The organism is Bacteroides sp. OM05-10AA (genome assembly GCF_003439055.1).
GTDB classification, from domain to species: Bacteria; Bacteroidota; Bacteroidia; order Bacteroidales; family Bacteroidaceae; genus Bacteroides; species Bacteroides intestinigallinarum.
In genome coordinates, this window is the sequence record NZ_QSUR01000027.1 from 57,672 (window position 1) to 110,510 (window position 52,839).

General features: G+C 41.2%; 31 protein-coding genes and 1 tRNA gene (1 of these 32 cut by a window edge). 2 read left to right on the top strand and 30 right to left on the bottom strand.

Translation table 11 applies throughout. From position 1 onward, the window contains the following. Together DXB58_RS19200 and DXB58_RS19205 are read right to left on the bottom strand one after the other, a co-directional pair. Positions 1-2,147, bottom strand: the 5' portion of a protein-coding gene (locus tag DXB58_RS19200; protein ID WP_122137919.1) for a TonB-dependent receptor. The gene continues 970 nt to the left of window position 1, outside the view; only the first 2,147 of its 3,117 coding nucleotides appear in the window; the start codon lies at positions 2,145-2,147; its stop codon lies off the left edge, out of view. Positions 2,148-2,299: 152 nt separating this feature from the next. Beyond that, entirely contained in the window at positions 2,300-4,111 is a 1,812-nt protein-coding gene (locus DXB58_RS19205) for a glycoside hydrolase family 2 protein (RefSeq protein WP_122137920.1), read from the bottom strand. A 388-nt stretch (positions 4,112-4,499) separates the two neighbouring features. Between DXB58_RS19205 and DXB58_RS19210 the strand changes: the two genes are divergently transcribed. Next, positions 4,500-8,507, top strand: a complete 4,008-nt coding sequence (locus tag DXB58_RS19210) for a two-component regulator propeller domain-containing protein (RefSeq protein ID WP_122137947.1) — start codon at positions 4,500-4,502, stop codon at positions 8,505-8,507. A gap of 126 nt (positions 8,508-8,633) precedes the next feature. Here DXB58_RS19210 and DXB58_RS19215 read toward each other — a convergent pair. From DXB58_RS19215 to DXB58_RS19270, 12 genes are all read right to left on the bottom strand, one after another. Then, positions 8,634-8,715 (bottom strand) — tRNA-Leu (locus DXB58_RS19215). Positions 8,716-8,788: 73 nt separating this feature from the next. Further along, complete coding sequence (locus tag DXB58_RS19220; protein WP_122137921.1) at positions 8,789-9,823, bottom strand: S41 family peptidase; 1,035 nt, start codon at positions 9,821-9,823, stop codon at positions 8,789-8,791. A gap of 46 nt (positions 9,824-9,869) precedes the next feature. After that, entirely contained in the window at positions 9,870-10,730 is an 861-nt protein-coding gene (locus DXB58_RS19225; protein ID WP_008642868.1) for a DUF3316 domain-containing protein, read from the bottom strand. Further along, complete coding sequence (locus tag DXB58_RS19230) at positions 10,730-13,375, bottom strand: DNA gyrase/topoisomerase IV subunit A (RefSeq protein ID WP_122137922.1); 2,646 nt, start codon at positions 13,373-13,375, stop codon at positions 10,730-10,732. Before DXB58_RS19230 ends, DXB58_RS19225 begins: the two co-directional genes overlap by 1 nt. A gap of 135 nt (positions 13,376-13,510) precedes the next feature. After that, the gene (locus tag DXB58_RS19235) at positions 13,511-14,839 is read right to left on the bottom strand and encodes an MFS transporter (RefSeq protein ID WP_122137923.1); all 1,329 of its coding nucleotides are present in this window, start codon (positions 14,837-14,839) and stop codon (positions 13,511-13,513) included. Between the two features lie 101 nt (positions 14,840-14,940). After that, complete coding sequence (locus DXB58_RS19240; protein ID WP_122137924.1) at positions 14,941-16,692, bottom strand: RagB/SusD family nutrient uptake outer membrane protein; 1,752 nt, start codon at positions 16,690-16,692, stop codon at positions 14,941-14,943. 22 nt (positions 16,693-16,714) lie between these two features. Continuing rightward, positions 16,715-20,257: a TonB-dependent receptor gene (locus DXB58_RS19245; protein WP_122137925.1), complete on the bottom strand. Its 3,543-nt coding sequence runs from the start codon at positions 20,255-20,257 to the stop codon at positions 16,715-16,717. Positions 20,258-20,280: 23 nt separating this feature from the next. Then, on the bottom strand, positions 20,281-21,267 hold the full coding sequence (locus DXB58_RS19250) for a FecR family protein (RefSeq protein WP_122137926.1): 987 nt from the start codon (positions 21,265-21,267) through the stop codon (positions 20,281-20,283). Positions 21,268-21,491: 224 nt separating this feature from the next. Continuing rightward, entirely contained in the window at positions 21,492-22,430 is a 939-nt protein-coding gene (locus DXB58_RS19255; RefSeq protein ID WP_122137927.1) for a glycerophosphodiester phosphodiesterase family protein, read from the bottom strand. Positions 22,431-22,443: 13 nt separating this feature from the next. Next, the gene (locus tag DXB58_RS19260; RefSeq protein WP_122137928.1) at positions 22,444-23,325 is read right to left on the bottom strand and encodes a PL29 family lyase N-terminal domain-containing protein; all 882 of its coding nucleotides are present in this window, start codon (positions 23,323-23,325) and stop codon (positions 22,444-22,446) included. A 12-nt stretch (positions 23,326-23,337) separates the two neighbouring features. Next, positions 23,338-25,758: a PL29 family lyase N-terminal domain-containing protein gene (locus DXB58_RS19265; protein WP_233527324.1), complete on the bottom strand. Its 2,421-nt coding sequence runs from the start codon at positions 25,756-25,758 to the stop codon at positions 23,338-23,340. A gap of 30 nt (positions 25,759-25,788) precedes the next feature. Then, positions 25,789-29,133: a PL29 family lyase N-terminal domain-containing protein gene (locus tag DXB58_RS19270; protein WP_122137930.1), complete on the bottom strand. Its 3,345-nt coding sequence runs from the start codon at positions 29,131-29,133 to the stop codon at positions 25,789-25,791. A 301-nt stretch (positions 29,134-29,434) separates the two neighbouring features. On the opposite strand from DXB58_RS19270, the gene DXB58_RS19275 reads away from it, so the two are divergent. Next, positions 29,435-30,022 carry an RNA polymerase sigma-70 factor gene (locus DXB58_RS19275; RefSeq protein ID WP_004309601.1) on the top strand — a complete coding sequence of 196 codons (588 nt, stop codon included), beginning with the start codon at positions 29,435-29,437 and terminating at the stop codon, positions 30,020-30,022. Between the two features lie 108 nt (positions 30,023-30,130). Here DXB58_RS19275 and DXB58_RS19280 read toward each other — a convergent pair whose 3' ends face one another. From DXB58_RS19280 to DXB58_RS19355, 16 genes are all read right to left on the bottom strand, one after another. Beyond that, positions 30,131-31,474 carry a Gfo/Idh/MocA family oxidoreductase gene (locus DXB58_RS19280; protein WP_122137931.1) on the bottom strand — a complete coding sequence of 448 codons (1,344 nt, stop codon included), beginning with the start codon at positions 31,472-31,474 and terminating at the stop codon, positions 30,131-30,133. An 87-nt stretch (positions 31,475-31,561) separates the two neighbouring features. Continuing rightward, the gene (locus DXB58_RS19285) at positions 31,562-31,801 is read right to left on the bottom strand and encodes a hypothetical protein (RefSeq protein ID WP_004309603.1); all 240 of its coding nucleotides are present in this window, start codon (positions 31,799-31,801) and stop codon (positions 31,562-31,564) included. 3 nt (positions 31,802-31,804) lie between these two features. Then, entirely contained in the window at positions 31,805-33,130 is a 1,326-nt protein-coding gene (locus DXB58_RS19290; RefSeq protein ID WP_122137932.1) for a Gfo/Idh/MocA family protein, read from the bottom strand. Position 33,131: 1 nt separating this feature from the next. After that, the gene (locus DXB58_RS19295; protein WP_122137933.1) at positions 33,132-33,902 is read right to left on the bottom strand and encodes an FAD:protein FMN transferase; all 771 of its coding nucleotides are present in this window, start codon (positions 33,900-33,902) and stop codon (positions 33,132-33,134) included. Between the two features lie 51 nt (positions 33,903-33,953). Continuing rightward, entirely contained in the window at positions 33,954-35,363 is a 1,410-nt protein-coding gene (locus DXB58_RS19300) for a putative oxidoreductase C-terminal domain-containing protein (protein ID WP_122137934.1), read from the bottom strand. Positions 35,364-35,367: 4 nt separating this feature from the next. Further along, positions 35,368-36,375 carry a Gfo/Idh/MocA family protein gene (locus tag DXB58_RS19305; RefSeq protein ID WP_122137935.1) on the bottom strand — a complete coding sequence of 336 codons (1,008 nt, stop codon included), beginning with the start codon at positions 36,373-36,375 and terminating at the stop codon, positions 35,368-35,370. 6 nt (positions 36,376-36,381) lie between these two features. Then, positions 36,382-37,173: a glucosamine-6-phosphate deaminase gene (locus DXB58_RS19310; RefSeq protein ID WP_122137936.1), complete on the bottom strand. Its 792-nt coding sequence runs from the start codon at positions 37,171-37,173 to the stop codon at positions 36,382-36,384. Further along, positions 37,154-38,341 carry an N-acetylglucosamine-6-phosphate deacetylase gene (gene nagA / locus DXB58_RS19315; RefSeq protein ID WP_122137937.1) on the bottom strand — a complete coding sequence of 396 codons (1,188 nt, stop codon included), beginning with the start codon at positions 38,339-38,341 and terminating at the stop codon, positions 37,154-37,156. Before nagA ends, DXB58_RS19310 begins: the two co-directional genes overlap by 20 nt. 17 nt (positions 38,342-38,358) lie before the next feature. After that, positions 38,359-39,675 carry a sugar MFS transporter gene (locus DXB58_RS19320; RefSeq protein ID WP_004305154.1) on the bottom strand — a complete coding sequence of 439 codons (1,317 nt, stop codon included), beginning with the start codon at positions 39,673-39,675 and terminating at the stop codon, positions 38,359-38,361. A 6-nt stretch (positions 39,676-39,681) separates the two neighbouring features. After that, positions 39,682-41,886 (bottom strand): beta-glucosidase, encoded by a 2,205-nt coding sequence (locus DXB58_RS19325; protein WP_122137938.1) that lies wholly within the window; start codon positions 41,884-41,886, stop codon positions 39,682-39,684. A gap of 23 nt (positions 41,887-41,909) precedes the next feature. Further along, the gene (locus DXB58_RS19330; protein ID WP_122137939.1) at positions 41,910-43,478 is read right to left on the bottom strand and encodes a glycoside hydrolase family 26 protein; all 1,569 of its coding nucleotides are present in this window, start codon (positions 43,476-43,478) and stop codon (positions 41,910-41,912) included. Positions 43,479-43,519: 41 nt separating this feature from the next. Then, complete coding sequence (locus DXB58_RS19335) at positions 43,520-45,217, bottom strand: DUF5018 domain-containing protein (protein WP_122137948.1); 1,698 nt, start codon at positions 45,215-45,217, stop codon at positions 43,520-43,522. A 19-nt stretch (positions 45,218-45,236) separates the two neighbouring features. Further along, complete coding sequence (locus DXB58_RS19340; RefSeq protein WP_122137940.1) at positions 45,237-46,871, bottom strand: RagB/SusD family nutrient uptake outer membrane protein; 1,635 nt, start codon at positions 46,869-46,871, stop codon at positions 45,237-45,239. Positions 46,872-46,883: 12 nt separating this feature from the next. Continuing rightward, the gene (locus tag DXB58_RS19345) at positions 46,884-50,033 is read right to left on the bottom strand and encodes a TonB-dependent receptor (protein WP_122137941.1); all 3,150 of its coding nucleotides are present in this window, start codon (positions 50,031-50,033) and stop codon (positions 46,884-46,886) included. A gap of 168 nt (positions 50,034-50,201) precedes the next feature. Further along, complete coding sequence (locus DXB58_RS19350) at positions 50,202-51,389, bottom strand: S9 family peptidase (RefSeq protein WP_122137942.1); 1,188 nt, start codon at positions 51,387-51,389, stop codon at positions 50,202-50,204. A gap of 108 nt (positions 51,390-51,497) precedes the next feature. Then, positions 51,498-52,643 (bottom strand): DNA-binding transcriptional regulator, encoded by a 1,146-nt coding sequence (locus DXB58_RS19355; RefSeq protein ID WP_122137943.1) that lies wholly within the window; start codon positions 52,641-52,643, stop codon positions 51,498-51,500. Positions 52,644-52,839: the final 196 nt, after the last annotated feature.

A 52,839-nucleotide genomic window follows, 5' to 3' on the forward strand; every position in this document is an offset into this window, starting at 1 on the left:
CTCAACGTGTTTTTCAGCAAAGTAGCATCAAAACCGATGTTGAATGTCTTTGTCTTTTCCCATGACAATGATTCATTGCCAAAGGTATATCCTGTACCTGTTACCGGAGTTTTATTAAATCCATATTGATTTTTGTAAATATCGTATGTGGTAAAATACTGATAGTCTGGCACAGACTGCGTTCCCAACAAACCATACGAACTTCTAATTTTCAGGTCGCCTACTTTTTCTTTCCAGAAAGAGAAAATTTCTTCTTCTGAGATTCGCCATCCAAGAGTCGCTGATGGGAAGAATGCCCATCGATGTCCTTTTGCCAACAATGATGAACCGTCGTAACGGCCACTCACTTCAACATAGTATTTGTCCATATATGAATAGCCCAAACGACCTAACCACGAATGAAGAGCACGTTCTACTGTTCCACCAGGTGTGTTGTAGCTGCCGGGATCTATTTCGGTGTCATCTGTATCTGTATAGAGATCAGGGTCGACATATTTTCTTTTTATCTCATTAGCTTCTCTGCGGAATGACTCTGTTGTATATCCCAATACCCCCGTAACATTATGTACTTTGTTGAAAGTACGGTTATATTCTAGTAGGAACTGGGTATTCAACATTGTTATTTTTCCGTTATAGTCCTCAATACTATAATCTTTCTTATCACTCTCATTCGTTATTTTATCCCTGTCGATATAATCATATACCGGGTGATAACGTCTTTTTATAAGGCGGTGTTCCGACCTTAGGTCATAGCCTAATACAGCTTTCGCTTTCAATCCTTTCCAAATGTTTAGCTCTCCGGATACAACCCCTTGAAAATGGTCGTCATTGTTTGTTGTCAGACCGCCATGATATAAGGTGGCAAGGAAATTACCTCCAGTGGTTATGTCTGTATTGTAATATTTTCCATCTGCATCGGGATATATGTCATACGTATTGTATGTTGGTACACGCATTACATCTGACAACCACAAGCCACCTCTGTCCGAACGTCCTTCTTGTCTGTCGTATGCCAATAATGCAGTCAGTTTCAAACGTTTAATGTCAGTTACAATATTACTTCTGAAATTGTATCTCTTAACACCAAAATCCTGTCCCTTATAGTTACTTTCCTGATCGTAATATCCGAAAGAAATATTGTAAGAAGTAGATTTAGATCCTCCTTGTACGCCTAAATTATAACTTTGTTGCAGAGCATTCTTCAGTATCGCTTTATATCCCCACTCACTGTCTCCTTTGGCAAACTGATGTATTTCCTCTGCAGTATAAATAGGATCTTTTCCTGCGTTTACATACGAGTCATTGCGCAACAATGCGTTTTGATAACCCGGTAGCGGCTTCAATAAGATATCTGGATTTTGTGATCCGACGGAGGCGCTGAAAGATACCTGTGGTTTCATATCCAAATGACCTTTCTTTGTGGTAATCAGTATGACTCCATTGGATGAACGTGATCCATAAATGGCGGCTGTACCGGCATCTTTCAATATAGAAACATTTTCTATATCACTAGGGTTAAGCATATTCATTGCTTTAACATCGTCGGCAATCATTCCGTCTATAACAATTAGAGGATCGTTGTTATTCATAGAACTGACACCTCGAATATTAATATTCATCGTGTTGTCATTCGGATTCATACTACGTTGCTGGATAGTGAGACTCGGTGATGCTCCTTGCAATGCCTGAGTCAGGTTGGCTACCGGACGATCTTTAATAAGTTTATCTTTTACCTGATCGACTGCCCCTATCACATGTTTACGGGTAGTAGTACCATAACCGATAACGATAACTTCATCCAATAATTTCGAGTCTTCTTTCATAACAAGAGCAAGCAATGATGCGTTTCCAGCTTTTCTCTCAATGGTATTAAAACCTACATACGAGATTACTAACATATCATCACCGTTGCAACTGATGGAAAATTTTCCATCTGCATCCGTGATTGTGCCATTGGTTGTGCCTTTTATGGCAACGCTCACGCCAATCAACGGTTCACCTTGCTCATCCTTCACAGTGCCTTTTACAGTTTTCTCTGTTCGGGATTGTTGTGTGACACCAGTTTGAGCAAATCCTTTTGTGGTATTTCCTGCGTATAGCAGTATTAAACCGGTTAACATTAATAGTTTACATATTCTATTAGTCATATTATAACTATTTTTATTGATAATAAATTGTGATTTAATAGTTCGATTTTTCGATTGTACTTATTCGTAAATTGTTGTTTTACATAGTTTTAGTTATTTATTATTATACTTGAAATACTATTCTGCTTCGTCTAATCCCTTTGATACCTTCTTTATTCAGACAGTGAATTGATGATTTCCTGGTTAATCTTTCTAATACGATCTTCCTCTACTTTAATAACCTTTCTGTCATAAGTTATTAAGCCATTTACTTCTCCTTCGACATCTGTAGTTTGTGTGTATACACCACCGGATATTCCACTTTTTACCAAATTCAGTAATTGTCGTCCGTATTTCACATATTCGTCTGTAACTTCTTTTGCGCTCTTGAATTGTACATATCCCCAGTTTTTATCTGGTTGCCATAAATGATCTGTAAGCGGCATACCTATTCCTCCATATTCACCGATAACAGTAATTCGTTCGTTATCATACATCATCATCTCTGGTGAAGGATATTTATGGAAATCGAGAATGTCTCCAACTTTAAGATAATGATTGCCGCCACTTGCCGGGTTTACTAGACGTGATGGGTCATAATACTGCGTCCATTCTGTAATTTCCTGCGTTTTGAACTGTCCCCATGCCTCATTGAACGGAACCCATATAGCAATAGACGGATATGGCATCAAATAATCCATTATTTCTTTCCATTCTTTGCGGAAATTTTGTTCTGATTCGATAGAGCGCGTAACCTCTTTTCCATCAAAGTAGTGGTGCATATCCCAATGAGGTCCTTGGTCGCCATTTGGCATATCTTGCCATACCAGTATACCTAAACGATCGCAATGAGTATACCAACGTGCTGGTTCTACTTTTACATGTTTGCGAATCATATTGTATCCGAAGTCTTTTGTCTTCACAATATCATATTTCAATGCTTCATCTGTTGGTGCTGTATAAAGTCCATCAGGCCACCATCCCTGATCTAATGGTCCAAAATGGAATATATCCTTGTTATTCAATTGCATACGTATTATGCCATTTGCATCGCGTTTTTTCGACACCTTGCGCATTGCGGCATAACTACTGACTTTATCTACTGATTTTCCCCTTTCGATGAGGGTAACATCCAGATCGTAGAGGAATGGAGATTCGGGCGACCAAAGTTTCGCATTCGGAATAGCGATATCCAATGTCTGTCCTACAACGCCTTTTGCCGAAGCGATCACTTTATTGTTATCCTTTAGTTTTACTTCTACAATATCAGATGACTCCGTATTCTTTGTACACACTTTCACTTTTAAATTGTTATTGTCTATATTGGCAATGGGGGTAATGCCGACAATGTGCTTGTTATTTACTGGTTCCAACCAGACAGTTTGCCAAATACCTGAAACAGGTGTGTACCATATTCCATTAGGATTAGTCACTTGTTTGCCTCTTGGTATAGAACTATCGCTTGTAGGATCCCATACTTTAACTACCAGTTTTTGATTTCCTGAAGTAAGGAATGGGGTTACATCGAAGCAAAAAGGTGTATATCCTCCAGTGTGACTTCCTATTTTAATATTGTTAAGGTAAACTTCTGCTTTCCAGTCCACTGCTCCGAAATGTAGTATTACATTTTTGCTTTTCCAATCGGAGGGAATTGTAAACGTACGTCTATACCATAGCTCTTTTTCTTTACCCAGTTCTTTTTGGACACCTGAAAGGCTTGATTCTACCGCAAAAGGAACAAGAATTTTTCCATCGAACGTCTGAGGTTCCTGTTGTCCCATAGGCAAAATGGCATAGTCCCACAAACCATTCAGATTTTGCCACTTATCGCGTTCCATTATCGGACGAGGGTACTCTGGCAAAACATTATTAGGGTCAATTTTTTCTGCCCAAACCGTTTTAATTTTATCACCCGCAGGTTTCCACTGCGCAAATGATGATACGGAAGAAAAGAGTAAAATAATTAATAAAAGAAATGTTTTCATTGATAATAGATTTTTGTATGTAATTAGTTTAAATATTTAAAGGCTGTAGGGAATGCGAAGCTTGAATGCTGTTTCCAAAAGAAAGGAAGATTACTGCATATCTGATAAGCGGTATTTTCTTGTTTGTCAGTTTTTCCATGGTATTGAATATATGGTTATAAACTTATCTTTATATTAAAATAGGGTTAACAAGCTTTCAACTTGATTGATGGCAAAAATAGATAAATTCACTATTGCAGAGGTGATATATTTGGGTAAAAAAATGGCAATAAAAGGTTTCTGTAGCTATATTGACTAAAATGTGATATAAATAAATAATAATTGATATTTTTCCACTACTGATAAAAGCGTATATTTGTCGAAACTTTCACGTTATACCATTCTTTATATGAAAAATCACTATTTGTACATCTTGCTTTGCCTCTCTCTTTATAGCATTGCCTCTTTTTCGCAGGGATACTCTAATTTTCATTTCAAGAAGTTGCAGGTGGATAATGGACTTTCTGCAAATTTTGTCTTTTGTATCATGCAAGATGCGAAAGGTTTTATGTGGTTTGGGACAAAAGATGGTTTAAATAAATTCGATGGGAATAGTTTTAAGGTATTCAGACATAATCCTCGGAAAGAGAAGACGATAGGGAATAATATTATACATTGTATGATAGAGGGTGATAATAATAAGCTCTATGTAGGTACAGAAGCAGGTCTCTATATAATGGACATAGCCGACGAGACTTTTGAAAAAGTGGAAAATACAACTGCCGATAATTTTAAAATTACCTATACTGTAACCACTATTTTTAAGGATGGCAAAGGAAATATATGGATAGGGACCAATTCGCAAGGTATTTATACTTATAATCCCGAAAAGAATGAGTTGAAGAGGGTGAGGGTAAACGGATATGATTTCGACTCAAATATAGTATGGTCTATATACGGAGATGCCTCTGATAATATATGGGTAGGTACTAGACTTGGATTGCTCAGGTATAATTCAAATACAGGCTTTTTTGATCCGATAGAAAGATTATATAGTCTCTATGATAACTCCGAGCATGAGACACAAACAATCGTCGAAGATACCAATGGTGACTTATGGCTTGGAACATGGGGTAAAGGTCTGCGTTTATACAAAAAACAGTCAAATGCATATACTACTTTTCTTAGTTCAAATAAAGAGTCTTCTGCCGTAACACGTATTATGGCTATTTGCCAATATCGGGACAATGCTCTGCTCGTAGGATCAGACAATGGATTATATATGTTCGATATTGAAAATAGAACATCCAAGCGAATCGACATTCCTAATTCTTATCATAGTTTGAGCGATCAGGCTATTGGTTCAATCTACAAAGATAGGGAAGGGGGAATATGGATTGGTACATATTCGGGTGGAGTAAATTACTTAAGTCCAAGTGTATTCAGTATAGACACCTATTATCCCGACATCTTGTCCGGATCCTTATCGGGAAAGACAATCAGACAGTTTTGTGAAGATGAAAATGAGAATCTATGGATAGCTACGGAAAATGGAGGTGTAAATTACTTTAATACGAAAGATCAAACTATCACTCAACCGATAAAAGGATCGTACTATAACGTGCATGCTTTATTGATAGATGGAGATAACCTATGGATAGGTACCTATGCGAGAGGGATTCATGTATATAATACTAAAACGAAGTCTCTATCTGTATTCAAACACAGTTCTGATAGGAAGAACAGTATTAATGATGATGGAATATACGCCTTATGTAAAACTAAAAATGGAGATATTTATGTAGGAACTCATGCTGGATTGAATAAGTACGATAGGTATAAAAATGAGTTCATTAACATAGAGCAGGCTTCGAAATTTATATACGACATAAAAGAGGATGATTTTGGTAATCTATGGTTAGCAACTTACGGTTCAGGAGTCATAAGATATCATATACCAACTAATGAGTGGATATGTTACGATTCAATATGCGATAATAGTAATCCATTAAAAGAGAGTAAATTAACTAATATTTATATTGACTCTAAAAAAACGTTGTTATTCGCAAGCGAGGGACAAGGTATTTTCTTTTACGATTATAAAACCGATAGTTTTAAGAATATATCCGAAACTGATGGTTTGCCCAATGGGGTAATATATGGCATATTAGATGATCCACAAGGCAATTGGTGGATGAGTTCGAATAAGGGAATAATCCGGATGAACATATCAGATCTGCATAATATTAAACTATATACAAGGGACGATGGATTGCAGAGTAACCAGTTCAATTATAAATCAAGTTATAAGGCTTTAAATGGAAAATTCTACTTTGGCGGAATTAATGGGTTCAGTTCATTTTATCCACAAGATCTCAATAAAAATAAGAATACAGTTTTGCCATCAATCGAAATAACTCAGATTGATATTCTAGGTAATGGAGATTCGGAACTGAATGAAGCCATACAGCAAAAATTAAACAAGCAGCAAAAGATAATATTACCCTATAACAAGTCCTCTTTTTCCATATCTTATACAAGCTTAAGCTATATAGCACACTCGAAAAATAAATATGCATATAAGTTGGAAAGAACGGATACTGAGTGGAATTATGTAGGAAATAAACAAAGTGTGACTTATGTAAATTTATCTCCCGGTAAATATTTATTCAGAGTGAAAGGCTCTAACAATGACGAATTATGGAATGAAGAAGGGGCAAAAGTGGAGATAGAGATATTACCCCCGTTTTGGTTATCCATTCCTGCCAAGATTGTATATATTGTTTTGATTTTGGTTATGGCTTATTTGATTATCTCATTTTACATAAAGAAAAGTCGGGCAAAACAAGAAAAGCAATTGGAAGCATTCAAGACCGAACAGGAAAATTTATCTTTTAAATCGAAAATAGATTTCTTCACTACTATAGCTCACGAAATAAGAACTCCGCTGAGCTTAATCTCTGCGCCTTTGGAGGAAGTTGTTAATTCAGGAGAAGGAAGCCCTGAGACTAAAGAGAATATATTGATAATCGAAAAGAATTGTGACAGGTTGACTGATTTGATTAATCAGTTACTGGATTTTAGAAAGATGGACTCAACTCAATATATTATAAATCCGGCAAGAGTAGATTTGCGCCATCTTTTAACGGATTTGTACGGACGCATCAGTAAAACAGCGCAGAAGCAGCATATTGATTTTATTCTCCAGCTCCCTCAAGATGAATTTATAGTAAATTCAGATACAGATGCATTAATCAAAATAATAGGGAATTTGCTTACAAATGCACTCAAATATACTAAAGATAAGATAGTCTTATCTCTCGTAAAGAATAAAGATGCAACTTATTCTGTTTTTGTCGAAGACAATGGCAATGGCGTCTCTGATACTTATAAGAAACTGATATTTGATCCTTTTTATCAAGTACAAAATGATAGTGGGAAAATGGGTACCGGCCTGGGATTATCTTTGGCTAAAAAACTAGCAGAGATGTTAAACGGTAATATTACTGTAAAAGACAATGAAGCTGGGGGAGCTACATTTATATTCAATTTTTCCGATTTACCACTTCTATACCAGCATAAATCCGAACTTGATAGTATTCCTCTCGAAAAGGAAATAATAAAAGATAGAAGTGTGTCAGAAAACAAAAACAGCATACTGATTGTCGAGGATAATATCGAAATGGCATCATTTATAAAGAACTCTTTGCACAAAGACTATGCTGCCGATACCGCTTTTAATGCCGAAGAAGCAATGTTATTATTAGAAGAGAATAGCTATGATATTATAATCTCAGATATTATGATGCCAGGGATAGACGGTATCTCATTTACTAAGAAATTGAAGTCGGATCTCAATTATAACCATATACCAATTATTCTACTTTCAGCTAAAACTGAAAATGCAGTTAAGATAGAAGGATTACACTCCGGTGCGGATGTTTTCATCGAAAAGCCGTTTTCTGTGTCATTTCTGAAGGCGCAAATCATAAGTTTACTCGAGAATCGCAGAACTGTGCTTGACGCCTTTAATCGTTCTCCTTTTATTTCTTACTCTGCATTAGTTACCAGTAAAAATGACGAGCTATTTCTGAGTCAGTTAAATGAAGAAATAGAAAAGCATATCGCAGACGAAAATTTCTCGGTAGAATCACTAACTGATATTTTCAATATCAGCCGTTCTCACCTACAAAGAAAGCTTAAAGCCATAGGAGGTGTAACACCAGGCGATTATTTACGGAATTACCGTCTGCGAAAAGCCTGTCAATTATTGTTGGAGACCGATATGAGGGTAAATGAGGTTGCATATAGTGTAGGTTTTAGTACAGCTTCCTATTTTACTCGTGTATTCCAGAAAGCTTATGGTATTCTACCTAAGGAGTTTATAGCCAAACATGCGAATAAAACAAAGAAGTAACCATGAAAGGGACCCGCACGTCACCGAGAATGTTACCGCATTTTTTAATAACCTGTGAAAAGGATATAAAAAAGCCTCTAAATATTCATTTAGAGGCTTTTTTGTCTATTTATACTATAGAAAGTGTGCGGATGATAGGACTCGAACCTACACGCCTCACGGCACCAGATCCTAAGTCTGGCGCGGCTACCAATTACGCCACATCCGCATGTGTAGCTTTTTTGTTTAGCGGTGCAAAGATAGGAAGATTTTCTGATTTGGCAAATAATTCGACAATAAAGTTATTCACTTAAGATTTCGAATGCTTTTTCAATCAGAGTGTCTTTGTGCTTAAGTTGGTCTGATTCAGACATATTGATAGCAATATCCGGTTCAATACCTTCTTCCAAGGGTTGCTTGTTTTTATCGAAATGCGGACTGGCGGAGAAACGGATGCTCCATCCATTAGGTAATTCCGACGAGAAAGGAAGTCCCGAACCGCCTCCGGTCCAGTCACCTAACTGGATGATTCGTTTATCTTCATTGTCTTTGTTTAAGCTACGCATCGCATTCACAAAGTCATTGGTAGCACTATAACAGCGACGATTGGTCAGGATGATTACTTTCTTTTGCCACCGGATACTGTTGGATGGTTCCAGATAGATCGGCTCCATCTTGGAGAAATCATTATGTCCCGGTCCGGTTTTATGCTGTATATATCCGGTGAGCGCTTTCTCGTTAGTAAACCGGGCGGCGATCCGGGTGGAATTGGTCAGGTTTCCGCCTCCGTTATCACGTACATCGATGATTAATCCGTTGCAGGTGGCCAGGTAGAGAAGAACTTCATCCAAGTTGCCGTCTCCGACTCCGGAGCTGAAACTTTCGTAACGAATATATCCTATGTTGTTATCGAATATTTTATACTTTAAACCGGCGGATGTGTAGTATCCTGTACTGGCACTACCCAGATAAGTTTGATAGAGAATGTCTTCCCGGTAGTTCCAGTCGTAACCCTGATACCATTCATCGTAGAAAGAAGTACGTTTGGCAGAGGATAGATTGACGTGTCCGTCTTTTAAAATGTATAGCATCTGGCTTAGGATGTCAAACAGATCGTCATTAGACATTGTCGGAATAATCAGTGGGCTATATTTGTCGTGAACGGCATCCCAGTCAATACCTTTTGCTTCCAGAAAACAATACTGTTCGTCGATGATCTTCCATAGTTGTTCGAAGTTTCCTACAGGATCATTAGCGTAGTCTTCTTCTCCGATGCAACCGGTCAATACCGGAAGACAACAGAGCAGCCAAAGCATTTGTCTAATCTTATTTCTCATTCTTAATTGATCTCACTTGAAGTTTCAACATTAAATTTTTGTTCTCTTAGTAGGCTCTGACCGATGAAGGCAAAGCTGTTCCTTTTTTGTTTCGGATACGGTATAGGTCTTTCACAAATCCTACCATGAATACGTGCGAGTAGGTATGTGTCTTGATATTGTTTACATTGGATTGTTGCAAATCGGCCAGATAGCTGAATCGCATTTTGGTATATCCTATCGGTAAGTCGACGGAGAGCATCTGACGCAGTGAAGGTTGGTTGTGCAGGGAGGTGAACTTTATCACTCCACTCGAATTTCCCAGAGAGAATATCTCGTAATAAGATTGTCCGTAGTGCGGTGAGAACATCACTCCCATCACCGGTAGGTTGACCTGATAGCGTAATACCATCGGGTACCGTTTGATTTTCAAATGCCAGATAGCCATTCCAGAGGCATCCAGGTTGACGTATGCCCGTGCGGATGCCGGATTGTTGGTGTTCCGGAGATTATAGACAAAGCCTCCGTTGGCATCTATCAATCCTCCGGCTAATAATTTGAAATTCTCCGTCAGCCGAAACTGGTAGTGTAATCCGTAATTCCAGTTGACTAATCCGGAGAAGGTATTATTGTTGTCGGCACGGTTGTGGGTATAACCGATGTCTGCCTGAAAGAAATTCTGTACAGACACATTTCCATCGAATAACTTGGTCATCCGAATCGTCTCGCGGGAAATACGGAAGTCGATTCCTTTGTATTCCTGCGGCGAAAGATAGGTGTCGAATACGTTGGTAAATCCTACACCGTACATGGTGGCACGTGTTACATACCGATGGGTTTGCAGACTGTCAATCTGCGCTTGTAATCTGGTGCAAAGGGCGAACAGGATGCATCCTGTCAGCCCTAGGTATATTAGTTTTTTCTTCATCAGAATAATTTCATCTGCCCGGTGATCTCATCAATAATATCGCCTTCGCTCTTATCGCTGTCCGGGTCCAGATTTTCCGGTTCCTCTTCCGGGCTTTCCTGTTGCTCTTGCGCAGGTTCGGGGAAGCGGGTCGGTTCAAGTTCGTTGATCGTATCCACGGCATAGGTAGTGATACGTTTTCCTTTGGCTTTGAACCCTTTGACAGCAATGAATTCATCTGCATCGATATCCAACGGATCACGGAAACTGTCGTGTCCGCCAAATATTACTTCCAGGCGTGGATAGTATTCGTCGGTCAGCAAGATGAGGCGGTTATTCTTATTCTCTCCCAGATAGTTCTGTTTGCGGTTGGAGGCCTCGAAGCAGAAACGTTTCAGGTACGGGTAATTCTGCTGATCGGCATCATAAAGTGCGGCAGTCCATATCTTGTGCGGATCGAATTTCTCAACGATGCTCACATTGTCTTCGTAGTGATTGCTCAAGTCGAAGTTAGTGGTGTAGAAGTCACCGTTGTTCAGCACAACCAGTATGGAGTCGTCACTTTGGAATTCTCCCAGGTATTCGCCGCGTCCATCATAGTTGAGGCGAAGTATGTCACGGTCGAACCAGACTTTACGTCCACCGAGAGTAGAGCCGCCTTTCTGTTTCAGGGATATTTTGTGTACCGGCAAGCGGGTGAGAATTACCCCCCGTGCCTGGCGTCCCTTGATACTGACTTCGCTGAAGTCATGCTCGAAGATGATGCGGCGTACACGCGGGTTCGGCTTCAATGTCACTTTGATAATTTCGGCTTCTCCGTTCGGGTTGGCACTGAAATAGGTAATTCGTGAATCGGGAGTTCCCAGTGTCACATCATATTCGCGGTCGCGGACCACGGAAGTTACGGCGAAACGTTTTACGTAGGTCGTTCCTTCTTTTCCGTCACGGTAGGCTACGTTGTAGATCGTACGTTTATCGTTCTTCTTGAATACATTGACATAAAGAACGTTCTTACCGACAAATTTCTTATCGGCAACGGGGGTGACGATATACTTACCATCACGGAAGAAGATAATGACATCGTCGATATCCGAACAGCAGGCTACGAACTCATCTTTCTTCAAGGTTGTTCCGATAAATCCTTCTTCACGGTTGATATAGAGTTTCTCGTTTGCTTCTACTACTTTGGCTGCTTCGATGGTGTCGAAGTTTCGCAATTCCGTGTGACGCGGGAAATTCTTGCCGTATTTGTTCTTCAGCATCTGATACCAGTTGACGGTATAATCCACGATGTGAGCCAAGTGGTTATCAATCTCGGCAATTTCCTCTTTCATCTTGGCGATCAGTTCATCCGCTTTGTCTGAGTTGAATTTTAGGATACGCCCCATTTTGATTTCCATCAACTTGAGAATATCTTCTTTCGTAACTTCACGGATAAATGTCGGATAGTAAGGTGTCAGACGTTCGTCGATATGTGCACAGGCTGCATCCATGTCTTTGGATTGCTCGAACTCTTTATCCTTATAGATGCGTTCTTCGATAAATATCTTTTCGAGAGAAGAGAAATGCAGGGATTCCAGAATTTCTCCTTTCTTGATTTCCAGCTCCTGCTTCAGCAAATCCATCGTATTGTCTGCCGACTTTTTCAGGACTTTGCTCACAGTGAGGAAATGTGGCTTACTGTCATCGATAATACAGCAGTTGGGCGAGATACTTACTTCACAGTCAGTGAAAGCGTACAGAGCATCAATCGTTTTATCTGATGAGGTGCCGGGTGCGAGGTGCACCAATATTTCTACGTTGGCAGCCGTATTGTCGTCTACCTTACGAATTTTGATCTTTCCTTTATCAACAGCTTTCAGGATAGAGTCGATCACTGTCGAAGTCGTCTTTCCGTATGGAATTTCTGTGATAGCAAGCGTTTTATTATCAATCTTGTTGATCTTGGCACGTACTTTCACGGCTCCGCCACGCTCTCCGTCGTTGTATTTGGCTACATCGATAGAGCCTCCCGTCTGGAAATCAGGATATAGTTGGAATTCCTCTCCGCGTAAATAGCTGATAGAGGCATCACAAAGTTCGTTGAAATTGTGTGGTAAGATCTTGGAAGAAAGTCCCACGGCGATACCTTCCACTCCCTGTGCTAATAATAACGGGAATTTCACAGGAAGAGTGACCGGTTCCTTGTTTCGTCCGTCATAAGAAAGTTTCCATTCGGTAGTTTTGGGATTGAAGACAACATCCAGCGCAAACTTGGACAAGCGTGCTTCGATATAACGGGGAGCAGCTGCGCCGTCTCCGGTGAGGATATTACCCCAGTTACCCTGACAATCGATCAACAGGTCTTTCTGTCCCAACTGTACCAGGGCATCTCCGATAGAAGCATCACCGTGAGGGTGGAACTGCATGGTGTGTCCCACAATGTTAGCCACTTTGTTATACCGTCCGTCGTCCAGACGTTTCATTGAATGTAAAATACGTCGTTGCACAGGCTTTAAACCGTCATTGATATGAGGCACGGCACGTTCCAGTATAACGTATGAAGCATAGTCCAGAAACCAATTCTGGTACATGCCTGTTAACTGATGCTTTACGTTTTCGTCCCGCGTGTCCGCCGGTTTGTAGTCTGAATGTCCTTCCGTTATCTCGTTGATTTCGTCACTCATATATCAATCTTCGCTTTGCTTTAACAACAAATTATCTTCCTGAACATCAAAAAAGGGGATGTCCACGCAAAAATACGAAATAAATTCATATGAGGACGAAAAGAACTCACGTTTTTTATGATACTGATAGTTCTGTTAATCCTTTGATTTCACATTCCATACCAATAAAGCAAAAAAGACGGAGAGTAATGCGGCTCCGATCCAAAAAATATTGATATAAGAAAAGTCATAGATTTCTTTGCCATCGACAATGTTTTTATGCCCTCCTATGAGAATACCGCTCATAATATCCTGTATACCTGCCCCGATGTAACTGGCAATACCTACGATTCCTAATGCTGCACCTGAAGCGTTCCGGGGAGCAATGTCAACTGCCATCAATCCGCCCAAGAAACAGAGGAGTACTCCGATCGCAGTACCGAACAGTACCATGGATAACGCGTCTACCCAAAAGTGGACACCCGGAACTAATAGAAACAGACAAAGTGCCATTACATTCATCAGACCGAAGATGAGTGCAGGAGCATTTCTGCGCCCACTGAAAAACTTGTCGGAGATGACACCGGAAAACATTGTACCGATAATTCCACAAACCGAACCGATAGAAATGATAAAACTGGCGTCCAGTGTAGAATATCCTTTCTGGGCTTCCAGATAGAAGACTCCCCAGCTGTTTACGGCATAGCGGCTGACGTACATCAATGCACTCGAAATAGCAAGTATCCAAATTGCGGGCATCATTAGAGCTTGCCGTTGTGCCTTGTTGAAATCGGCAGCATCACCTGTTTCACTTTGCATTTGTGGATGATTGACGGCAGGCAGCCCTTCACTTTCCGGAGAATCATGAAAGAATCTCCAGACGATTAATGCCCCGATTATTCCGATACTTCCGGCTCCAATGAAACCGTATCTCCATCCTAAAGCACTGACAATGGAGGCGACAATAATGAAAGTCATTGCTTCCCCGATGTTGTGGCTTGCCGACCAGAAGCCATAGAACGATCCCCGTTTCTTATTTTCAAACCAACGGGATAATCCGACTACGCAAGAAGCAGCCCCCATTGACTGAAACCATCCGCTGATTCCCCATAATATGGCGAATAGAATGAAAGAGTGGGTGAATCCTAGGCATAAGTTTGCCAGGGCTGTAATTAGCAGTCCGGTGGACATGAAACGCCTGATATTGCTGCGGTCTGCCAGAAATCCGTTAGTGAATTTTCCGATAGCATAGGTGAAAAATAACACTGCTCCGATAATACCGAGCTCTGTTTCTGAAAAGATTCCTTCTTCAACAATCGGTTTCTTTACTACATTCAGGCTTAGCCGACAGACATAATAAATACCATATCCGGCTGTGGCGGAAAGAAAGGTAGCCCACTGCAATCTTTTAAGTTTTTTCTTGTCTTTTTTAAGAGGAGTCGCAGGAGTGCTGATGTGATAAAATTTGATAAGTTGTTTTAACATGGTGGTAGGATTTGATAGCCTAGTGAAAGGCGATAGTAATGGGAAGGTGTATCGATTATCTTCCGATACACCTTCTGATGAAGAAATAAATAAAGAGTTAGTTAGTAGCTTAATCCATCTTCCCAACCCGGATTTTGGGTTAGAATGCCTTGTGTAAGTACGCGCTGGTCAGCAGGGATAGGCCATAAGTAGTCTCTTTCCTCTTTCCAGTCTTTGCCATAAGTAACTTTGGGGAATCCGATAATATAACCGGATGTTCCGTTGGAGAGATAGATATCCTTATCCAGTTTCTTTTTATTATCACATTGGGAGGTCGCTGTGGTTTCGTAGATTTCCAGATCAGGCTTCCCGTCACCATCCATATCGTATGTTCCTACTCCGGGAACATAAATACCGTAGTAAGGTACGTAATGATTGAACATTTGTTTACCTTCTTTCCAACGGAATAAATCCCATTGTCTCAACCCTTCCATTACTAGTTCAATTGTACGTTCGCGACGGATTTCGAGAATGACGCCCTTATTCGTTCCCTGCTCAACATTCGGATAGCAAGCTGCCAGATAAGGATCAGGGTTACTGTTGGCATCCGTAAGATTCAGATCCGGCATTTTAGCCCGTTCTCGAATTTTATTGATAGAGATATCCAGGTCTTCTTGTTTGAGTGTTCCCAGTTCGGCTTTAGCTTCGGCATAATTCAGGTAGACTTCCGCTGCTCGCATCAAAGGCCAATCGGAGGTACTTTTAGCGGCTCCGTCATGATCTTTGGTACCTACAAATTTGATAGGTCTGTAGCCGCAATAAGCAGTTAAGTCATTGGCGGTCACGGTTGTTTCTCCTTTTTGGATATAGTTCGGACAAAGTACGGTTTGTTGCAGGCGTGGATCGCGGTTTTTCACCTCGTCTGTGTAAAACATTGTTTCATATCCTTGTTTATCAGTGAAACGTGTTCCGTCCGCCATCAGGTAGTGATTCATAAACCGGCGGGTAAATCCCATTTGCAGGTTAGCGATGCTGAATTGTACGGAGTGTGATAATTGCAAACCTTCGAAGTTATAAGCTCTTGCCAGTACGACTTCTGTGGTTTTGGCGTTGTCGGCACAGAACATATCTCTGTAAGGTTCCGTTCCTTCTTTATACAGGCTGAAGCCGCTTTCGTCAATAAACTGCCGGGCAGTGCTTGCTGCAATTTCCAGGTATTTCTCATAATTATCCAGTCCATGGTATTTCCGATAAGTCCCTTCATAAAGTGCAGCTTGACTGGCAAATGCCAATGCCGCCCATTTAGTGACTCTTGTGTTCCGAGTTTCTGTGCTTTTGGTCGGCAAACTGGTAGCGGCATCTTGGAAATCTTTGAGTACTTGATCCATCACAAACTCGCGGGAATCCCTGGCTTTGACTAATAATTCCTGATCTTCCGAACCCAGCACTTGATCGTACCAGGGTACATCTCCATAACGGCGTACCTTTACGAAATAGAAATAAGCTCTGAAGAATTGGGCCACTCCATTATATTGATTGCGGGCGGTTTCATCATCACAGTTGGAAGAATGTTGCAGGAAGTAATTAATGTGGCGGAGTTTGGTCCATGACCATCCGGTTTCGCTGGCAGCCGAACGGGTTCCTTCAATTACCTGTCCCATGCCTTTGTCGATCATATCATCTGCATTTGTACCGGCTGAAGCATCTGGCTCGTCCAGCAAGGTATAAAATTGATTGGTCCATAATTCCAGATCGGATTTGTTTTGAAAGTAATTCTCTGGTGTCACTGCATTTTCCGGTAGGAGTGTCAGGTCACAGCTATTGAATAGGGCTACGGCCATTCCCAGAATTATTATTTTGTTGATAGCTTTCATACTATATCTGATTAGTCATTAATTAAAAAGTTATATCTACTCCAACAGTGTAAACACGCGGGTAAGCATATCCCGAACCCGTGTTGGATGAGTAAGTGCTACTGGAGATTGCCAATTCCGGGTCGATAGTTTTGTTATGCTTCTTCAGAGGCGACCAATAGTATAGATTTTCTCCCGATACGTAAACACGAACCTTTTCAAAAATACGTTTACTGATAGGCAGTGTATATCCAATAGAGAGATTCTTGAAACGCAGATAAGCGATATTCTGTATATATCGGTCGTTTATGGTGCCGAGTGAACCGCCTGAATAGGATTGATAACCTCTGATACGTGGGAAGAAAGCATTTCTGTTGTCTTCTGTCCAGCAGTCTTCCGGAAATGATTTTTCTACAAATGAGGTAGAAGGGAAAGAATATGGTCCCCAGAATGAATTTGCTCCCTGTGAGGTGGTACTATAAGACGGGTACCAGTCTCTTTTTCCAATTCCCTGGAAGAAAGCGGATACGTCGAAACCGTTCCAGCTCGCATCCAGACGGAAAGAATAACTGTATCTGGGAGTTGTGTTTCCAATGATTTGTTTATCACCAGGATCGTCTACTGTTCCAGCTCCGGCCCCAATCACATTGTCACCGTTTAAGTCAGCAAAGCGTACGTCACCGGCACGCAGATAACCGTCGACCTTACTGCTATAAACACGTCCGTTCACGGCTTTGTCATTGATCTTTGCCTGATATTCTGCTGCTTCCTTATCTGTTTTGAACAATCCGTCTACATGGTATCCCCAGATTTCTCCCATCTTCTTGCCTACATAATGGTCGGAGATCAGTTTGTCCGGATTATTGTATTTGGTGATTGTCCGTTGGTAATCTCCCAATGTAGCTTGTATTCCATACCTGAAAGGTTTGTTGGCCACTTTGAACGAGTCGTTCCATGAAACGGATAATTCCCATCCGTTTGTCCGTAAGTCGGCACAGTTGGCTTTTGGGGTGGAAGCACCGTATACATCCGGTAACGTCAATGAAGTAGTTAGCATATCTGTTGTTTTACGAACGTAATAGTCGGCACTCATACTTAAACGGTTTCTAAGGAATGACATATCCAATCCGACATTGTAGGTTGTAACGGTTTCCCAAGTCAGTCCGGAAGAAATCGGGTTGGAAATCTTTGCGTAATATGCTTTGCCTTCTCCGTCGAAAGTATAGCTGAACTGATTGTCCGAAGTGATTGTCTGCAGATAAGCGTAATAATCTACCTGCTGGTTCCCCAGGCTACCGACAGATGCGCGTAACTTCAGGCTGCTCCACCAGTCGCCTACCGGTTTGAAAAAGTTCTCTTCGGAGATTCTCCATCCGGCAGATACTGAAGGGAAAACTCCCCATCTGTCTCCTTCTGCGAACCGGGAAGAACCATCGGCACGACAGGATACTTCGAGCAGGTATTTACCCATGTAATCATAATTGATACGACCGAAGAAACCAAGCGTTTTATAGGCGCTGATATCTTGTGATACGGTGAGTACACTTTCAGGAGTTACTGCCGAGAAGGAGTCGAGGTTATCATTGGACAGGTTAGTCATAGAAGTGTTTTTGTTGACATTGCGGTAAGTCTCATACTGGCTACCTGCCACTATTTTAAGATTGTGTTTCTTTGCCCATGAATGTTCAAATGTTGCATAATAGTTCAACATGTGAGTAACAGGGAAAGATTCGTCTTCCTCATAATTATTAAAGATACTTCCGGAAGTGAAAGTTTGCGTCACTCCCTGACTGCGTGAATACTCAAATGAATTGTTGCGATAACGGTACAATTGCTTTCTTTGTTGGTAACTGTAGTTGGCGGTCAGAGTCAGTCCCTGTAGTAACGTAATGTCAATCTGATTGACAACGGACAAGAGTGTTCTGGATTTGCTGTTATGACCTCTTCGTGACGTTAGGTATCCGCCGTCACCGGCTCCCAAGGGAGAGTTGGCATAAAGTTGGTTGGTATATTGCACAATCGTTCCATCCGGATTGAAGGGGACGAATGAGGGACTGATATTTGATTCTAGGCGGGCAATAGTCATTGCGTAGTTGGAAGTACCGTTATAATTGTAATTGTTATTATCCAGTCCGATATTTGTCGACCATTTGATCCATTTGTTTAGTTGAGCATCCATTTTGGCACGGAATGAATAATCCTTATAAAGGTCTTTGTCGATGTTGAACATACCATATTGCTGGTAGTAACGTCCACTGATATAGTAATTCACCTTTTCGCCACCTCCGGTGATAGAGACATTGTGTTCCATCTGTGGGCGGGTACGATTGTAGAAGTATCCATACCAGTCCGTATTTCCATAATAATAATATTTCCCGTCTTCTCCGATTTCCACCCATGGACGTTCCGGATTCTCAGTCATATCATTCCGGCGGTCATAGAGTTTCTGGAGCTCTTCATCTTCGTACAAGTACATATTCACGCCATTGTATGCATGGTAGAACTTGTTGGCGAAAGTGACATAATCGTATCCGGTACGGATAAAATCAGTGGAAGTCGTGTTCTGTGTCCATCCAAATCGACCGTTGTAGCTGATTTTGGCTTTTCCTTTTGTTGCAGCACTTCCCGATTTGGTGGTGATAAGTACCACACCTGCAGAGGCCTTTGCTCCATAAATGGCACATGAAGATGCATCTTTCAATACGGAAATCGACTCGATGTCATTTGCATTGACTTGGTTCAGCGGAACTTCTACACCGTCGCAAAGTACTAATGGCGTACCGCCATTGACAGAGATCCCTCCGCGAATGTTTAATGAATAGCCGGACTCGGGAGAACCGGTGCCGAAAGTCAGATTTACAGACGGATCGGCTCCTTGTAATGCATTGGCGGCAGATACTACCGGGCGGTTGTTCAGTTCTTTGCTTGAAATGGTGGATACAGCGCCTGTCAGATTACTTCTGCGTTGGCTACCATAGCCCACTACAACTACTTCGTCAATCATCAGCCTGGAAGGTACCAGACGGATTGTCTTAGTCTGACCGTCTTTTACATGAACTGTCGCTACCTCATAGCCTACATACGAAATATCAATAGTCGAAGGAATGGAAGTCTCCAGAGAGAACTTTCCATCCAAGTCGGTAATTGCTCCCTGTGCGGTTTCTTTGTTCATCACCGAAGCACCGATAACGGGATTTCCTTCTTCGTCATAGACAACCCCGGTGATTGTCTGCTTCTTTTTCTCATCGGACTTTTGCTGGCCGGTATCGGACTTTTTACTGATGATGATGCTATGTCCGTTGATGGTATAGCTAACATTCTGTCCCACGAATATCTGATCCAAAACGACCTTGATAGGCGCATTATTGGCATTGATTGACACCTTCTTACTCATGTTGATCTCGGAAGATTTGATTACAACTGAATAATTCTTGGTCTTATGTAAAGCTTCTATCGCTTCTTTTACAGTAACATTCTTTAATTGTAAGGTTATGTCTTGTGCTAGAATAGGTTGAGAGAAAAATATCATCACACAAGCAAACCAGATTGTCGATATATATTTTTTATAAATATTAGTTTGCTTCATATCAGGTTATACTACTGCTAAATTTATGGAGTTGCAGAAGTAATCATGATTACTTCCTGACTCCGGGTTATGGACATTTGTCCGTCTGTATTGAGATTGGATAAAATCTCGTCAAGAGTTTCCCCGTTAGTGAAATAAGCAATGTACGTGTTGTCGCTTAACTTTTGATCTAATATGATGATTCTGGTATCGAAATAATATTCCAGTTCCTTCACAATATCACTAAGGGGAAGATTACTGAAATAGAATCCTTCGCTTTTTGACGGACACTTGTACAGATTGGCAAGGAATGTTTCACGAACAATTTTCTGTGAGGCACGGTTGTACTGGATCATTTCTCCTTTTTTCAGAATCTCATTAGGATGAGTCGGAGTTTTGAACAGTACCGAACCTTCTACGAGTGCGACTTCTACCGTCTCAATATTCTCGTAGGCACGGAGATTGAACTTTGTACCCAGTACCTGCACATGGACGTCACCGGCAGAAATGATAAAAGGCTTGTCCGGGTCCTTTGCTACATCGGCAAAGAGCTCTCCACTGACAAAGATTTCTCTTTTATCTTCTGTGAAGTCGGAAGGATAAATAACCCGCGTGCCTGAATTGACATGGAGCTTCGTTCCATCCGAAAGAGTGAGTGTTTGATGCATACCGTGTGGTACGGTGATATCATTCCAGTGTGTATTTGCCTTCTTGTCAAGAAGTAAATATCCGGCTAAAAACAAAAGTGGTATAAAAAGGACGGCTGCTACACGCTGCATCCAGCGGATTGAGTGCTGAAGCCTTGGGCGTAGTATGCGAACCTGTTTGGGTTGAATAGCTTTTTGAAATTTCTGAAAGGCTTTTTGAGATAACTCACGGTCCTCTATTTGAATTTCAGAGATAATCTCACGGAAACTCTGGTCCATCAGGTTATTGTCATTTTCTGTCAACCACTTTTGGATTTCTATTTCTTCCTCGTGAGAACACTTATCGTAGAAATAATCTTTTAATATGTCGTTAGTTATCTTCATAGCGTATTTGTTTAAAGTACAAAAATGCATTTTTTTTCTTTATCTGTGAGTATATTATGTTGATTATTTCCGAATAAGATATTCTATTGGGGATAGATTCGTATTCTTAATCTGATCTCATATTCATAAGCACTTGTTTTTATTTAATATAGTGAAGTCAGAAGGAGCAATATAAAATTTCTCATGTTTCTTTATCTGATAAATAGAGTAATAACTTCGAGAGGCTAATCGTGGCGTCCGATTTTCTTCAGGTAGCTGATTAATAACTCTGGTCGGTCCGTTTGTATGATGGATGTACCGAAATCTAGCACCTTTTGGTAAACTTCTGCCCCGTGTTCAAAAGCGTAGTCATCGTATATACCAGCTTCTTCACCTCCGCAGAGCGAGGTCCAAAGGGTGTTTACCCAGATCTTGGAACCTTGGGCAAGGATATCCTTCATACATTTTCTTACTTCCGGAGTTTCTTGTTGCCAGCATACTTCATAAGCCAAAGGGACGATTTTTTTGTCCATATATTGGCGGAATAATTCCTGTCCGCTTGGTTTGTTAATATCAATAATGGGCATGTACATCATAGCGTGCTTATACTTCTTTGCCTGTGCATCTACAAAATCTACCGGTTTTTTGCCTTTAATCAGGATTTGTTCTGTGACTCCCAGTTCTTCTGTAATAGCCATCACTAAATCATAATATTGATACCCTTGGTCTATATTAACCACTATACGGTCTTTGCAAACAGCCAATGCTTCTTTTAAAGTCGGCATCTTGTATTTGGTAGGGCAGTTATGTCCAGTTTTCAGGAAACAGTTTTTGATATAATCGTAAGTTACGTCGCTGACTCTGCCTTTTCCTGTAGTAGTCCGGTCAATGGTACCGTCGTGGCAGAGGACAAGTACACTGTCGGCTGTTAGCTTCAGATCCAGTTCCATAACATCAACTCCCATTCGGATAATTGATTCAATGGCGGGGATCGAGTTTTCCGGGTAATCTCTCCAGTCTCCCCGGTGAGACACTACTACTACATAGTCTGTTTTCGGGTTGTGGATGGCTTCTATTATCTTTTGCGCATTTGTCTTGCCCGAAGTGACAGGAGTGGCTGCAAAAGTGCTTAGAGTCAGCAAGAGCAGAAGTCCGGCGAATAAAATTCTTTTTTTCATATTCATATCATTTTAAGGATTAATTCTTTTTGAATAAAAGAGGGCGAAGCACAAGATGTTGAAGATCGTAGGCTGTGATGATGACATGGCCTTCGTCAAAATCATTCTCGAATGTCACTGTAAGAGTATGAGTCTCTTTGTCGAGTGTTGCTTTAACGTTTACTGCCTGAGCAATAGTAATTATCGCGTCTCCTGCTGATGTTCCCGTCACTTCATATTCAATTTTCAGAGGACTGGCAAGGTCAGTCACCTTGGTAACCGCTTCAGCTTTCAACTTGAGATTCAGTGAATTGAACACTTCCAATGTAAGGGTTTCTCCGTTACCCAATGTGATATTGAGATATCCATCGTCAGTTTTGGATATATTCTTAAAAATGGCAGTCGCGTCGGTGGTAGCTGTAATAGGAGTGCCTTTGCTATCTTTAAGGACTTCACCGTTGACTGCCCAGTAACCGTCGGCGTTTACCCCCATTTCGGGGGTATAGCCGCAGACTGGGACTTTTTTCCCGGCATCATCAGTGAGCCAGTTTGTTTCATTGTCAATGGTTGTAGTCCAATAATACAATTGGTCATCATCGCTGAGGCGTACACCTAGTATCGGAGCTTCTATTACATCTTCCTGGGTTGCTACGACGACTGCTTTTTCTTCATTATTGCTATCTTTGTAGGTAATGACATATTGTCCATCCGAGTTCCGGGTAACGGAGGTGATAACATTTCCTTCCGTCAGATAGCTCAGCTTTGAAATATCTTCGTTGAGTTTATTCGCTTTTGTTTGAAGAGCAGTTATTCGCTCTTTGAAATCATTGAGCTTATTCTGAATCGCGGAGTCGTCATAATCCCCACAACTGGTTAGCAGGAGGGAAAGAAGCAACGAACAGAAAAAATATATTCTTTTCATATCTTGTGTCTTTTAGAAATTAATACTGGGATCGAAATTCTGGTTTGCATGGCAGAATGCATTCTCGTTGGTGGCATCCGGTGCAGAAGTGGGATCGTCCTTATACTTGCTGTAATCACCGACATAACCTCCGCATACACAAGCTTTGCAATTAGTCCAGGTTGCAGTAGAAGCACCCGAATAACCACATAACCACCCCGGACCATGTCTGTTGGTTCCATTTCCTTCGGTAAATACATCTCCCAGAACAGCCCCTTTGTTTACACAGCCGATAATCTGTATGTTGGAGTGACCGATGATACCTCCGGTGCGGACACTTAGGTGAGTCATGACATTTCCATAATTTGTGCAGGACTCTACTGTACATTCTGGTTTCGTTTTCAGGTCATCCGTACCTCCCACAATTCCACCCATACGTTTGTAATTGTAGGTTATGCTCGCTTCTTTACCTTCGAATTGTCCTACCTTATCATCTTCGATGGTTCCTCTATTGTCGCAGTTGTAAATGTTGCCATACATCAGTGTTGCTACAATTCCGCCTGTTCTTCCACTCGGACAACTAATATCACCATAGTTAGTACAGTAATTCAGTTTGCCACCTTCTGCTTTAGCCATGAAGGCGCAGATTCCGGCAGTCTGCATGCCCGTACCTCCATTGCCTGTATTACTGATGTGTCCTGTGCGGACAAATCCTCTGTTGGCACAACCTTGTGCTTTGGATTCTCCTCCGATCGTCGTATTTATAATAGCACCTATCAGACCGGAAAGTACGTTAAATTCTCCAGATTTATTATCGGCTGTGAAGTCGATATTATAATAGTTAGTACAGCCCTCTATTACTGAATTTTTGGCGAAGCAAACAAGAGGAGCGATAACAGTATATTTAGGTGCTGTTCCGCTCATGATCCAAATAGTAGTGGTACCAGCATCTCCTAAAGCCAAATTCTTGACCGTTGCGTTTTCTATTGAACCGAACAGGCCGTATGCCAGCCCTCCGTTCGTTATATCTGCACTGCAATTCAGATTCTTGATGGCGTAACCTTGTCCGTTGAAGGTTCCGGTAAACGGATGTACGGAAACGTAAGGTTCGGCAGTTGTATAGTTGGAAGCATCTATGTCGCCTATCGGTGTCCAGCTGGTCACGGATGACATATCAATGTCATTCAGCAAAACTACTTCTCCGGTATCATTCTGCCAACGGGAAGTACTTGTTCCATTATTAACGGCTTTCGCAAAGTTAACCAAATCAGTGGCCGTACTGATTCCTCCCTTAGCTTCCACTTCTTTTGCTTCCTGTATCACATCAATGCTTGAAGAAATATTATACAGCGAGTTGGAGAATGTTATTTTTCCGGTACGTTCGTCGCCTGTTTCATTGGCCAGAATGGTGAAAGCGTGTGTGGTTGTAACCAGTGCGCGGGTCCCTTTGTAAGTGATCCACTCATTTTCTGTATTGACCTGATAGGATATGTTCGCAGATATTTGCATCTCAATATTCATTTGTGTACCTTTAAGTTGGATAGGTCCTACATGACCTTGATATATTGGTTCGTCCAGAATAGCGGTACCGTATGTGAAGTATATCGGTTTCAATACGGTATTATTACCAGCACTTGCCAGTAACAGGATATTCCCTTCAGTTGCCCCTTCTTTCATGGTGGCGATAAGGGTGGAAGAGATCTTGTCTATTTTGACTTCCATATTGTAGGCAGTAAACAAGTCTACATATGCATTTTCCGACTGTGTACCATATATTTCGTATGGGATACTTACGGGAGTGGTATAGTCTGTTACTGCGTTGTATACCGGACTGTTGAATCGGATGCCGAGTGCTTCCTGCAAACTCATCCGCAATTCCTGGCCGTCTGCCAGAATAAATACGGCTTCTCCTGTTTTATCATCGATATAGGCTGATTTGAATAACATATTACTTAAATCATTAGCCAATACACCGGTACTATTACCGTTCACACTCCAGTAACCATTCTCGTTTATTTTAACGTCAGGCATCGTTCCGCCAATCGGGAATTTCTTTCCGTCACCATCAATGATGAATGTGTAAGTTTTACCCTTATCAGTAGTCTGTGCCCAGTAGAATTTACCGTCACTATCTTGCTTTGCTGTGATGATTGGGAATTTGATAACATCTCCTTGGGTGGCGATGGCAACGGTGTGGGTTTCCCCACCACCCTCGCTGTAAGATATTATGTAGTTACCATCAGCATCCTGACTGATTAAAGTGATAAACGAACTTCCGAGCACTTTGGACAGTGAGGCCATTTGTGCAGTCAATGTTTCGGTTTGAGCTTCATAATCTCCAATCGTTTTTTCTATTTCGTTGAGGTCCTGCCAAATTCGTTCGTCGTCGTAAGAACTACAACTTCCTAGAAAGCAGGCAGATATAAATAATGATATACTTATAAACTTTTTCATATATTCAGTGATTAACATTCGTTTGATTCATTATTCAAGTACTCTGACATGCAGATAGTTCATGCAGCTTCTTTCACCATTCGCATCCGACACATGATTGATTACTTTTCCGATACCATTTTCATAAGTCCACATTACCGTAGAACCTCCTCCATCGAAACGGATTACATCATATAACCCCAACTTTTTGCAGACACGATAAGCTTCATAAAAATCAAGTCCTCTGTCGTTATCTGTTCTTCCGTCTACACAGAATATAATTACCTTCGATTTATCTTGTGTCATTCCAAGATTAGTAGTCGGGTTGATTGTCTCTGCATCTTCTTTCTTGGGAGGAGCGGAGTATATACCATTGTATACGTAGCGATACATGCTGGAATTATGTACTTTAATCGGATCGGTAGAACTACCTATTTTAAGTTCGGCACTAATTTGTACTTTATCTCCTGTTTTCAGACTTTGAGCCAGTTCATTGGCTTTGTCACCTGTCACTTGCAATACCCATTCATTTTTATCTATTACGTATGGAGCTTCTACAGTAGTGCTTCGCCCGTCAATGATTTGGGTAATTGTAGCTTCAAAATCACCGGAATTAACCTTCAATGGTTGGTTATTTTTGCCTATGATAAACAAAGCTTTGGTTCCTATTGGGTTGCTCAACCCCGGATGAGGCTCTTTCACATATCTGAAAGTATATAAATTTGCATCGTATGATGGCTTGCCATTCAAGCGGACAATGGTGTCATTGACTGAATAATATTCATATTCTTTGGTTCCGACTTTCAATTTACCAGTAAAGTCTCTCTTTTCGAAACTGATGGAACGGTTATCAAAGAAGGTGAATCCCCAGACATGATTGGTCAAAGTGGAACGCACATACGGATTATTGACGAATACAGGTTCTCCTTTTTCAATATGCATTCCTCTGGGGAAGCCGTCGTGAGAATTGAAAAAGCCGGTATTGATACCTACGACGATATTTCTTCCTTCTCCTCTTCGTCTGACACAAGTCTCTGACAATGTTTCGCGAAGAATTTTACCATTATTAGAGTTGTTGTTACCATTAGGATTCGGGCAGATCTCATCTGCCATGACTGTTTCGAACGTCACTTTCGGATTGTTCATATCAATCTCGATAGCATAGATATTCTGATTGAAATTGGTGAAAGAATAGTGTTTGTATACGATACCCGATGCCAATTCGCGGTCTTCGGTCACCTGCCAGTCATAGTATGCTTCATCCTGATTAGAGAAGTTATTAGCTTCTTTGGAGAAAGCTCCGTGGCGGACGGCATTGCTGTAAGTGGCAACCGGAGCATCTTCCGGATTGTTCTTGTAAACACTGTAATCTCCGATTTTGCCTCCGATGTGGCAGTCTGTGATATAGTCTGTGCCAGTTTTTGTACCGCTATAGCCACAAGCCCATCCGGCTCCATGTTTGTTGGCTCCGTCTGCGGTTGCATCCGACAGAATGATTCCGTTGTTTGTACATGATTGCACAAATCCGGCGTTGTGTCCGACGAATCCGCCTGCACGACTTCCATTTTGAGAGTAGACGTTTCCGTTGTTAATACAATTCTTGAGGTATTTATCTGTGTTGATTCCCCCTGCAAGTCCTCCGATACGTTTCACATTATATCGTTTGGAGTTTGAGGCAAATACATCGTTCACGTCATCCTGAATAAGTCCTTCGTTAGTGCTGTTTTCAATCGTTCCTTCCTGTAAAGTTCCTACGATTCCTCCGCCACGTCCGGAAGGTGCACTGATATTTCCTTTGTTGATTGCATATCCGATATAGGCTTCATCAATTTCTATATATCCCGCAATTCCTCCCTGGTTGAAAGCGGAATAGGCCCCGGAGGCCGTGTTGACAATATTGCCGCAAGTCAGGTTGCCTTCATTTATACAGCCATTTGTTTGTGTAGTGTCGCCTATTTTATTTCCATACAGTACACCAGCCAAACCTCCCATTCGAACACCGATATTAGCAGCGTTTGTTCCTTCAAAGGATAAGTTTATTTTATTGGTGCATGCCAGTATGCTTCCTTCACAATAGCCTACCAATCCGCCAATAGCTGCCCCTTGCGGAGCTTTACCCGTAATGGTGGCATTACCGGAAACCACTAAATTTCTGATAATTCCCGAACTGCCGAGTGAATTAAATAATCCGTGGGCGATATTGCCGTCTTCAAGATTATACGTACAAGTTAGGTTGTTAATTGAATGTCCTTTACCGTCAAATACCCCGTTGAAGGTTTGCTCGCTGATTGTATAAACTACTTTTGTATTAGCACTGGTAGTATTACTTGTAACTTTACTTCCTGCACCGCTCGTCAGTGCAATATCTTTCATATCGATATCATTCAGTAGGATTACGTTTCCTTCTGTGTCTTTGAATTTACGTAAACTACCTCCATTCGTGACCGCATCTATAAATGCTTTAAAGTCTGTTGCAGTAGCAATGCCTCCGTTTTCGACGATTGGTAGAGTAAAGCGTATCGGTTTGATTAATACATTGTCTTCAGTATCATAGAGCATAATCATGGTTACTCCCTCTTCAAAATCATCGGTAAAAGTAACAGCCAGTGTTTTATTGCTGCTATTCAACTTGACTTCTACTCCATCGTCGCTACGTGTGATGAGCATCAGTGTTTGCGCTGCCTTTTTCCCGATAATATTATAATTTAAGGTAAGGCTTTTCGTTCCTTCCTCTATAATAATAGGAGAAATGGCAGGTTGACTTGCATTTTTAAATTCTACATTAAATAGCGTAAAGGTACTGACCGATAGAATTTCTCCGTTGCCTAGTGTTATTGAGGCAGTTCCGTTATCGTTCATTTCCACTTTAGTAATCAGTGAAGCCGTTTTACCTTCGGCCTTAATCGGCTTTTGGTTACTGTCGAGAATTTGCTGGCCATTGATAACCCAATATCCATTCTCATCCACTCGTATTTGAGGAGCGCTACCCGATACTGGGATTTTTTGTTTGTTGGTATCCAACAGGAAAGTTGTTTGTCCTTTGGTGGTAGTAGTCCAGTAATAAGTTCCGGCTTCTTCTTGTATTCCGATAATCGGACTGGAAACCATTTGATCGGTGGTAGCAATGTTGAAGCTATGCTCTACATTGTCACTTCCTTTATAAGAAATGACATAACCGCCATTAGCAGCTTCTGTGACAGAGGTGATTGCTCCTCCTTTCACAATTTGGCTCAACGCATTCGCTTGCAGTTGCAAACTGTTTAGCTTCTCTTTCAGTTGATCGAGATCTTTGTAGATTCCATCAATGTCCTTCCAGGCAGCCGAGTCATCATAGTCATCGGTGCAACTGCCAATCACAGGCATGAGTAGCAAGAATAAAAGTAGAAAATTTCTCATGTTTTTTAAATAATTTGATTCAATGGTTAATAGCGCGCTATTTATAACTCGTTTCTATAATGAAGAACACATCACTTGGAGGGGGTACGTAATCGGATTTGAACTTTTTTTTAAATCATCACTATTTTCAATAAGACTTGAATTTTTCATATTAATTTCATAGTTTTGTCATCAGAAGCATACTATTTCCTGTTTACTTCTCCCTTACATATTACAATATGATGTGATTTTAAATAGGGTTTGGTATATCTTCTATATTATTTATAGCTTTGTTGCCTAGAAATCTTTTTCGGAATAAACGATGAATAAAACTGATTTATCTTCTGTTACTGAAGAACAACTGTTGTTACGGCAGTTGAGAGAAGGGGATATGGGGAGCTATGAGACCCTTTTTCATCGTTATTATCCCACTTTTTTTGCTTTTGCCAGAGGTATGCTGAAGGATGCAGGGGCAGCAGAAGATATTATCCAGAATGTATTTATGAAGATCTGGATACATCGTGAAGCTTTGGATGAAACGATGTCAATCAAGAACTATATTTATGTACTTTCCAAACGGGAGGTTTTCAATTATCTTCGGGCCAAATACAATACCCATGTTGTGTTAACGGAAGACATGATGACATTGGAGCAATCTTCTAGTACGGATGAGCCGACTACAGACTATCGTGAATTACGTGAAGCAGTACAAAGTGTGATTGATACGATGCCGCCTAAACGTAGGAGTGTGTTTTGTCTTAGCCGTTTCAAATCCCTGACTAACCAAGAGATTGCTGATAAACTCGGTATTTCTATTCGTACCGTTGAGAAGCATATAGAATTGGCTCTTCGCACTTTTAAAGAACAGTTGGGGAGTTTCTTTGCTCTTTTTGTGGGGTGGTTCCTTTGAATGAGGCTGTAGCGACTGCAGGGAGGCTACTTGTATAACAGAAAGAGATATGGTATTTGAACACCATATCTCTAAATAACTTATTAAAAGTGAGAGGGATAAACTGACTTAAACTCGTATTTCCCAGCCTTTTTCATACTCTCTTCCCCAAAGCTTATTAGCTTCCAAATCGTTGAGAATACGGCCGCTTCCCGGATCGATTTGTAATGAATGGCCGACGCGCTGAGCGATATTACCTAATTGTACTAACTGGGTACTGATGCAGGCATCTACAATTCCGGAGTTTAACTTAGTACCTTTGCGGATAGCATCAAACCAGTTCCGGAAGTGGAAAGAGTCCAGCTTTTCTGAAGGATTCAGGAGATTTCCAGTTTCAAACTTCAAATCACTCTTTACCTCCTTGATCGTTTTGCCTTTGATATCTGCTATCTTATATTCGTTACCGCCACCAATAAAAAGAGTGCCCGTATCTCCATAGAATGCAGTACCGACTCCATATCCGTCTACCGGCATCGTATTGCAACTACGTCCCTCCCAGGAAAAAGATGCTTCGTCGCCAAACTGGAAAGTGATAAGCTGTGTATCCGGCGTCTGCCAATCATCCTGAAAACGATAACGTCCTCCGATCGAATCTACTTTGGTTGGATAATCCACACCTAGTCCCCAGCGAAGCATGTCGACAAAGTGAGTACCGTTATTTAAAGCTTCTCCAGTTCCCCAGTTCCAGAACCAGTGCCAGTTGTAATGAATGAAGTTATCCTTGAAATCGGGTACACGAGGGGCAGGGCCTTGCCACAAATCCCAGTCCAGATAATCCGGTACGGGAATGACTTTACCTGTTCCGATAGAAGGACGGTTGTTGACATACCATGATTTGGCATATCTCACTTTTCCGATGGTGCCGGACTTGATTTCCTCCATCGCTTTGATTACATTCGGGAATGATCTGCGTTGATTGCCAACCTGAACGATTCGATTGTATTTTAAAGTGGCTCTAACCAACATTTCATTTTCTGCCGGATTGTGGCTGGTTGGTTTTTCCAGATAAACGTGTTTGCCGGCTTGCATAGCCATAATGGCTGCCTTAGCATGCCAATGGTCCGGAGTGGCGATTACTACTGCCTCAAACTCATTGGATTCTAACATTTTGCGTATGTCTTTTTCTCCTTTTGGAGTCCGTCCGGTCAGTTTGTGAATCGCAGCCTGGCATTTTTCAAGTGCTCTTGAGTCTACATCGCAAATGTAAGTTATTTCACAATCGGGTTGTTTGGCAAATCCTTGCGCGAGAGCACTGCCTCTGGAATTTACGCCAATAACTCCGATACGTATTTTCTCATTAGCCCCCAGAATATCTTGATATCGGCTGGAACCAAACCCTGGAAGTATGCTTCCTAAAGAAAGTGCAGCTGTACCTGCTACTGTTTTTTTGATGAAATCTCTTCTTGTTGTCATAGTATCTATTTTTCTCCAAAATTAGGTTGTTATTAGAATATATGAATGAGTATTTCCGTCAATTCTCCCTCAAAAAACGTAAATTTCTTATTTTTTTCTTCGGAAAAGACGGATCAGGACGCTAAGAATTCCCCGGGGAATCCATAGGATGAAATAAATGAAAATGCTGATGACAATCACATATCCGATTTGAGAAATTACTTCGATCCATGGTCGGGAATAGACAATGATTGCAATAACATTGACGATAAACGCAAGTATGAAACTTAGAAGATAGATATTTCTTTCTCGTTTCAGCTTTTGGGATGTGATGATAATATCTTTCATGGTTTAGAATTTCATATAAGGTATTTTATATTCGTCAGGAAAGAATATGTGGCGTTGTTCTTCCATGGCCTGATTTCCAAGTAAACAAAGAACCGTTGAACAATATGCTTCTTCAACTATATTCTGTGCTTTCTCTCCGGTGATACATGACTGGCAGAAAGAAGACAGGATAATGTCCGAACCGTCTTTGTCTGCTCCGATCATACTCAATCCGCTGTTTACGTGGATATCTCCATCAATGATAAAGTGTGGTGTGTACTCCATTTTTGTTTCTGGTCGCCAACTAGGACCTGCTGTCGGGATGGCGGCAAAGACCTTGTCTTTTACCTGGTCAATCAGTTGCCGGATACCCGAAGTTGAATGATCTTCTTCCAGATAATAAATACCTTTTGCCATTTCCACGGTTCCTTTACTTCCCAGAATTTGGTCTTCCATTCCGTTGAACTTATTGGAAATCAATGATTCGTATGCGATCTTAACTCCATCCGAGTATCTGTAAGTGACATTGACGCTATCATAAACTTCTCGTCCGTCTTTCCAGTATACAATGTCACCCATTCCCATAATGGATTCCGGCATTTTTTTGGCTGCCCAGTTACAAACTTCCAACTGATGGCATGCTAATTCCGTCATTAATCCTCCGGAGCTCTCTTTGTATAATCTCCAGTTAATCTTGCGTTCCAGCTCTGGTGAAGGAACCGGACGACGCCAGTCTGCATTACGGAACCAGTGACAGCGAAGACCTACCACATCTCCGATGAGACCGGAATGGATCATCTGCATTCCCTTGATGTACTTCTCGTCATACATTCGCTGCATACAAAAATAGAGAACCTTGTCTGACTGGTTGTAAGTGTCATAGATAGCTTTGCACTCGCCAAGGGTACGTGCCATTGCTTTCTCGCAAAAGACATGTTTGCCGGCAGCTAATGCGTCCAATACAATAGGTGCATGCCAGTTTAGTGGTGTGGATATGATGACTCCATCGATGTCTTTCGATTCCAGTAGTTTGCGGTAATCCGTATATGGCTTTGCACCCGGACAAAGTTCCAATGCTTGTTGAAGATTGGGGGCATAATTATCACATACGGCAACAATTTGTGCATGAGGTATTTCTTTGAGGTTATGGATGTGGTATTGTCCTCTGGACCCGGTACCAATCAAAGCGATTCGTGCTTTCTCATGCTTGATCTCTTGTAGTTTCTCCGGAGTACAGGAAGTCAGCCAAGGAGTGGTCGCCAATAATGCGGTTCCTCCGGCAACGTATCCCAGGCTTTTGATGAATTGTCTGAGTCCTAAGTCTACTCCTTTTTCTTTATGTTCTTTCATATCATAAATTGTATAGGGTTGCTTGTATATTATTGAACTTTTCTGAAATCTTTTTTTGTTCCTGTTCATTGGCAATCATCCAGACCGTACTAAGAACTTCGGCTTCCAACGGGTCGGGGGACAGGATAGAACTTGCTTTTCGTTGTTCATTAAATATGCCTGTAAGCGGATTCATAATGTGTCCGGTATATTGTAACGTATTACCGGAAGTGGATAATGTTGTATCCTGCAGATCGAATTCTTTTAGAAGAGACTGATTGTATGGGTTTAGAAAACTGACTTTCCAACAATCTCCATAAGGATGATGTCCCATACCCAGGATCGAACTGTTTCCAAAATTAGCAAATGCATCACTAATATTCTCCTGTTCAATGAATTTTCTTATTTTCTTCAAAGCATATCCTTTGGCAAAACCTCCAAAATCAAGTGAAATATCAGGAGATATAAAGGAGATGCATGAATGTTCATGAAGTTGTATTCTGGAGAAGTCTTTTAATGTAATGTCGAATAAGTGTGAAGTGGTCTCATAATAGTATGAGCAAAGCTGTAAGATTGATTCCATCTCTTTGCTGATTTGAATCTTGCTTTGAGAAGCATGATTATTAATCTTGGAAACTTCACTATGAGGATCAAAACGATTTAATATTTTATCCAATCGCTCCAGCTCATAGGTGATATCTGCCCAAAGTGTATTCAATCGGTCGATATCGGAATGAATGAGCAGGATATCGAATCGGGTCCCCATGATATGAGGAATGAAGCCATGAAACATGGCTTCATTTTCATAATATTTGCATCTTGTTTCTAACACCTATTGTTTTGTTTATTTGTTTCCTTTCTTTGCCATTTCTACAGCAGTAGTAGTAATGTAATATTTAGCTAGTGTATTTTCATTTTCCCATTCCGGCATATCCTGATTGTGTACATAATGCAGGAAAGCCTTTGCCACTTTGCTGAAATGTTCTTCGTGTCCTAATCGTTTTTCCTGTGGTATGTCAATCAGATAAGTTCCATTCTTTTTGTTTTTGACAGATAAGAACGGATAAGTTATTTGAAGCTGTTCCACTGTTTTTTGCAATTGAGCTTCAAATGTCCGATTGTCAATGTCCGATTCTTTCTGTATATATAGCTCTTTTACAAATCCATTTTTTTCATCCTGAACGATTTTTAAAGTGGCTTTACTTCCTTTCTTTATGGAAGTAAATGTATCTCCTCCGTTAGTGGGTGGAGTATAATTCCATGTGACTTTCATTCCTATACAAATCCCTTTAACGGTATAGTTGAGACTTCCGTTTGCCATCACTTCCAATACATCGTTTTTTATGTATCGGTTAAGATAAGCGGGAAAAGAATCAATTTGTGTCGATTGACTGAACTCTGCTAATGTAATTGGAGTTGGCCAGTGTTTGGCGGCATTCACAGTGACATCCGATAGATAATGAATCGTTTCATCAGGAAAACATTGCCAGTTGATGAGGTCGATCAGATGTGTTGTAACATCTGCAATGCCCTCTCCTTGTTGCTCTACATCATAATACCATGCCGGGCGAATTAATGGTTTGCCGGAAACAGTCTTGAAAAAATGATGTACGCTTTCCATTATGACAGATGGATTGTCCGGTGAACCTTTTTGTAAATCTCCGAATAATTCCGTCTGATGTAAAAGCTCTTTTTCTATGATATTGAGAATATCATATCGTTCCGTCATCAGATCGTATAAAAGAAGATTCTTTTCTTTGGCGAGTTGATAGGCTTCTGTCAATAACTTGAAATCTTGTGGATTGATAGCCAGTGGCTTATCGGCAAGGATATGATATCCGGCTTTGATAGACTCCATGATATAGCGCGTCTTTTTTTGATTGTTTCCAGCCAATACTACTACATTACCTTTATGATCGGCAAGCATTTTCTGAAGATAATCATCTCCGGTATATACTTGTTTTTTCCATGTCGTAGGAGATTCCGCCCGCTGGTTATAAGAATCAATGCTTTCCAGATATTGATTGACGTCTGTTCCTTCGGGGGCATATATCCGGATGGTGTCACTGACATCTGTCAATGTCTCTTTTTGAAGCAGGCTGGCATGGAAATGTCCGGGATCGAGTACTACTATTTCCAATTGGGGTATACCATTTGTCTCTATCCTATTCGCAGCTTGCTTTTTCGAGAAAGAACAAGAAACGACTATAAATAAAATTGCTATAATGCCAGTCCCTTTATATATAGATTTCATCCTCTTACTTTTTATAAGTTTTAATTAGTTTTCGGGCATCTTTCCAACCTTTTTGATAAGCTTCTTCCAATGTAACAATTCTTCCATTCTCTGTTTTACTCATATTGGATGCTTTCATGAAAGTGAATATTTCGATTGTCTCTTCTTTGGAGATAGGTGAAATTCCTGTTTGAAAGTATTTAAGAATCTGCTCAAGAAGCGCTTTATAACCTTGGTAACCTCCTGCGGCTACTGCTCCTTTTGAAGTATAAGCAGTTCCACCATAAATTTGCGGTCCTTTTATAATCGCTCTGAAAGTTCCGATTCTGCCATCTTTCCATCGTCCTACTACTACATCCCCTCTATCTGAAGACATCCGGTTGACCGATTCGCATCCTGTCCCCATAATTGTGTATAATGTTTCTACTCCATGAATACCATAGAAACCGAAATCCGGATGCGTTGGTTCCACCTTGTGAGGAGAATAACAATCGGCTCCAAGGATTTTGCCAAATTCTCCATTTCTTAATTTCTGGTTTTGAGGAGTAAATCTAAGAGCAGAAGAGGAGAAAACAGGTGCATTGTATTTTTCTGCCATTTCATAAATAGCGATTGCATCTCCTAAAGTAGCTCCGATAGGTTTGTCAATATAGCATATCTTACCTGATTTGAATACCTCGACGGCTTGTTCCAAATGTATTCTGCCGTCATTGGTTTCCAAAAGGACACAGTCTACTTTTTCCAGTAAATCTGCTATTGATGAGGTGATTTCCACACCATTTGCTTTGACCTTTTCAATGTATCCGGGGATTCGTTCGTAACTGGATTGAATAGTTTTTGAACCGTACGGATACGCTGCCACTACCCTAAAACCTTTGGAAAAGGTCTCATCCGAACCACTATTAATCAATTCGGTGAAAGCGGTGGAATGGGATGTGTCCAGACCAATAATTCCGATCCGCATAACTTTTTGTGCGTGTATACTGAAGCTGATAGCCAGTAGTATAAGAAGAAATGAGATTCTGTTTTTCATAATCCTTTATAAATTAATTCTTTCTGCACTTTCCGGGTCCAAATATAACGAAGAATTTTCTTTTCTTCGCAATATGCTGGCCGGACATTTTTCTGAAACTTCACCATAAACAGTCTGATAGACTGCTTGAGCTTTATTTTTGAACGGGACGATACAAAACATCCATTCAGCTTTTAGCAAAGCCGGTATCGTGAGTGTTAAAGCTTCTTTGGGTACTAAGTCTAGTGTCTTGAAGCATTTTTCATTGACTTGCTGTTGGCGACATATTGGGTCCAGTTCAACTACTTTCACAAGTTTGGGATCATTAAAATCTGCTACATCCGGATCATTGAAAGCGATATGCCCATTTTCTCCAATTCCCAGACAAACGATGTCAACCGGATGCATAGTCAGCAAATCTGCATATCGCTGACATTCCTCTTCAAGGTTTTCTGCCAGGCCATTCAGATAGTTGACTTTCTTGAAAGGAACTTTGTCAAAGATACGAATTCTAAGGAAATGTCCAAAACTTTGTGCGGCTTTCGGATGTATACCGATGTATTCATCCATATGAAAAGCGTTTATTCTGGTCCAGTCGATGCGTTTGTCATGAATCAGATGACTCAAAAACTCATTTTGTGAGGGGGCAGCGGCGAAAATCATATTTATCTCCGGTTTGCTTTCCAATAAGCGACAAATTTGGTCGCCGACTTCTTTTGCGGCTACACTGCCCATCTCTTGAATGGATGGAAAAATTCGAACTGTTAATTGTTCCTGCTGAAAAACTTTGGTCTTAGTTTCATTTAGTATAGATAACATGGCCTTTTAATATTGTATTATTTATATTTATTTGATTATCAAAAATGACTATGTCGGCATCCTTACCAATTTCTAAAGAGCCTTTTTCTTTGTCAATATGAAGAATACGGGCGGGCGTCAGGGTCATCATACGAACAGTGTCAATGAGAGGAACACCGGCTAAATATACCATGGTTCGAATCAGTCGGTCAGTTGTTGCAACACTACCGGCAAAAGCTGTCCGATCCGGCATTTTGGCCACTCCGTCTTCGATAATGACTTTCTGCCCGTTGTTGAGGCTGCCTAATATCGATTCACCGTCCGGCATACCCGCTCCTCTCATGGCATCAGTGCAGAGGGCTGTTCTATCAACTCCTTTGAATTTGTATACGAATTGGAGCAGAGGTTTCGGAAGATGTATGCCATCGGCAATAATCTCCACTGTCATATCTTCAATCAAGTAGGCGGCTTCTACTACTCCGGCATAACGGAAAGCATTTCTGCGAGTCACTGATGACATAGCCGAATAAAGGTGGGTCACATGTGTATAACCTGCTGTAAAGGCTTCCTCAACTTCTTCATAAATCGCGTCGGTATGAGCGATGGAGGGGAGAATATGATGTTGTTGCAGAGTTTTCCCTAGTGCTAGAGCACCCTCCAACTCTGGAGCTATGCTCCAACGGATAATATCTTTTGAGGCTTCCAGAATGGCATTATATTCTTCTACTTGCGGTTTTTTCAGGAAGTTCGGGTCTTGCGCACCACATTGTTTCGGTGAAAAGTAAGGTCCTTCCAAATGTAAACCGATAAACTGCGAACCATTGACATTCATTTCTTTAGCTTTCCGATATACGGTAAACGTCGTCATTAACTCCTCGTTAGTGCTGGTAAGTGTGGTGGGAACCATTGCAGTGGTACCGTACTTGGCATGTGTCTCGGCCACTCCGAGAAAAGCCTCGACAGTGCCATCCATGAAGTCATGTCCTCCTCCTCCGTGGATATGCATGTCGATGAATCCTGGTGAGACATAATTCTGACGGGCGTCTATTACTTTGTCACCGACGAGCGGTTGATAGCTCTCATTGGGAATAATCTGCTCAATTTTTCCATTTTCACATATCAATATTTGGCCCATTTCTATGCCTGTTGGCAGAATGAGTTTTCCATTTGTTATGATGAGTCTTTCCATATTATTTCGTTTTTAATTTATTTCCAGGAGTCTATTTTATGACCTTTAACTGCAAAGAAAACCAAATATAAAAAGCAGGGAATCAATACCCAATAGCCGAAACGCAGACTATACATATCTGCCAGATGACCATATATCAGAGGCAGAATGGCATTGCCGCATAATCCCATGATAAGAAGAGAGGAACCGGTTTTGGTGAATTTCCCCAGTCCATGAATGGAAAGTGGCCAGATACCTGCGTAGATTAAAGCATTCGGGAAACCCAATGCATTCAGAAAGAAAATGGAGGCATTGGCATGATGACCGAACAGAGTTACTTCAAAATCTGCAAATACAACTCCGAATGAAAGGAGTAATCCGATGATGGTACAACCTATAAGTGCATTTTTCTGTGAAACATATTTCGGTATTAACAGGATACCCAGCAGGTAACCAATCATAGTGCAGGCCAATGTATATGAGGGAAATGTTTTAGCTTCGAGCAGGTCCATACCCATTGAATTGGCATAATTGATGATTGTATCGATTGCGATAACTTGTGTTCCTACATGAAGAAATATAGCCACTGCTCCCAAGATAAGGTAAGGAAAGTCGAAAATACTTTTTCTGGTGTGATGGTGGCTACCTGTATCTTCCGTGCTGTTTTCTTCGTCTGTATTGATTTCAGGCAGAATGGAGTAACGGATACCGATACCGGTAAGCAGTAAAATAACGCCAAGAACAGCATAAGGCACAATGACGCGTTGTATTAATTCGTCAAGCATAGCGTTCTTTGTGACTATGTCTAAAGTCCCCGATTCTATAGTGGCAAAAAGCTCCTTGTCGGTAACATTTAATATCAATGCAGCAAATATGAGTGGTGAGACGATACCAGCGAATTTATTGCATATTCCCATAATACTGATTCGTCTGGCGGCACTATCAATAGGACCGATAATAGTGACATAAGGATTAGCAGCAGTTTGCAATATGGCTAATCCGGTGCCGATGGAAAACAGACCGGCCAGGAATATCTCGAACTGACGGGCCAATGCTGCCGGGACAAATAAGAAAGCTCCTAAGGCGGTAAGCATAAAACCATACATAATACCTCGCTTGAATCCTACTTTCTTGAGAAGTACTCCCGAGGGGATAGCCATTACAAAGTAGGCGATATAAAATGCAAAGGCGACAAAGTAGGATTCGAAATGTGTCAGTTCGCAGGATATGCGGAAGTATGGAATCAGTATGGCATTGACCCACGATACAAATCCAAAGATAAAGAACATCCCTGCCAGAATTGCAATTGATATGTAGTATGTCTTTTTGCTGCTTATAAGGTTATTGTTTCCCATGTGTTTTTATTTTTTCAGTTCGAAATCTTTCTGTAATTTGATGTCCCGTGACGATGCGCCTATTAATACTGTAAATATACCCGGTTCGTCTTTCCAGTGTTTACTTTCGGTATCGTAGTATTGTAAGGCGCGGCGCGGTAACTTGATAGTGACTTGTTTGGATTCACCCGGTTTTAAGCCAACCTTAGTGAACCCTTTTAATTCTTTAAGCGGGCGTTCTACAGAACATTTGTTTTGATGCAAATATAACTGTGCGATTTCCTGGCCATATCGTTTTCCTGTGTTAGTAATGGTGAATGATACGGCAAATTCTGTGTCCGAGTCTTTCCATACAGGTTTCATCTTTATGTCTGAATAAGTAAAAGTGGTATAGGATAATCCATAACCGAATTCAAATTGGGGGACTACACGGTAAGTATCGAAGTAGCGGTAGCCGACCATAAGCCCTTCTTTGAAACGGACGGTGTCGTTTATACCCGGATATTCTCCAAATACGTGATCGGGCATATCTTCCAGACGCTTACACCAGGTAGTAGTCAATTTTCCCGAAGGATTGACTTCTCCAAACAATGTACGTGCCAGTGCGTTTCCTCCTTCCATCCCTAGAAAACTGCCATGCAGTAATGCCGTAGCATCATTATACCATTCTCCTATCTCGACGGGGCCGCCGGAGATTAGTACCACTACAGTGTTGGGATTAACCTCCAGGATACCTTTTAATAATCTGTCCTGTTGGTAGGGAAGCTTTAAATTCGGTTTATCATACCCTTCACAGTCAGAACCATGTTCGTGGGAGGTTCCACCTATATAGATTACCAATTCTGCTTGAGCAGCTGTATTGATTGCTTTCTTATATAACTCTTCATCGAATTTATCAAATTCGTTCGTGAACCAATGGCCAACCTTATATGCCTTTTTATTCAATTGATAGCCGGGTGCATATTCGATCCGGGCTTTTCCATCTAAAAGATTTTGTAGCCCTTCCAAAGGAGTAACTTCATATTTAGCTTTAAGTTTTGTACTGCCACCTCCTGCTGCAAATACTTCGGTTGCATTTGCGCCAATCACTGCGACATTCTTGTATTGTGCCGGGTCTAGTGGTAGCATATCTTTGGAATTCTTCAATAATACCAATGATTCCTCCGCTATTTTTCTGGCAGCCTTGGTATGAGTTGGTATTGCAAGTTTAGCTGCCATACCTGTGGTGTCATAAGGAGCTTGTCCTATTAAATCAAGTCGAATCATCAATTTCAGAATATTACGTACTTTTTTGTTGACAGCTTCTTCCGGAATCTCTCCATTACGTACTTTCTTCAATAAAGGATCGGCCAAATAATATTTATTGAAAGCATATTTCCCATTTTCTTTGATGCTTGTTCCCATTTCGACATCCATACCACACAGAGCTGTTCGCTCTGTGTTATGGACTGCATTCCAGTCTGATACGACTAATCCGTCAAACCCTAGTTCATCACGAAGTAAAGTATCAAGAAGATAAGGACTTTCCGTACACCACAACCCTCGAACCTTGTTATATGCCGCCATGGCTGCCATGGCTCCACCTCGTTGTATGGCAGCTTCAAAAGCCGGAAGATAAATCTCATGTAAGGTACGTTCGTCTACTTCTACACTCACTTTGTACTGATTGTATGCCTGGCTATTTAGAGCAAAATGCTTCACACAAGAGGCTACTCCCTGTGACTGTACTCCTTGTATATATGGAACAGCCAGTTCACCGGAGAAGAAGGGATCCTCGCTGAAATATTCCCAATTACGTCCATTAAGTAAGGAACGGTGAATGTTGACTCCCGGAGCCAGACTCAAATGCTTGCCGCGTGCTTTACATTCAGCTCCAAGAACTTCTCCATATAGCTGTGCCAGATCACGGTTCCAAGTAGATGCTAAGGCGCTTAATGCAGGTAGATAGCTACATGCGTCGTTATCCCATTGGGCGGATTCCCACCCATTGGCTACTCCCTCAAATCTTACTCCGTGAGGTCCGTCGGAGTAGTGCAGGTCGGGGATGCCAAGCCTTGGAACACCGGTACTTGAAAACATCGTGTTACTGTGCAACATTCCAATTTTCTCTTCCAAAGTCATTTGCGATAATAAACTTTCTATCTGCTTATCAGTACTTGCTACTTTATTACCGGTCAGGCAGGAGGAGAATATAATCAGAATCAGCCAGCTATATGGAGTTAGTCTTTTCATACTAAAATACTTGTTGTCTTTGATTATTTTGAATTATTCTTTCTTGTTTCAATTTCATTGTACACAGCATCCGGGATCAAATCAAGCCAGTAAGGATCCTGGACGAGTTCCTTGTACAGTTCAAGTGCCAGAGGATCACTTTGCAGACGGCGGTCACCATTCTCTGCATTTTCGTGATTCTCCCATACGACGGCCTTGACGCGTGGCTCTTCATCCTTCAGCTTAAACCATTCTCTTACCCATCTCTGGTGGTCGCATGTATTGGAGTATCCTCCTTCACTAATCATGATAGGCTTGTCTGCCGATACCTGCTTGATTCCTTGCATCAGCGTGAGCGGATATCTTCTTTCTTCCGGATAAGTGGCACTAAGCGACGGTGGATAACAGCTTACTCCCAGCCAATCTACATACATATCTCCTGGGTAATAGTTTTTCATTGCATTTGCTTCCGTACCCGGCATGCTTACACTGTTGGGTGACCATACGAAGACATTGTAGGCAGTGACACCCAACTGTTCTGCAATGTTATACATACGTCTCCAAGCCTTGACATAGTTTGTGGGATCTCCGTAATACGGAGTCCAGCTTCCATTCATTTCATTGGCTGGCCTGAACCAGATAGGTCCCATGTCACGTACTTTTTGGACAGCTACTTCGGCGAAGTATGATTTGTGAAAATCGTCAAGTTCACCATTTGCTATTTGCTGGGTGGGAATGACGGGCAGCCATCCGTAAAGGAAGAATCGATATTTGCCCTGATAGTTTTTTCCCCAGTATTTCTCACGTACTGTTTGCATTTCGCTGAAATTTCGTCCTGGTTCCATATTCTGATACCATAAGATCATAGATAGTTGCTTTCCTACCAATTTTTCGAATAAGGCAACGGCACACTGGTCAGTACTTCCTTCGCGATCTTCCGGATCGAATCCGTATAATGGTGGGAATGCTCCATGATAACATCCTTTTTGGGGGACGTACTTCATATCATTATGAAATTCTCCCATTACCTTGATTTCGTCGATAAGCATCATCGTACTGGTGGAAGCTGAAGATTTGAGAGTCGCTTTCACATATCTGCATGTTACATTACTAAAGTCTGTTTTTCCCCAAGCGTCCGACTTTCCGTTACTGTCGGAATAGCTAATTGGTGAGGCTGCTTTTTCCCATTGGCTTTTGTCCTTGCTGGTTGATACTTCTATTTGAGAAGGGAATGCAATTTGTGATGTCGGATCGGAAATAGCATGTACCGATACTTCTGTGATACTGCGTGATGATCCCAAATCAATTATTACTTCTACAGTTTGTACATCCCAACCAACCCCTCTGTTTTTGGTTGAAAGGGTACCAGTCTCCTCATCCGTCAGTTTGGTGCCGGATGTCCAGGGGTCGAGAGGGGCCTTGTCAGCGTAGGCACTGTTGGCTATAACATTCATTTTATAGAATTTGCCTGCCGCCACATTAATAATGTTCTGTTCACTTGGATCTTTGGGCTTGTTTGGATCAAAAGTGACTTCCCATGATCTTGTTTCTTCTGCATTGCAAGCATATACAAGTATTGCAACTGCTATTATCCATATATTTTTCAAGTTCATATTTAGTGATATATTATAAGGTTGATTACTGATTGTTTATATTACATATCAATACAGTCATATTGATAGCAGGCGATACCTCCATTAGAGAATACGAGATAGACGTATAGATAATAACCGTTTTTGGCTGCTTTGAATACGACATCTCCTGTTCCTTCGGTGTTCTGACCAGAATTCTCGAGACCTCCATATATCTTGTCCGGGCATACTACTATCTGGTTATCGAATGAACCGCTGCTAAGGTCATACATACGGACAGCATCAGAACCTGTTACGGCATAGTTGAAACTATTTACTTGATTGTAAATGACATAAGGAACTTTGTTGAACACAGCATAGTCTACAGCATTGATAATTGTGTTACCTGGAGCACCTGTATTTGCAGCTTTTATGCTATTGTCTGTTCCTTTAAACCAGTAGAAATAGCGTTTGGCGGAAGTGTCTGTGACATGGCTGGCCAAGAAATAGTCACTTTGAGTGTCGGTGTCATCGGTATAAATCACATCCGCCCATTTAATCCAGTTTGAAGTCAGTAGAGAGGAACTCATAATGACAAATTCCGGATCCTGCGTTTGTAAGACACCGTTTACGACACGCCAGCGGGCAAACTGCACTTTACTGTCTTTCTGGAATACAGGAGTTGTGATAAGGGCATTGGCGTCCAAATCCCCCTGGATAGAAATCTTCCAGCCGAATCTTATATTAGTGCCAGTTTTATATTCAATATATTTCTGTGGTTTCTCATTCACTCCATTAGCTTTCCATACAGTGAAAGTACCTCCTGATGGAGTATAGCTGCAGAATAAAATGTTATTTCCCCGGTCTGCTGTTGCATGGAAGTTTGAATTATCACCGGCAAATTGACTGATATCCATAGAACCTGCTATTTCTCCGGTTTGGCTATTTAAGTAAATGGCACGATCATTGGCACGTTCGTTGATGACAACATATTTGTCGACTACTGCAAGTCCGGTTACTTTACCCGGTAGTAGAATACCGCTGATTTCAGATAGTCTTTTAGACCATAATAACTTACCGCTTCCTTGGCGGATACCTGCAACAGTTTTTTGCGGAATATCTTTTTTCACCGTATATGTCGCTTTATCTATGCCATTCTGTGCTGTAACGACAATAGTCTGTTCTTGTTCATAGTCTAGTGCCTCTGTTTCGGGGTTGGGATTGCAAGTTGCTCCATGCGAGATATCAATGTTTGCTATCTGCTCCCCTACATTATCTATGGTTACTAATGAAATTGTTTTTTCATTTTCATTAATGACTCCCAGTAGCCCTATGGCAGGAATATCGAATTTGGTGATGCTGCATTCGTTGCTCTTGCGGATTTCACCTATTACTTTGAATTCGATACTAGTCCCAGAGGTCTGATCTTTCACTGTGATGTAGTTGTCTTGGGTAAGATCCATATAAAGTAATGGCGGAGTTACACTGACATTATTCGCTAGGCTGGCACTCAATCTTACTCGTTTTAGTGCAGAGGTCGGCAATACATTATCCGACAATTTGGGATAATTGTATGGGAAAACAAATGTGATTGAATGATTGGTATAATCTATTTCACCTTTGAAACTATTTTCGCTACTGTCATCGTTCGGAAACGATGCAGTGATGCTGTTGATACCTTCGCGTTGAATGTCAGAACCCAACTCTTCAGGACTGTGACAACTAGTTACTCCCCATAGAAGAACTAATGCCTGGATGATTGATATAATTTTGTTTTTCATTGTTCTAAGAGTTTTATTGTTATTTCCATTCATCATACTGTTCAATCAATGAGTTGTTCTTCAATTCTTCAGACGGTACAGGAAGGACATATAATTTCTTTATAAACTTGCGGTCCTGTCCGTCGCAATCAACATATTCGTATGTATTGGTAGCACCAATAATTTTGAAGCCATGTGTGCGATAGTTGTTATATTCAATATGAGCTAATTCCCAACGACGCATATCCCAGAATAAATGGCCTTCATAGGCTAGTTCAACCTTTCTTTCATTTCTGTAATCTTTGAACCAAACCTCGCCTGTAGAGGATTTACCCGGTAAATTCACTTTTACTCTGGCGCGTACCTCATTCATGGCACTTTGGGCTTCCCCGATCTTATTGAGTCGATAAGCTGCTTCCGCTTTGTTCAATAAAACTTCGGCATAGCGAATTTCAACCCACGGTTGGGCGCTTTTCCCATTTTTGACGTCTGTCAGCGTTTCGTCTAACAATTTCCTTAAAAAATAACCGGTTGTGGTTTTTCCGTATGAAGTACCCTGTTCCCGGTAAGGCATAAACACACCATTCTTTCCGTCAAGGCTGCAATCCATCTTTTTCCCTTTCCAGGTACATCCTCTATAGATTACAGTTGCAGCGAAGCGAGGTTCCAGTTGGTCGTATGGAGGAGTTTCATCAGTAATGCCATGCCAGGGTGTCCAGTCTATCTTTTCTCCATTTTTGCTTTCATAACATTCTACCATTTCCTGCGTAGGAGTTCCTGTTGAACCATTGTCATAACCATCACATTGTGGTACATAATATCGGTCAAAAAGATGATTAGGTCCGTTGGCGGCATCATAATCAAACTCCAGAATCGCTTCTTTATTATTCCCTTTCCATGCATCTTCATATTTGTCTGTCAGACCATATAGCTTGAGCGCAATTACATTATTAGCAGCATCATAGGCATCCTGCCAGCGCTTGGCATATAACATTGCTCTCGATTTCAGTGCATAAGCTGCTCCTTTAGTGATACGCCCTTTGTTTGCCGCATCCCACTCCTTGGGTAAATTATTGGCTGCAAAATCAAGATCGTCGGCTATGAATTGCCAGGTTTCTTCAGCACTACTGCGAGCTTTATTAGTTGATACCGGCAGATCATCATATAAGATGACGCCTCCATGTCTTTTGGCTAACTGGAAATATACAAATGCACGGAAAAAGCGTACTTGAGCTTCCCAGAGCTTATTTCTGTCTGCTGAAAATTCGGAATATTTTCTTTGTAGAGATAGAAATTGATTTGTTTCTCGAATCTGTTTGTATGCTGTTGAACGTAGCCAGATACTGTATAGACAGTTGTCCGGAGAGATAGCATCCGGTGTTAGCACATAAAGATTAGGATGGCCGGCTCTGTGTCCCAGCGTATATGAACCATACTTAAATGCGTCAGTCAGACTTTCTGTAAAACTTCCGTAGAATTGGGCCTCCCCGAATTGACCGTAATCATGCAGGAGGGGGTAGAAACTATTCACATATTTGTCAACCTGGGTTTCATCTTGCCAGATGATTTCATCACTAACGGTAGTCGTTTGTTTTACTTCATCCAACCAGTCGTTGCACGAACTTAAAGTCAGCAACACAAAGAAGAGTGATATATTAATAGATAACTTTTTCATATAGCGTATATTTTAGAATGTGATTTTAGCTCCAAGTGTATAAGTCCTTTGTTGCGGATAATATCCATTGTTTACAGCTGGAGATTCCGGGTCGATGTTGTACTTGGATACAGCGCTGAAAGTCAGAAGGTTGTATCCCTCGACATAGAGACGAAGAGCTTCCACTCCCAATGGACTCAACCATTTTTTAGGGAAATTGTATCCTATTTGCGCTGTTTTTATTCTCAAATAGTTTCCGTTACGGTACCAGAATGTAGAGGCCAGCCCGTTATTCAAACTTCTCGGATTGATTTCCAGACAAGGAAACTCTGCATTTGTATTCTCGGGTGTCCAGGAGTTTGCCACCAGATAGACTGGTGCATTACCATTCTGATAGAAAGGACGCGTGAAGGCCGTAGCACTTTGGATTCCGGATGAACCACTTGCCGTATATACCCCGGTTAATGCAACATCGCTACCAAGTCCCCATGATGCCAAAATATCGAAATCGAATCCTTTCCAGTTACCAAATAAATTGAAAGAACCTGTATGGGTCGGTCTTGAGCTTTTACCTACATACCCCTGATCTTGATTGACTGTTATAATACCGTCTCCATTTCTGTCGACATACTTGATATATCCGGGATAAGCCGGTCGGTCAGGCATAGTAGCGGAGTTGGCTATCTCTTCCTCACTTTGGAACAATCCCTGGGCTATGAATCCCATTTTCGAACCGATTTGCTTTCCGGTCAGTCGTCTGTATTCCGGTGTGTTTTCAGAATCACCTGCATATTTGAGCCACCTTCCGTATGCGTATGACCAGATTAATTTAGCTCCATAGCTGAAACTTCCGATTCTGTTCTGATGTGTAAAGGTGACGTCAAAACCTTTATAATCTGCTTTATTAACGTTTGCAGTTGAGAAGTAATAGCCTCCCATGGAAGGAGTGTGTGAACCGGTTACGGAAGATAATTTGTCATATTCATATTTATAGAAAGCATCCAGTTCCATTCCTAATAATCCATTCCATAAAGTTACATCTACTCCGATATTATAGTTGAGGCATTGCGCCCATGTCAAATTGGGATTTCCCAATACGGACGGATAGATAGCTGTCTGACTGGCTCCGCCTATTACTACAGAATTGGGGGATGTGCTCATCGTATTTCTCCATTGGAAAGGCTGGATACCGCTGGTTGCAGTTTTTCCAATACCTGCTCTTAATTTCAGGTTGTCTACCCAAGTAGCATGAAACCATTTTTCATTATTGATTCTCCAGGCAAGAGAGAGGCCGGGCAGGGTGACCCAGCGTTTGTTCATACCACCAAACAGATAACTACCATCGTGGCGTAGTGAGGCTTCCAAATAATATTTGTCAGCGTAATTGTAGTTCAAACGACCTACAAAACCGGCTACGCGTGTTTGGCTGCTGCTACCCGAAGGTATAGCAGGTTGCTCTTTCCCCTCTTTGGTGAATCCTGTGATTTGGTTCAACTCATCCAACTGAATAAAATCTAATCCGGTTCCCGTTACACCGAGATTGTTGCTATTACGTTCCCGTGTTTCGGCCAGTAATAATACTCCGATCGAGTGATCTCCAAATTTGTTATCGTACGTAATACTGGTTTGCGTAGTGAACTCCTGGGCGCGTGATGCCGATTCGGATAATATAGGTGTATCTTTCAAAACACTGTAGTCCTTATGGTAGGTGAGTGTGGTAGTGGCTGCATTAGGTAAATCCATAATCATGACTTCATTCGGCTTGGTTAACTGTTTAGTCATCCCATGAACTAAGTCGTACGCTCCCTGAAATTTTAAACTTAATCCTTTAAGCCAAGGTGTGTCGTATTTCAGACTGAAATTGGACTGCATATATGATTGGTTGGACCTGTTATATCCTGAATCGTATATGGATGCGATAGGAGCTACCGGAGAGCCGGAAGTCGGGGTTGAAACATCGTATATTTTCCCATTATATTCATAAGTGTCCTGTACGTATGGCAAAGCATAGCATACCTGTTGGGGAATATTCATCCAATCATCCGGATTGGCAGAAAATTTGGGAGCATCCCGTTTTTCTATACGCCCCGAAACACCTAATGACAGACTAAGTCCTTTAGCCAACTGTGCATCAATATTAGAACGAAGATTCATTCGACGGTATTTGAACTTATCTATATTTCCTTTTTCTTCCAGATAACCGATAGATGTGAAGAAACGAACCTTTTCACTTCCTCCTGATGCTGAAATATTGTGATGTTGGCGAACACCGGTTCCATATACTTTATCGTACCAATTGGTATTTCCCCATCCGTCGACACCCTCGCGCATTTTGCGCACCATGTCGACGGTAAATACTTCCGTATCACCTTGTAGAAGACGGGCTTTATTGTACCAATAAGCATATCCCGGTCCGTCGAGCCATTCTTGTTCTTCTGCATTCTGGCTGATACCCACAGTACCTGTATAGCTAATGGTGACTTTATCTGTTTGTCCCTTTTTGGTTGTGACAATGAATGCTCCATTTGCGTCCAGACCATAAACGGCTACGGCGGATGCATCCTTTAATACAGACACAGATTCTATTTCATTCGGATCGAGTCCGTTGAAGTCACTTGCGCTTCTTCTGATACCGTCAATAACATAGATAATACCACTTTGTCCGCGTATGGACAAGGAGGCATTATCCGCACCGGGTTGTCCACTGGCTTGTACGGCGGAAATACCGGCAACACGTGCACCGATGATATTACTGATTCCCATGGTTGGGGCTTTAAGGATTTCTTTATCGGAGACAGTAGATATAGCGGCGGTCAGACTACCGCGCTTTTGAGTTCCATAGCCTACTACTACGATTTCATCCAGAGAGGAAACATCTTCTTTAAGAGTGATATTGATATTCGTCTTATTGCCTACCTTTACTTCCTGGCTGACCATTCCGATATAAGAGAATACCAATACGTCATTCTTATGGGCATTAATGCTATATTTTCCATCAACATTTGTAATGGTACCAACATTAGTAGTACCCTTGACAGCTACAGATACGCCAGGTAATGGTTCATCATTACCATCTTTCACAAACCCTTTTATTACTTCTTGTGCAAGACAATCGAGAGTGCACATTAAAAGAGTAATAAACAACGAGGTTACTAACCTTGGATTCCATCTGATTTTCTTCATTGCATGATAAGTTTTTAAATATTAGATCGTCGATTTGAAATTTTAATTTCTAACAATAGTCTCTTTAGACCGGTTAACTAGTTAATGATACAAAAGTATTCTGTTTCAAAGACATGCGCGGTGGCAAAAACGAAAAACTATCTTCAAAAAACGAAGAATAATACATCGTTAATCTTCTTTTGGCGTTTTTCTTTTTAAGAACCATTCGAAGAACTTATATATGGTTTCGTTTGATTCGGGAGTAGGATCATGCTTGGGTCTGTTCGTCATTGCCACTCGATGATGATAACCCAAAAGCCGGTTGACTGCGACAGAGTGATTTAATGGAATCCATCTGTCTACATTATCAGAATAACCGCCTGATACGAGAAATGGGCGAGGAGCCAATAAAGAATGGAGTTCATGTAAATCATGCCCCTCTTTGCATAGTCTGGCATAGACACCTGTTGAAGAGTTATTGCCGTTGTTGCTCCAGATATTTTTCCAGGGTGGGGGATAATATCCCAGGTACCAAGGTTCCCAATAATTGATATAATTATTTTTGGTTTCATCAAAGACGATACCTGGATCACTCCAGACGGTGCAGGCAAACTTTTCATATAAACAAGAAGCAAACATTGCCCATTTAGCACCGTAGGAGTGTCCCATGATACCAATTCGGGTAGAGTCGACACTTTCGACTCTGGCTAATACTTCCCATGCATTGGCTGCTGCATAAGCAAGTACTGAAAGAGGTTGCATAGTGGAGTTGTTAATAGTCGGGTAATAGAGAGAGTAAGTCTTATCTTTGGTGGTCTGTCTAGTTCCTAATGAGAGAGTAACGAATCCTCTTTTTGTTAATTGGTAGGCGAAATCTCTATTAGCTTTTCCTCCCCATCCGATAGCAGTTTCCGGTTCGTAGAATACTGTGATAACGGCAGGATGTTTCCCTTTTTTATTCGGTTCCAGTAAATAGCCGTAAGTCTGTTCCAGAGGAGTCCAATAAAAACGCACTAAATGTTGTTTGAAATCTTCGCGTTCTGTGGTTTTTATAATCTCCAGTTTTTGATTGGCGATGATGGCCGGCCAATGACCGATTAGGTTCAACCATTTGTCTTTTATTTCTTTTCTTCGTTTTAGCCAGTCCTCTGCGTTTTTGACTGTATCTCCATTGTAAAATAAAAGAGGATTGTGGTAAGTCCCAAATTTTTCCTGGTACAGTGGTGGTGGGGTAAAGTAAGCGGATAGCTTCTCCCAGTTTCTTTTTGTCTGGTTAATCTCTAATCTTTTGCACCCCATTATTGAGGTGACCCCAAAATAAATAATAATAGGATAGATAATCGTTCTTGTTTTTCCTCTTATGGTATGTCTTCGCATAGTATTAATATCTAAAATGTATTTCGAAAGGTATGAAAACAAAGGTAGGTCATTCTCATGAATGATCTTAATGTCAAAACGAAAAACAGCCTTCAGAAAGCGTTTATTTTATCTTTGTCTAGTCTTTTTCTGCCGGTATTCAATAGGTGAACATCCTTTGAATTTCTTGAAAATCCGGGCAATGTTATTATAGTCTGTAAAGCCAACTTCCATTGCTAAATCGGCCAATGGGCGGTCGGTTGTGAGTAGTAGATCTGCAAGATGATTACACCGGCAGTTCAGAATATACTGATATATAGAGGTGTTCAGTGCATTCTTGAATTTCACTTCGAAGTTTCTGCGGGATAGCGGAATGTTTGCAAGCAAAGACTCTATGGTCAAATCGGAACCGTAATGGGTCTCTATATACTTCACTACTTCCAGAATATAAGGATCTTTGATATTATGTTTCTCCGTAGATTGCCGTAATTCAATACGGATAGGGTTGATGACGATATTGAAACTGCCTTCGTGTTCCTTTTTTATTTGTTGGTGAATCAGTCTGCCGATAGAATATCCGCCTCTTTCCACTTCGAGCTCTATGGACGAAATAGGAGGGTCGGAGATATTACACATCAGTTCGTCATTGTCCACGCCTAATAAAGCAATTTCTTCCGGAATAGGAATATTCGTCATTTTGCAGGTCTCTGAAATGAACAGGGCATGTGCATCGTCGCAGCAAAATAAAGCAACCGGTTTGGGAAGCTTCTGTAACCATTGGCTGACTTCCATCCTTATTTCATCTTCCTGTTTATCAGATTCGAAACTGAAATACTCACCGCCCATACGTTTCACTTCCTGACGGTAGCCTTGACTGCGTTCATCGGACCAAACCACCCCTTTGACACCAAAATAAGCAAAGTTTCGAAACATCCGTTTGGCAAAGAATTGAGCTGCCATTCTTCCCGTACCTTTATAGTCGCCCGTGAGATTAGAGTAAGTGACACTTCGGTGATGGTAGTTTTGCAATACGACAGGTATATTCAGTTCTTTCTGCAAATCAATCGTATCATTGTTCCATTGCCCGATGATAGCATCCGCTTTCCATTCTTTGGCCCATTTCAAAATACCTTGTTCTCCATACATTGCACTGTAATAGGAGGGGAGGCGGTAAAATAACCAGGGGCCGTTCTCTTTGGAGTATTGTACAAGACCCCGTAGCAGCTTCCTGTCGAACTCACTGGAATAGTCTATCAGTAGAAGAATCTTGATCATAGTTTTATGTTTTTCTTAAGTATATTGTAGGGATGGCACAAATATAGAAGAATTCCTTTGTTTTCCTATAATAAAGATTTAATTTTGTTGCAGCCAACACTTATCTGACACCCGGGTCTCATGAGCACTGACACCCGGGTGTTGGTATGCGTGCCTGTTGCACAACTCAATCATCGTATCAATTATCTCAAAATCT

Bases quoted from the DNA above. Each gene is read 5' to 3' on its own strand.
- DXB58_RS19245 (WP_122137925.1), bottom strand. From the start codon at position 20,257: ATGAAGCAAACTAATATTTATAAAAAATATATATCGACAATCTGGTTT.
- DXB58_RS19320 (WP_004305154.1), bottom strand. From the start codon at position 39,675: ATGGGAAACAATAACCTTATAAGCAGCAAAAAGACATACTACATATCA.
- DXB58_RS19250 (WP_122137926.1), bottom strand. From the start codon at position 21,267: ATGAAGATAACTAACGACATATTAAAAGATTATTTCTACGATAAGTGT.
- DXB58_RS19260 (WP_122137928.1), bottom strand. From the start codon at position 23,325: ATGAAAAGAATATATTTTTTCTGTTCGTTGCTTCTTTCCCTCCTGCTA.
- DXB58_RS19220 (WP_122137921.1), bottom strand. From the start codon at position 9,823: ATGAGAAATAAGATTAGACAAATGCTTTGGCTGCTCTGTTGTCTTCCG.
- DXB58_RS19210 (WP_122137947.1), top strand. From the start codon at position 4,500: ATGAAAAATCACTATTTGTACATCTTGCTTTGCCTCTCTCTTTATAGC.
- DXB58_RS19205 (WP_122137920.1), bottom strand. From the start codon at position 4,111: ATGAAAACATTTCTTTTATTAATTATTTTACTCTTTTCTTCCGTATCA.
- DXB58_RS19270 (WP_122137930.1), bottom strand. From the start codon at position 29,133: ATGAGAAATTTTCTACTTTTATTCTTGCTACTCATGCCTGTGATTGGC.
- DXB58_RS19225 (WP_008642868.1), bottom strand. From the start codon at position 10,730: ATGAAGAAAAAACTAATATACCTAGGGCTGACAGGATGCATCCTGTTC.
- DXB58_RS19295 (WP_122137933.1), bottom strand. From the start codon at position 33,902: ATGTTTCATGGCTTCATTCCTCATATCATGGGGACCCGATTCGATATC.
- DXB58_RS19285 (WP_004309603.1), bottom strand. From the start codon at position 31,801: ATGAAAGATATTATCATCACATCCCAAAAGCTGAAACGAGAAAGAAAT.
- DXB58_RS19230 (WP_122137922.1), bottom strand. From the start codon at position 13,375: ATGAGTGACGAAATCAACGAGATAACGGAAGGACATTCAGACTACAAA.
- nagA (WP_122137937.1), bottom strand. From the start codon at position 38,341: ATGGAAAGACTCATCATAACAAATGGAAAACTCATTCTGCCAACAGGC.
- DXB58_RS19275 (WP_004309601.1), top strand. From the start codon at position 29,435: ATGAATAAAACTGATTTATCTTCTGTTACTGAAGAACAACTGTTGTTA.
- DXB58_RS19345 (WP_122137941.1), bottom strand. From the start codon at position 50,033: ATGAAGAAAATCAGATGGAATCCAAGGTTAGTAACCTCGTTGTTTATT.
- DXB58_RS19335 (WP_122137948.1), bottom strand. From the start codon at position 45,217: ATGAAAAACAAAATTATATCAATCATCCAGGCATTAGTTCTTCTATGG.
- DXB58_RS19290 (WP_122137932.1), bottom strand. From the start codon at position 33,130: ATGAAAGAACATAAAGAAAAAGGAGTAGACTTAGGACTCAGACAATTC.
- DXB58_RS19310 (WP_122137936.1), bottom strand. From the start codon at position 37,173: ATGTTATCTATACTAAATGAAACTAAGACCAAAGTTTTTCAGCAGGAA.
- DXB58_RS19280 (WP_122137931.1), bottom strand. From the start codon at position 31,474: ATGACAACAAGAAGAGATTTCATCAAAAAAACAGTAGCAGGTACAGCT.
- DXB58_RS19255 (WP_122137927.1), bottom strand. From the start codon at position 22,430: ATGAATATGAAAAAAAGAATTTTATTCGCCGGACTTCTGCTCTTGCTG.
- DXB58_RS19305 (WP_122137935.1), bottom strand. From the start codon at position 36,375: ATGAAAAACAGAATCTCATTTCTTCTTATACTACTGGCTATCAGCTTC.
- DXB58_RS19350 (WP_122137942.1), bottom strand. From the start codon at position 51,389: ATGCGAAGACATACCATAAGAGGAAAAACAAGAACGATTATCTATCCT.
- DXB58_RS19235 (WP_122137923.1), bottom strand. From the start codon at position 14,839: ATGTTAAAACAACTTATCAAATTTTATCACATCAGCACTCCTGCGACT.
- DXB58_RS19330 (WP_122137939.1), bottom strand. From the start codon at position 43,478: ATGAACTTGAAAAATATATGGATAATAGCAGTTGCAATACTTGTATAT.
- DXB58_RS19355 (WP_122137943.1), bottom strand. From the start codon at position 52,643: ATGATCAAGATTCTTCTACTGATAGACTATTCCAGTGAGTTCGACAGG.
- DXB58_RS19340 (WP_122137940.1), bottom strand. From the start codon at position 46,871: ATGAAAAAGTTATCTATTAATATATCACTCTTCTTTGTGTTGCTGACT.
- DXB58_RS19240 (WP_122137924.1), bottom strand. From the start codon at position 16,692: ATGAAAGCTATCAACAAAATAATAATTCTGGGAATGGCCGTAGCCCTA.
- DXB58_RS19300 (WP_122137934.1), bottom strand. From the start codon at position 35,363: ATGAAATCTATATATAAAGGGACTGGCATTATAGCAATTTTATTTATA.
- DXB58_RS19325 (WP_122137938.1), bottom strand. From the start codon at position 41,886: ATGAAAAGACTAACTCCATATAGCTGGCTGATTCTGATTATATTCTCC.
- DXB58_RS19265 (WP_233527324.1), bottom strand. From the start codon at position 25,758: ATGAAAAAGTTTATAAGTATATCATTATTTATATCTGCCTGCTTTCTA.